The sequence below is a fragment of the Fulvimarina uroteuthidis genome (assembly GCF_034321785.1).
GTDB lineage: Bacteria > Pseudomonadota > Alphaproteobacteria > Rhizobiales > Rhizobiaceae > Fulvimarina > Fulvimarina uroteuthidis.
In genome coordinates, this window is the sequence record NZ_JAXLPB010000004.1 from 284523 (window position 1) to 341111 (window position 56589).

A 56589-nucleotide genomic window follows, 5' to 3' on the forward strand; every position below is an offset into this window, starting at 1 on the left:
TCGACACGACCAGCCGGTATCCGGCCGAAGCTCTCGCGCAAAAGCCGGATACCGGCTATCTGCGCCGGCTGTCCGCCGAGGGCGTCCTCTCCCTTGCCCCGGACCTCGTCTTGATGGAGGAGGGCGCCGGCCCGCCCGAGGCGGTCGAGATGATCGACGCGGCCGGCATTGCCGTGCGGCACGTTCCGGCCGGCGAGAGCGTCGAGAGCCTGAAGGACAAGATCCGCATCGTGGCGGATGCCGTGGAGCGAACCGATGAGGGCGCAGCCATGGCGGACCGGATCGACGTACAGTTCGCAGCGCTCGACGCCGAGCTTTCCACGATTCGGGACAGGAAGCGGGTCCTCTTCATCCTCTCCATGTCGGACGGACGGCCGAACGCGGCAGGCCGCAACACCGCGGCCGACGCCGTGATCGCCCTTTCCGGCGGAACGAACGTCCTCGACGATGTCGAGGGCTACAAGGTCCTGTCCACCGAAGCTGCGACGGCCCTGTCGCCGGATGTCATCGTGACGGTGAGCGGGGCCGGTCCCGGCGGCGCCGACCCTCTCTCGGTCCCGGCACTTGCAGCGACGCCGGCCGGACGAACCGGCGCGCTCGTCACCATGGACGCGCTTCGGCTTCTGGGCTTCGGGCCGCGCACGCCGGCAGCCGTGAGAGACCTCGCGTCGCGGCTCTATCCCGATCGCGTCGCAGGCACGGACAAGACCCCGTGATCATCGACGCACTTCGCGCCGTGCCTCTCGTCCAGCCCTCGGGCACCATGTCGGGCGATCGCAGCGTCAGGGCCCGCAGGGCGCTCGTCGGCCTTTTCCTGCTGCTTGCGATCGTCATGGTGCTCGGCATCGGCACCGGCCCGGCACTCCTGTCTCCCGGCAAGGTGGCGGCAGTCCTCCTGTCCGGTCCGAACGGCGCGGCCGGATCGCCCGCCGATCACGTGATCGTCTGGCAGATCCGGCTTCCGCGCGTTCTTCTCGGTGCCCTCGTCGGGGCTTCGCTCGCGGTCTGCGGTGCGGTGATGCAGGGCCTCTTCCGCAACCCGCTCGCAGATCCCGGCCTCATCGGCATCTCGTCGGGCGCAGCGCTTGCGGCCGTCGCGACCATCGTCCTGTCCGGCGGCATCCTCGCCCCTTACGCGGCGCTCGCAGGCATCTACGCGCTGCCGCTGGCCGCCTTTCTCGGCGGCCTTGCCGCAACCCTCCTCATCTACCGGATCGGCACGCTCGCCGGCCGCTCGTCGATGGCGCTGATCCTGCTCGCCGGCATCGCGCTGGGCGCGCTCGCGGGGGCGCTGACCGGGTTCCTTCTCTATCTCAGCGACGACCGGCAGCTTCGCGACATCACGTTCTGGAGCCTCGGGGGTCTCGGTGCCGCGAGCTGGACGAAGCTTCTCGCCAGCGCCCCGATGATGCTTCTGGCCCTCCTGGCCGCCCCCCTCGCCGCCCGCGGCCTCAACGCCATCGTGCTCGGCGAGGCGGAGGCCTTCCACATGGGCGTGCGCGTCCAGTGGCTGAAGCGCGGAACGATCCTCATCGTCGCGCTGGCGACCGGCGCCGCCGTCGCGGTGTCCGGCACGATCGGCTTCGTCGGCATCGTGGTGCCGCATCTCCTGCGTCTCTGGCTCGGGCCGGACCATCGCGGGCTGCTGCCGGCCTCGGCCCTTGCCGGCGCAATTCTCCTGATCGTCGCCGACATGGCGGCGCGCAGCATCGTCGCCCCGGCCGAACTGCCGATCGGCATCCTGACGGCAACCCTCGGCGCACCGGTCTTTCTCTTGATCCTGCTGCGCCGGCGCGGCGCCGGCGGCATCTGAGGCGGATCCCATGCTCGAGATCCAGGACGCGACCGTCCGCTATGGCACGCGCACCATCCTTGCCTCGGCGAACGTCGCGATCGCGCCCGGGAGCGTCACCGTCGTCGTCGGCCCGAACGGGGCCGGCAAGTCGACCCTCCTGAAGCTGATGACGGGCGAAATCGCTCCATCCGGCGGGCGGGTCCGCCTCGACGGGCGCGCACTTGCCGACATGCCTGCACGCATGCTCGCCCAGCGGCGCGCGGTGCTTCCCCAGAGTTCGGCCCTCAGCTTTCCGTTCACCGTGGCGGAAGTCATCCGGCTGGGGCTCGAGGCCGGCGGCCACCGGCTGGCGCCGCGCGCCATCGGCGAGGCCTTGCGGCGGGTGGAGCTCGCCGGCTTCGAGGCACGCGGTTTCGACGACCTGTCGGGCGGCGAACAGCAGCGCGTCCACATGGCGCGGGTCCTGTGCCAGATCGGCGACCCGTCGCGCTGGACCGAGCCGCGCTACCTGTTTCTCGACGAACCGGTCTCCAGCCTCGACATCCGCCACCAGCTCACGGTCCTGCGGCTCGCCCATGCCCTTGCCCGCGAGGGCGCCGGCGTCGTTGCCGTACTGCACGATCTCAATCTCGCGGCCGCCTTCGCCGACCGGCTTCTCGTCGTCTTGGACGGGACGATCGCCGCGATCGGAGAGCCCGCCGCCGTCATCAGCGACGCGCTGCTGGAGCGCGTCTTCGACCTTCCCTTGCGCGTGGGAGAGCTGCCCTCCCCCGGCGTGCCGTTCGTCCTGCCGCAGACCGCGGCCTTTGCCAGCCTGAAGGAGCCCCGATCATGAGCCTCAACACCGCGCCGGCCCGTCCGGCCGCCCCCGTTCCCTTCTACGAGACCGGCAAGCGAACGCGCGATCTCGCCCACGAGCTCGGCTGCAGCGAAGCCGAGATCCTCGACCGGCATGCGGGACCGGAGGTCGTTCGCCTGCGCTGCGAGCCGGCCGACCTCGTCGAGAGCCTTGCCGATTTGCGCCAAATCATGGCGCTGACCCGCAACGAGGCGGCGGTGCACGAGATCGTCGGCACGTTCGCGAATGTCTCGATCTCGGGGCCGATGGGGCTGGTTCTCGCGCCGCCGCTGGACCTGCGGCTGTTCCTGCGCTTCTGGGTGCATGCCTACGCCGTGGAGATACCGGACGGCGGCAACGCGCCGCGCCGGAGCCTTCAGATCTTCGACGGCGCCGGCGAGGCGGTCATCAAGATCCATCTGCGCCCGGTCTCCGACATCGCCGCCTTCGAGGCGCTGCGCGATCGCTTCGCCGACAAGGACCCGGCGCCGCGCATCTTCACGCCCCATCCGCCCGCCGACGGCCCGTCCGCGACGGTCGACGCGGCGGCCTTCCGGCGCGATGTCGCCGGTATGGATGATATTCATGAATTCGTCCCGCTCCTGCGAAAGCACGGGGTGGACCGCCGCCAGTCCCTCGACCTCATGGGCGCGCCGGATGTCCGCCGGCTCGGCGCCGGCGCCGCCACCGCCATCCTGACGCGGGCGGCCGACGACCAGGTTCCGATCATGTGCTTTGTGGGAAATCGCGGCTGCATCCAGATCTTCACGGGCCATGTCGCAACGGTCAAGGCGATGGGGCCGTGGATCAATGTCCTCGATCAGGGCTTCAATCTTCATCTGCGCGAGGATCTCGTCGCGGAGGCCTTCGTGGTTCGAAAGCCGACGCGCGAGGGCGCACTGACGTCGGTGGAGCTCTACGGCGCCGACCGGGCGCTGATCGCGCAATTCTTCGGAGAACGCGAACGCGGCCGTCCCGAACGGCGCGCATGGCAGAGCCTCGTCGAAGCCCTGCCCCACGTCTGATCCGCGAGATCGATCCCGTTCGGGGCAAGACGGCTCCGATCGCGCGCGCGAGGGCGTCATGTCATCGCGCGTTCCACCCTCCCCGATCCGACCGGACGTCCCTCAAGAACCATCCAGGGGATCTGTCCGATACCGCGCCCTCAACGTCGCGTTTCACCGCGCAGGGTGGCCAGGCCGATGCCGGCTGCGCCGAAGCCGCCGTCGACGCCGAGGATCTGGCCGGTGATGTAGCTCGCGCGCTCCGAGGCGAGAAAGTGGATCGCGTCGGCAAGCTCGGTTTCGAGGCCGTACCGGGCAAGCGGGATCGCGTCACGGTAATCGGCGCGGATCTCGGGGCTGTGGACGGCCTTCGCCATGGCGGTGTCCACAGGTCCGGGGGCGACCGCGTTGACGCGAATGCCGAGGTCCGCAAGCTCCACCGCCTGCTGCTTGGTCAGATGGGCAAGCCCCGCCTTGCTCGTGCCGTAGGCGACGCGGAGCGTCGAGGCCCTGAAACCGGAAATCGAGGTGATGTTGACGATCGCCCCGCCGCCGGTCTTCGCCATGATCGGCGCGACGGCGTTCGTCATCAGGAACGGGCCGCCGAGATTGACGGCGAGAACGCGCTGCCAGTCCTCGAAACTGGTCTGCAGGAGCGGCTTGAACACGGCTGTGCCGGCATTGTTGACGAGGGCGTCGATCCGGCCGAACCGCGCCGCGACCGCTTCGACCGCGCGCGTGACCGCGTCCGGGTCGGCCACGTCGAGGGCGATCGCCAGAATGTCGTCCGCCGCCGCGATCGATGCGGCGGCCTCCTCGACCGCCGGGCCGTCAATGTCGAGAAGCGCGACCCGCCAGCCCTCTTCGAGAAAGCGCTTCGCCGTGGCGAGCCCGATGCCGCGCGCGCCGCCGGTGATGAGGGCGAGCCGTCTGGTGTCTGACATGGAAGTCTCCTTCAGGCTCTCTCGAGCCGTTGCAAGTGGCGGCGATCGTCGCCGTCAGGTCGGGATTTCGTCCGGCACGATCACCAGTTCGAACGTGACGCAGACGGGATTGTCGCCCCGAACGAGCACGCCCTCGAAGATCGCGCCATCCATGGCGACGACGGCGACATCGATCCGGGCGCGGCCACCGCGAAGCTGCCCGTTGCGGATCAGGAGTTCGGAAGCATAGGATCGCATCGGCGGGCCGTCCTCGAAACGGGCTTCGTTGAGGCTGCCGATCCCGTGGATGGAGGCGTTCGGAATATTTTCGGCCAGAGCGATCGCCTCGATCGCGCGCGTCACGTCCTGGTTGGGGCGGAGGGTGAGAAGAAGCGCGCCGCGGCCGTTCGGGCCCGGCAGGGCCTCCGCGGCGAACAGTCTGAAATTCGTCTCGGCGTCGTCGCGGACGCGGAAGGCCGACCCTTTGACACCGATGCCGGACACCGCGACCCTCTCCTGCGCGATACAGTCCGGCGGCAGCATGTGGCCCATGGCGAGCCCTCTGCCGCCCGCGCGCCAGAGCCCGTGGCAATGGACGAACGGCGCGTCGTCGCGCTGCCCGACGATCGCGCCGGCCCGCGCCACCGCGACGCCGTCCTCCGGCGCGACAGGTTCGGAGTACCAGGCGGCATGGTCGGGTCCGGGAGAACCGGCGGGGCCCACATATCGGAAGGGCGAAAGGCGCGCGCCGGCCATCTCGACATAGGCGGCCGCGCAGCCCGCCTCGGCGACGCCGCGCGAGAGGCCCGCCTCGATCGTCTCGCCGGGGTCGATGGTGAACTGGAGCGCGACGCGCTCGCCCCAGGCCATCGCGTGACGGGCCTTCGCGACGGGGCCCGGATGGCGGATGGTTCTTTGCGCGGCGTCCATGCTCAGGCCGATGCCGGCGCGCCGAGGAGGCCGCTTCTGGCGAGCGTGTCGCGAACCAGCGCCTTGGTGATCTTGCCATAGGCCGATTTCGGCATCTCGTCGACGAAGTGAAAGCGCTTCGGCATCTTGTAGCGGGCGATCGCCGGTTCGAGGAAAGCGCGGATTTCGGTCTCCGACACGCTCCGGGCCGGATCTGCGACGAGCACCGCGATGCCCACCTCCCCCCAGTCGGAATCCGGGACGCCGACGACGCAGGCCTCGGAGATGGCCGGATGGGCGAGGATCTTCTCCTCGATCTCGCGCGGATAGATGTTGGAGCCGCCGGAAATATACATGTCCGAGGCGCGGCCGGTGATGAACAGATAGCCCGCCTCGTCCATATGGCCGAGATCGCCGGTGCGGAACCAGCCGTTGCGAAAGGCTTTCGCATTGGCTTCGGGATTGTCGTAATAGCCGGCGAAGACGGCGGGACCCGTCACGCAGATCTCGCCGTCCGTCTTCGGCGGCAGTTCGTTGCCCGCCTCGTCCTGGATCGAGATCTCGATACCCGTGCGCTCGAAACCGCAGGTGCCGATCCGGGCGCCCTCACCGTCGTCCACATGGTCGTAAGGCGGAAGGACGGTGATGTTGCCGGTCACTTCGCCGAGCCCGAAATACTGGACGAGCCGGCCGGCGAGCTTCTCCATCGCCTTCTTCTGGTCGGCCCGATACATGGGCGCCCCGGCATAGATCACGTAGCGCAGCGAGGCGTGGTCGAACGCGTCGACCGACGGGTGCTCGACGAGCCGCTTCACGATCGTCGGCACGGTGAACATGTTGGAGACCCTGTAGCGCTCGACGAGCCCCCAGACCTCCACCGGATCGAAGCGTTCGGAGGGCAGCAGCACGGTGGTGGCGCCGGCGGCGACCTGCGCCAGCTGATGGACGCCGGCCCCGTGGGACAGGGGCGCGACGACCAGCGAGACGTCCCGGTGGTTCGTGTCCGGCATCAGGTCGCACAGGTGATTGGTCGCCACGAACGCCATCTGCCCGTGGGTCAGCACCGCCGCCTTCGGCCGGCCCGTCGTTCCGGAGGTGAAGAAGAACCAGCACGGATCGTCCCGCTCGACCGGCGCATTCGGCACCGACTGGCCGAGATGGGCCTCGACGAGCGCGTCGTAATCCTCGCCGAAGGGCGCCGTGCCGATCGCGATCGCGAAGGCCGGCGGGTTGTCGCCCGAAAGGCAGGCCTGCGCGTGGTGCGGAAAGCTCGCATGACAGATGATGCCCGTCGCGCCGCTGGCCCTGGCGAGATAGGCGACCTCGTCCGGGGTCTGGCGATAGTTCGTGGGCACGTAGACCGCGCCGATCCGGAAGCAGGCGAACATCGCCTCGAACATCTGGTTGCAGTTGACCGACTGGACGAGGATGCGGTCGCCCTTGATCACGCCGTAGCGCGAGACGAGCGCCGCGGCCATGGCGCTGACGCGGGCGTCGAACTCGCCCCAGGACCATTGCCGCGCGCCCCAGATCAATGCCGGCCGCGCGGCAAGGCGGCGGCCTTGCCGGGTCACCAGATGGGCAAGGTTCGACACCCGCAGCGAACGCGGCGCGACGCCGCCCCTGGGATCGTTGCCGCCTGGGTCTCGGCTTCGGGATGCGCCTGTCATTTCACCCGCTCCAGGATCGAGACGTAATTGGCGACCGCCGCGCCGCCCATGTTGAACACGCCGGCGGTCTTCGCCCCGCTCACCTGCATGTCGCCTGCCTCCTCCATCAGCTGCATGGCGGCCATCACGTGCATGGAGACGCCCGTCGCGCCGATCGGATGGCCCTTCGATTTTAGCCCGCCCGACGGGTTCACCGGCAGCCGGCCATCCTTGCGGGTCGTGCCGTCGCGCACCACGCGGTAGCCCTGCCCGCGCGCGGCAAGGCCCATGGCCTCGTATTCGATCATTTCGGCGATCGTGAAACAGTCGTGGGTTTCCACGAAATCGAGATCGTCGAGGGTGAGACCCGCATCGTCGAGGGCCTTCGCCCAGGCCGCGCGCGCGCCCGCGAACTCGGTCGGATCGCGCCGGCTGATGGCGAGCACGTCGTTGACGTGGCGGCGGGAGCGAAATCCGATCGCCCGCTCGAGGCCGTCGGCCACCTCCTCGCTCGCCAGGACGATCGCGGCGGCCCCATCGGAGACGAGCGAGCAGTCCGTGCGGCGCAAGGGCGGGGCGACGAGCGGGTTCTTGGCCGAAACGGTGTTGCAGAAATCGAACCCGAAATCCTTGCGCATGTGCGCGAAGGGATTTCCCATGCCGTTGGCGTGGTTCTTGGCCGCGATCATCGCAAGCTCCTGCGAGCGATCGCCATAGGCCTGGAAATAGGTCCGGGCGATGCGGCCGAAGATGCCGGCGAAGCCGCCCTCGACCTGCGCCTCCTCTTCGCGGTAGCTCGCGCCCAGGAGAATATCGCCGACCTCGACATTGGGGGTCGCCGTCATCTTTTCCGCGCCCACCACGACGGCGATGCGGCCGCGTCCGGCCTCGATGAAGTCCATGGCGGCGTAGAGCGCCGCCGACCCGGTGGCGCAGGCGTTCTCAAGACGCACCGCCGGCACCTGCGCAAGGCCGTCATGGGCCATGCCGACGAGCGCCGCCTGGAAATCCTGCCGGGAAAAGCCGTTGTTCATGACGCCCACGAAGATTCCGTCAATATCGGCGATGTCCACGCCGGCATGGTCGATGGCCGGCCCCACGACCTCGCGGATGAGAGCCTCTGTCGACGCAGCGTCCGACTTGCCGAACGCGCTGTGCGCCCAGCCGACGATCCGTGCCTTGCTCATGATCGGGTCTCTTTCATTGTCGTCGTTCGGTTGGAATAGGCCGGCTCCGCGGCGTCGTCATTGGGGGCGCCATCCGCGTGCGGCGGCCTGAAACGCTCGGTCAGCCGGCGCTCGACCTTCGCCGCCTCCGCCGACAGAAGCTGCGCGAGCTCGCCCTGGCGCGCCTCGCCGAGGCGGCTGTCGATCGCCGCGACCGACAGCGCGCCGGCGATCGTGCCGCCGGGATAGCGAACGGCGATGCCGATCGCCCAGGAGTTCGCAAGGACCCGTCCGGGATTGAGGACGAAGCCGTTCCGGCGGGCAAAGGCGATGTCGTGGGCGATGGCTTCGGGCGTGTAGGCGGGAAACTCCTCGGCCAGGATGACGGCATTGGCGCTGAGGACCGCCGCGATCTCGTCGTCGGGCAGGGCCGCCAGCATGGCCATCGCGCCCGCCCCGACCCCCAGCGGATGGCGCTGGCCGGGCAGGAGCGCATGGGTGCGGATCGGAAACGCGCCCTCCTCCCGGTGAAGGCATACCGAGGCGTTGCCCCGGCGGATCGAGGCGAAGCTGGTGTCGCCGCTGGCCCGCGACAGCGCCGTCAGGCTTTCGAGGGCGCAGTCGAGAAACCCGAATCGGCGCTGCGCCAGAACGCCGAGAACGTAGGACTCCTCGCCGAGAAAATAGCGCCTCGAGCGGGCGTCCTGCTCGACGAGGCGCGAGCGGATGAGAGCGAGCACCAGCCGTCGCGCGGTCGCCCGGTTGATCCCGCTTTCGGTGACGATGCGCGCCAGCGTCGCCCCGTCCACCGAATGGCGCCCGATCAGGGAGAGCAGCCTGAGGGCGCGATCGACGCTCTGCGCCCCGTGTCCCTCCTGCGTCGCGACTTCGATCATACCCAAGCGGCCAATCCATCCATATCGTGGACGTGTGATGTCAGGACGTCATTGTTGAGCAAACGAAACGGTCTTGCAAGTGCCGGACAAGAGTGGCAACCTCGGCTTCGGCAGCGCGCGATGCATGTTCATATTGTGGATGCTTTGGGAGAGGCATTCGCGGTGTTGCGCGCCATCACCACCGGGAGGACCCACCATGACGTTCAAGACGCTCGCCACGCTCGGCGCTTTCGCCGCAGCCCTCGCTTTGTCGACCGCCCTTCCGGCGGCCGCCGAGACGTTCCGCCTGTCGCACAACACCAACGATACGACGACCTGGCAGAAGGGCGCGGAAAAGTTCAACGAACTCCTGTCGGAAAAGTCCGGCGGCGAGATGGACGTGCGAATCTTCCCGAACGCCCAGCTGACCGGCGGCGACCAGATGAAACAGGCCGAGATGGTCGGGCGCGGCGCGCTCGACTTCGTCGTGACCTCGGCGATCAACGTCACGCCGCTGGTGCCGGAAATGGCGGTCTTCTCGCTGCCCTATCTCTATTCCGGCTATGAGGACGTGGACGCCACCACGGCGGGCGCGCCGGGCGACCGGATGGAAGAGATCATGGCCGAGAACGGCATCGTGGTCCTGGCCTGGGGCGAGAACGGCTTTCGCGAGGTCACCAACAATGTCCGTCCGGTCAAGGCCCCCGCGGACATGAACGGCCTCAAGATGCGCGTCGCCGGCCCCATGTATATCGACGTGATGAACGCGCTGGGCGCCAACCCGCAGCAGATGCAGTGGACCGAAACCTTTTCCGCGCTCCAGCAGGGCGTCGTCGACGGCCAGGAGAACCCGATCGGCGCGGTGATCATTCCCCAGCGCGTCTACGAAGTGCAGAAATATCTGACCGCCTGGCACTATTCCTACGATCCGATCTTCATCGGCGTCTCCAAGACCCTGTGGGAAAGCTGGGACGAGGCGACGAAGCAGATGGTGCAGGCCGCGGCCGAAGAAGCGATGGAATACCAGAAGACCATCACCCGCGAGGACACCGAAAAGGGTGCCGCCTACCTGAAGGAACAGGGGATGGAGATCTACGAACCGAGCGCGGAGGAAGTCGACGCGTTCCGGCAGGCAACCAAGCCCGCCTTCGACAGCTGGGCCCAGAAGGTCGGCCCCGATCTCGTGACGCTGTTCCAGGACGCGATCTCCGCAGGCGGCCAAGCACCCCAGGCGCAGTAGATCCCACGGACCGGAATCGAAGAAGGGCCGGCCGGCAGCCGCGCCGGCCCTTCGACGATCCCGTCTTTCGTGCCGCCGCGCCCGCCTCCCATGTTCCTTCTCCTTCGCGCCCGGGACCCGGCGGTGTCGCGCCTTCGGTCGATCGGCGGGCGCCGGCAATGTTCCTTCCACACAGGTGAGACGCGCCATGCGATTTCTTCTCGACGAGGCCGAAAAGCTCGTTTGCGCGGTCATCTTCCTCGCCATGACGGCGCTCGGCTTTGCCAATGTGGTCGTGCGCTACCTGACCAACTATTCCTTCGCGGCGACGCAGGAATTGCTGCTCGACGGGTTCCTGCTGCTCACCGTCTTCGGCGCGGCGATCGCGGCCCGGCGCGGCGAGCACCTCGCCGTCACGATCTTCACCGACGTGCTGCCCGCCTCCGCGCGCCGCATCGCCGTCGCGATCTCGGCCGCGCTCTCGGTCCTCCTGCTTGCGCTTTCCGCCTGGTTCACGATGGACCTCGTGCGCAACCAGATGGCGAGCGGCATCACCTCCTCCGGCATGCAGATCCCCGAATGGTACGTGTCGACGGGATTGCCCGTCGGCTTCGCGCTCATCGCGGTTCGCCTGATCCAGACCGGGATCGCGGAATGGCGCGAGCCCGGCGGCGTGCCGGACAGCGGGCTCGGGGTCTGAGCGATGTTCGATCTCGATCCCGGCACCCAGATGGTGATCCTGTTTTTCGTGCTTCTGGCCCTGCGCGTGCCGGTCGCCTTCTCGCTCGGCCTGTCCTCGCTCTATGCGATGTGGCTGCTGGGTTTCGGCCTCGATCTCGTCGGCGATCTCCTGGCGAGCGGCATCGCCAAGTTCTCGCTCCTGGCAATTCCCTTCTTCATCCTGGCCGGCGCCCTGATGGGTACGGTCGGCATCGCGGAGCGGATGATCCGGTTCTTCCGCGTCCTCATCGGCTCGCTTCCCGGCGGCATGGGGGTCGTCGGCACCGTCGTGTGCCTCTTCTGGGGCGCGGTCTCGGGCTCGGGTCCCGCCTCGGTGGCCGCCATCGGCCCGCTGATCATCAAGGGGATGGAGGAGGACGGCTACCCGCGCGCCTTCGCGGCCGCGCTGGTCTGCACGGGAGCCGCGCTGTCGATCGTCATTCCGCCCTCGATCGGCCTCGTCATCTACGGCGTCATCGCCGAGACCTCGATCGCCCAGCTCTTCATCGCAGCCATCGTGCCCGGCCTCTTCATGGGCCTCCTGATGATCGCGACCCTGCCCTTCGCGGGCAAGGCCCGCCACGCCTCGGCGCTCGCCGGATCCGGCGGCGGGCTGGCGGCGCTCGCCCCCTCCCCCTATCACGGCATGCCCTACGGCGCGCGCGTCGGGCGCTCCTTCGTCGACGCGTTCTGGGGCCTGCTCACACCGGTCGTCATCCTCGGCGGCATCTATGCCGGCATCTTCACCCCGACGGAAGCGGCCATCGTCGCCACCGTCTACGCGCTCTTCGTCGGCCTCTTCATCTACCGGACGCTCACCGTCACAACCCTTTACGCAGCCCTCGTCGAGGCGAGCGCCTCCTCGGCGGTGGTCATGCTGGTCGTCACCTTCGCCAGCCTCTTCGGCTGGGTCGTGACGGTGGACGATCTCGTGGGGAAATATTCCGGCGCGCTTCTTGCCTTCAGCGACAATGAGTGGATCATTCTCGCGGTGATCATGATCGTCGTCCTCATCGCCGGCATGTTCATGGATGCCGTCACCATCATGTTCATCACGCTGCCGATCTTCATGCCGGTGGTCGACAAGCTCGACTGGGACCCGGTCTGGTTCGGCGTCGTCCTGATGGTCAATCTGGCGATCGGCCTGTTCACGCCGCCGGTCGGGATCAACCTTTTCGTGGCCGCCAACATCACGAAGATGTCGCTCGAACGGATCGCGGTCGGCGCGGTCCCGTTCCTCGTCACCAGCCTGATCGGCCTCGCCATCATCGCCGCCTTCCCGCAGATGAGCCACGTGCTGCTGGACTTCATGGAGTGAGAAAGGACCGGGGGCGAACGGCGAACGGCGCGCTTGCGAACGGTCGGCGCGGATGGTCTTTCGGCCGCCGAGCGGCGTTTCAGGTTCCGCGCCGCTCCAGGATCGCGTCCGCACCGCGGTCCACCGCCCGGTGCAGCGCCAGCGTGAAGATCGCCAGCACCAGGAGCGCGGCGAACATCAGGTCGATCTTGGCGCGCCCGTTGGCCAGAAGCATCAGATAGCCGAGCCCCTTCGAGGCGCCGACCCATTCGCCGATGATGGCGCCGATCGGAGCATAGACGGCGGCAAGCTTCAGCCCGGAGAGGAATCCCGGCAACGCCGCCGGAATGCGGATGTGCCACATGGCGCGCGCGCGGCTCGCCCCCATGACGCGGGCGAGCGCAAGACTTTCGGGCGGCGTGCGCATCAGCGCGTCGTAGAAGGCGGACGTGATCGGGAAATAGATGATGAGCAGCGCCATCGCGATCTTCGACGCCATGCCGTAACCCAGCCACAAGGTGAGGATCGGGGCCAGCGCGAAGACCGGCAGCGCCTGGCTGAAGACAAGCATGGGGCGAAGCGCGAGACGCGCCGCGGGCGAGATGGCAAGCGTGACCGCGCTGATCCAGCCGAGCGCGGCACCCAGCACGATCCCGGCGATCACCTCGACGATCGTGACGAGCGCATTGTCGAGGATCAGGCCCCGATTGCTCCAGAAGGTGCGTGCGACGCGCAGAGGTCCGGGCAGGATGTAGGGCGGCACGTCCCACGCAAGGATCGCCGCTTGCCACAGCGCCAGGGCGCACAGGACGGGCACGAGAATCCTCAGCGCCATCATGCGGCCTCGAGCAAGAGGCGTGTGAGCCGGCCGGTCGCGGCCAGCACATCCTCGCCGTCCGGCGGTCGCGGCGGCGGGCTTGCCGGCGCGGCGACCTCGTCCAGCCGGTCCCGGGAAAGGATCATGATCCGGCACCCCAACCGCGCGGCCTCGGCCGGATCGTGGGTGACGTGCAGGACGGTGCGCCCGTGCAGCGCCCTTGCCGCCAGATCCTGCATGCGCGCGCGGGTCGCCACGTCGAGGGCCGAGAACGGCTCGTCGAGGAGCACCACCGGGCGGTCTTCCATCAGCGTGCGCGCCAGCGCCACGCGCTGGCGCTGGCCGCCCGACAGGGCGCCGGGCTTGCGCGCTTCGAACCCGGCAAGGCCGACGCGCGAGAGGATGTCGCGCGCCTGCGCCCGGTCGGCCGCAAGCCCGCGCAGGCGCTGGCCCAGAAGAACGTTTTCGAGGATCGACAGCCAGGGCATCAGCAGATCGGTCTGCGCCATCAGCGCGACCCGCCCCTGAAGCGGGCGCCCGTCGTCGGCGCCCGCCTCGCCCTCGAACGTCACCGCGTCGGCGGTGCCGGCAAGCCAGCGCAGGAGGGTCGACTTGCCGACGCCCGAGGCCCCCAGGAGGCAGGTCCAGCGGCCGGCTTCGACATGAAGGTCGAGGGCACCGAAGACCGCGGCGCCCCCGATCCGTGCCGATCCCCGCGCGAACAGGCTCGGAGGCGCCGTCACCCGGGCGTTCCGACGGGCCCGGCTCGGCCCGCGGCGACCGTTGCCGGATGGAACCGGGCGCTTGCCCCGATCCTTGCCGAAGCCATCACCGGGCGCCCAGGTCGACGGCGAGGTCCGATACCGGACGCACGCTCTTCACAAGACCCTGTTCGGAGAGGAACGTTTCGAACCGTGCGTATCGCGCCGTATCGAGCGCCGCAGGGCGCAGGGCGAAGCGCGGCAGCGTGTCTTTCCAGGCGCGCCGATTCAGTTCGTCGTCCAGTTCGGCCGAGGTCGCGGCGAAGCGCTGCCAGCTCTCGTCCGGATGATTGACGATGTACTGCACCGCCCGCTCGGTGGCGGCGAGGAACCGGCGCACGGCGTCGGCATTCATCGTCTGCGGATTGGCGATGTAGATCAGCTCGTCATAGGGCGGCAGGCCGTGCTCTTCCGGGTAGAAGCAGCGTCCGGCGGCCCCCTCGATCTCCATCTGGTTGAGCTCGAAATTGCGGAAGGCGCCGATGACCGCGTCGACCTGGCCGGACATGACCGCCGGCGACAGCGACCAGTTGACGTTGACCATCTCGACATCATCGAGGGTGAGGTCCGCCGTCGCCAGCATGGCCGAGAGCAGCGCCTCCTCGACGCCTGCCACCGAGAAGCCGATCTTGGCGCCCGAAAGATCCGCGATTGTCTCGATCGGTCCATCCTCCAGCACCAGAAGGCAGTTGAGCGGCGTCGCCACCAGCGTGCCCACCCGCACCAGCGGCAGACCCTCGGCCACCTGGAGGTGGAGCTGCGGCTGATAGGAGACCGCCAGATCGGCGCGGCCGGCGGCGGTCATCTTCGGCGGGTCGGACGGATCGGCCGGCGGCACGATCTCGATCTCGAGGCCGGCATCGTCGAAGTAGCCGAGCTCTTCGGCCAGGATGATCGGGCCGTGGTCGGGGTTCACGAACCAGTCGAGCATCACGGTCATGCGGTCCTGCGCCGCGGCGGGCATGGGCGCCAGAAGGCATGCGAGGACGAAGGCGATGGCGGTTTTCATGCAGCGTCTCCTTGTGGGTCGCCGAGGGCGACGAGTGCGATCTCTCCGGGCCAGGCGGCGGAAAGGCGTTCGGCCGCCGTCCAGGCGCGCAGCCCGCTGCGGCAGCAAAGGACCGCGCGCTGTCCCGGCGCGGGGTGCGGGCCCGTGGGCCCGAAGGCGTCGACCGACAGTCGCAGAGCCTCGGGCCGCACCAGCGGCGCCTCGGTTTCGGCGCGCAGATCGACGAGAAAATCGTCCGTGCGGATGGTATCGGGCGCGATGAAGACCGGGGCGTTCGCCGGTTCGGGCGCCGAGGCGAAATCGAATCCGCCGAAGCGATGGGCACGCGCGTCGTAACTGACCAGACGGCCGAGCGGCGATGGCGCGATTTCGGCGAGGATCGCCAGAACCATCTGCGCCTGCAGGCTGCCGACGACGCCGAGAACCGGGCCGAGAACCCCGTCCGCCGCGCAGCTTCCCAACTGGCGTGGCAGGTCGGGGAAGACGGCGCGCAAGGACGGCGCGCCGCCGCAGAAGGCCCCGACATAGCCCTCGGTGCCGATCACCGAGGCACTGACGAAGGGGATGCCCTTGTCGCGGCACAGATCCGACAGGACGTAACTGACGGCGAAGCTGTCGGCGCAGTCGAGGATCACGTCGGCGCCGCCCGCAAGCTCCGCCGCATTGCCGGGATGGAGGCGCGCCTCCACCGGTTCGAGCGCGCAGTCAGGGTTCAGGGCGGCGAGCGTCTCGCGGGCCGCCACCACCTTCGCGCGGCCGAGATCCTCCATCCGGAACAGGGTCTGGCGATGCAGGTTGCCGCGCTCGACCCTGTCGGGGTCGACAAGACGAATGGAGCCGAGGCCCGCGCCGACGAGATATTGCAGAACGGGCGCAGCGAGCCCGCCCGCGCCCACGACCAGTGCCCGTGCCGCGCCGAGCCGGCGCTGGCCGCTGGCGCCGAAGGCTTCGACGGCGATCTGACGGTCGTAGCGGCTCATCGGGTCGCCTCCAGCCAGTCCCTCAGCCGTGCGTCGGGATCGGGGTTGAGCGTGATGTCGGTGACGGCGGACACGATGTCCGCCCCGGCGGCGAACGCCTCGGGCGCGCGGGCGACGCTGAGGCCGCCGATGGCGACGAGCGGGACGGCGCCGATCCGAAGCTTCCACTCGCTGACCCGCTCGAGGCCCTGGCTGTGCCATTTCATCCGCTTCAGGATCGTCGGCCAGACCGGACCGAGTGCGACATAGTCGGGCGCCAGCGCCAGCGCCCGGTCGAGTTCGGCCTCTTCGTGGGTGGACAGGCCAAGCCTGATCCCGGCTCGGCGGATCGCGGCGATATCGGCCCCGTCCAGATCCTCCTGGCCCAGATGCACCCAGTCGATCCCGAGATCGATCGCCAGCTGCCAATGGTCGTTCACGACGAGGGTCGCGCCCGATGCCCGGCACAGATCGCGCGAGCGCTGCAGCATGGCGCGCAGTTCGTGCGCATCGCGGTCCTTGATCCGCATCTGGACGAGCCGGACCCCGAGCGGCAGGGCGCGTTCCAGCCAGATCGGATCGTCGAAGATCGGATAGAAGCGGTCGAGCGTCATGACAGCAGCCCCATGCCGAACATCGGCGTCGAAGGCGCGGCCATGTCGCGCGGCGGCATCGGATCGGCCTCGAGCCCCAGGTGGCCGGCCTCGATCGCGCGGGCGAACCCCTCGGCCATCATCGCCGGATCGCCGGCCTTCGCCACGGCCGTGTTCAAAAGCACGGCGTCGAAGCCCAGCTCCATCGCATGCGCTGCGTGGCTGGGCAGGCCGAGCCCCGCATCGATCACCATCGGCACGTCGGGAAACTGCGCGCGCAGGGTCCGCAAGCCGTAGACATTGTTGAGGCCGAGGCCGGTTCCGATCGGCGCGCCCCAGGGCATCAGCACCTCGCAGCCGGCCTCCAGCAGGCGCTCGGCCAGGATCCCGTCCTCGGTGGTGTAGGGAAACACCTTGAAGCCGTCCGCGGCAAGAATGCGGGCCGCCTCGACGAGGCCGAACGGGTCGGGCTGCAGCGTGTCGGCATGGCCGATCACCTCCAGCTTGATCCAGTCGGTGCCGAACATTTCGCGCGCCATCTGCGCCGTCGTCACCGCCTCGCGCGCCGAATGGCACCCGGCGGTGTTCGGCAGGACGTGTACGCCGAGCGCGCCGACGAGTTCGCGGAAGGCGTTGCCCGCCTTTCCGCCGGCCGTCTCGCGCCGAAGCGAGACGGTGGCGATTCCCGCGCCCGAGCGGCGGAACGCCTCGGCGAGGATGGCGGGCGAGGGATATTGCGCCGTGCCAAGCATCAGGCGGGAGGGGACATGGGTGCCGTAGAAATCGGGCATCGTCAGCCTCCTTGCCGCGGCGCGAGGATCTCCAGCCGATCGCCCTCGGCGAGCATCGTCGCTCCGCGCGCGGTGGCGGGCACGAAGCTCTCGTTCACCGCCGTCGCCACCTTGGCCTCGCCGTAACCCAGCTCCGACACGGCGTCCTTTAGCGTTGCCGCCGCGATCTCGCGCGGCTCACCATTCACCATGATCTTCATCCATCACCTCCGGATGTTTGCCGTCCAGCACCAGGTCCGCCACCATCCGCGCCAGCGCGGGCGACAAGAGGAAACCGTGGCGGAACAGGCCGTTGACGAGGATTGTCGATCCGCGCCTTCGAATGCGCGGCAGATTGTCGGGAAAGGCTGGGCGGGCGTCGGCGCCCAGCTCCAGCACCTCTGCCTCTCCGAAGGCCGGATCGAGCGCGTAGGCGGCGCCCATGAGTTCCAGCACGGACCGCGCCGTCACCGGACCGCGATGCGCCGTCTCGATCTGCGTCGCGCCGAGCATGTAGAGCCCCTCGCCGCGCGGCACGATGTAGAGCGGATGGCGGGGATGGAGCAGCCGCACCGGCCGCGACAGGGCGACGTCGGGCGCCCGCAGGACGGCCATCTCGCCGCGCACGCCGCGAAGGTCCGGCAAAGTGTCGGCCGCCGCCAGCCCCCGGCAGTCGATGGTGATGTCCGTATCGCTCCCGCCTGTCCCGTCGGCCGCACCGTGGAACGCCTCGACGTCGACCCCGCGGGAGGACAGTCCGACGTGCAGCGCCGCAAGGGCTGCGCGAGGGTCGAGATGGGCTTCGCCGGGAAAGTGCAGCGCCCGCGAAAAGCGCGCGGAAAGACCCGGCTCGAGCGCGTCGAGCCCCTCCGCATCGAGGATCCGGTGCCCGGTGGAGCGCGCCGCGAAACGCTCGACCTCGACGCGGTCGCGGCCGAGCGCGACGACCAGCGTGCCGGCCCGGATGACCGAAGCGCCCGCGCCTTCCCACCATGCCGCGGCCTCCTGGCCGAGCCGCACCACCGACGCCTCGGCGGTGACGGCTTCGCAGAACGGCGCGAGCATGCCACCGGCCCACCAGGAGCAGCCGTGCGGTCCGGGCGGTCCTTTCGGATCGAGCAGCCGGACGCACGCCCCGCGCCGGACGAGCTCCGTGGCGGCGCAAAGCCCCATGACGCCGGCGCCGAGGATCGTGATCCGCAGCGTCACGACCTGAGGTCCCGGAGACGAGCGACAGGTTCGCGCCGGCGCGCGTCACGAGGCGAGGAAACGTCGAACGCCGCGCGAACGCCGATGGAAGCAGCTGTCGCCGGATCAGCGTGAAGACCTGTGAAATTGCGCGAACGGGTGCCCTTGCCGGAGCCACGATCGCCGGAACGTTTCGCCACTTTCCCCATCTCGCCCTCGTTGTGAGGGTCTACCGACGAAAGAAGGGAGATGTTGCGGGCAGATCATGCGCACCAGGCTCCGTTCCCTACGCCGGCATGACCCGGATCAGGTGCGATGGGTTGGCGCAAAGCCTCTCAGCCCCTGACAGGGCACCCCAACGGACGCTGACGTCCTACAGCAGGTTTCCGGTCGAGACAAGCGTCCGATGAGCGGACGCCGGGAGGTCGGTCCTTGTCCGAAGGCGCGCCGCCGAGCCCGGGCCGGAACGCCGTCCTTCCCGGCGCGCAGCTGGCGATCGCGACGGATGCGGCCGGCCGGCAGCCCCGCCTTTCGCGACCGGTTGCCGACGGGCCTCTTCGCGGCCATCGTCGGCAAGGCCCTATCGGGCCTCGATGCTCACGAGGACACCGCGCTGAGGATCGAGCCGCCGGGCGTCCGGTCGGCCGACGGGCGATCCATCCCCAATTGCGCCTCCACCAGCCGGCGATAGGCGCCGCTGCGCGCCATCAGCTCGCCATGCGTACCGCTTTCCACGATGGTTCCACCCGACACGAAGCAGATCCGGTCCGCATGCCGGATGGTCGACAGGCGATGCGCGATGACAAGGGTGGTGCGTCCCTTCGACAGTTCGGCGAGCGAGGCCTGGATCGCCTGCTCGGTCTCGGTATCGAGCGCCGAGGTCGCTTCGTCGAGAATGAGGATCGCCGGATCCTTCAGGAACATGCGGGCGATCGACAGGCGCTGCTTCTGGCCGCCGGACAGCTTGACCCCGCGCTCCCCGACGACGGTGTCGAGACCCATCGGCAGCGCGGCGACGGTCGCCTCGAGCGAAGCCCGGCGCATCGCCGCGACGATCTCCGCCTCGCTCGCCTCGAGCCGGCCATAGGCGATGTTTTCGCGCACCGTGCCGCCGAACAGGAACACGTCCTGCTGGACGACGCCGACATGGTTGCGCAGGGAAGCGAGCGTCATGTCGCGAATGTCGGTGCCGTCGATCAGGATCGCCCCGGCGCTCACCTCGTAGAAGCGCGGCAACAGCGCGCATATCGTCGTCTTGCCGGCGCCGGACGGTCCGACGAAGGCAATGGTCTCGCCGGGCGCGGCGGTGAAGCTCACATCGTCGAGGACCGGAGCGCTTCCGCCATAGGCGAACCGCACATGATCGAACGTGACCGCCCCTGCGACCCTTTCCACCGTTTTTGCGCCGGGCCGGTCCTCGATCTCGGCCCGCGTGTCGAGAAACTCGGTGTAGCGCCGGAAGCCGGCGATTCCCTTCGGATAGGTCTCGAGGACGGCGGCGATCTTCTCGACCGGCCGGAAGAACACGCCGACGAGAAGCAAGAAGCCGATGAAACCGCCATTCGACAGATCGCCCGAGATCACGAACCAGGTGCCGGCCACCATGACGATCACCTGCGTCAGGCGCATCGAGAAATAGTTCAGCGATTGCGACCAGGACATGATCTTGTAGGCATCGAGCTTGCGGCGGCGATATTCCGAATTGTTCGCCGAGAACAGCTTGCGCTCGTGGCTTTCGTTGCCGAAGGCCTGGACGACGCGGATGCCGCCGACATTCTCCTCGATCCGCGCGTTGAAGTCTCCGACCGAGGCGTAGATCGCCCGCCAGGTCGCCGTCATGCGCGCGCCGTAGCGGCTGGTCAGCCATGCCCCCACCGGCACCACGACGCCGGTGATCAGCGCCAGCTCGACATGCACGAAGAGCATCAGCACGAAGGCGCCGACGAAGGTCATGACGGCGATGAAAAGGTCTTCGGGACCATGATGGGCGATCTCGCCGATCTCCTCCAGATCCTTCGTCAGCCGCCCGACGAGATGGCCGGTCTTGACGTTGTCGAAATAGCCGAAGGACAGTTTCTGCAAGTGGTCGAAAGCCTTGCGGCGCATCTCTGTCTCGATGTTGATGCCGAGCATGTGGCCCCAATAGGTGACGACCGCCATCAGCCCCGTATTGAGCACGTAGATCAGCAGGAGGCCGACCGTCGCCGCGACGATATAGGGCCAGTTTTCGCCCGGCAGGAGATCGTCGACGAACACCTTCACCGCGATCGGAAAGCCGAGTTCGAGGAGACCGGCGAGCACGGCGCAGCCGAAATCGAGGAAGAACAGCCCCTTGTAGGGCGCGTAATAGGCAAGGAAACGCTTGAGCATGATCATTCGCCGGGAAGGGCGCGCGATCGCCGAGGACAGCCGCGAGCGGTTTCGCGCAGGAGGCAGGCGACGGGCGCACCGGCCGTTCCGGCGCCAAGCTCGCAGAGCCGCCAAAGCATCCGGGCTAGGAGAGCCGGCGCGCCGTCGACTGGAAGGGGTGCGGAAGCGGTCAGCATGACGTCGTCCCTGCGGGTTGAGGAGTGCCGATGGATCGCGACGGGCGTCATCGTCCGGTCGATCCGTGCAGGACGGCCAGGCGGCCGTCCTTTAATATGACGGTCTAAATCATATTAAGACGCCGCGCGGCAAGCCTCGTGCTGCGGATCGCGGGTGACGACGTCGGGACGGAGCCGTTCGGCCCGCATCCACGCAACGGCCGCCCGCTGATCCGGCCCTGCGCTGGCCCTCGTTGCCGAACCGGAAAGAACCCTGTCCCCGATCCCCCACCCGCCTGCCGCAGCTAGGAGGCCGGACGGATCAACGCCCCTTGCGTCGCCACCACCCGCGCGGCGGTGGCACAGCCGGCTCTTGCGGCGTCGGCAGCGCTCGCGCCGTTGAGGAAAGCGGCGAGAAACGCGCCGTTGAAGCTGTCGCCTGCCCCCGTCGCGTCGACGACGGCGACGTCGGACTGGGTGGCGATCTCGGACCGGTCCGTGCCGCTATCCACCAGCACCGGCGCGCCGCCGTTCTTCACGGCGACCAATTCGGCGCCCGCCGCGCGGTAGCGCTCGACGGTATCGGCAGGAGTCCCGTCGCCAAACGCGCGCGCCTCGTCGTCGAAGCTCGGCAGCACGATCGAGGCCGCGCCCGCGCCGCGCATGATCGTGTCCGCAAGGGTGCGCTCGTCTTCCCACAGAACGGGACGGATGTTGGGATCGTAGGCGACGATCTTGCCGGCGGCGCGCGCGCGCGTCAGCCGATCGATCAGGTCGGCGCGTTTTGGCGGCGGAAGGATCGCCAGGGTGATTCCGGAAAAATAGACAAGACGGGCCGCGTCGAGGGCCTTGTCGAGATGGTCGGGATCGTCGGCGAGACAGCGCGCGGCGGACGTTTCGCGCCAGTAGGTGAACCGGCGGTCGCCATCCCTCTGCTCGATCATGTAAAGGCCGGGGCGTCGGTCGGAAACGCGCCGGATCAGATCGGTCGCGATGCCGTTCTCCTCGAGAAAGGCCAGGATTTTATCGGAGAACCCGTCGGTTCCGAGCGCCGTCAGATAGGCCACCGGGCCGTCCTTGGGATCGAGGCCGGCCTTGGCGTACCAGAGCGTGTTCAGCGTATCGCCCGCAAAGCCCATGCGCCACAGACCCGTCTCCCCGCCCCCCGACATCTCGATCATGCATTCGCCGATGGAGAGAAACGAATAGGTCGGGGTCATTCGATCGGGCCAGTTCCAGATGCAGGGTCATCGCGAGTCGGCGGTTCGCCGCAATGGCGCGCCGCATCGGCGATCCTATCCAAGAGCGGACGATGCGTCACCATCCTTGCGGAGCAAGCGTCGGCGATGAACGAAAACATCGGCCAGCGACCGAACCGCGGCCCGAATGCAAGGACATCCGGGCGTGCGGTCGGTCGCTGGCCGATGGAAAGCGTCGAGGCATTCCCGCCCCGGCGCATACGGACGAGCTTCGTGTCAGTAATTCTTCGCCGTCTGCTCCATCCATTCACGGTGACGCACTTCGTCGGCCAGCGCCTTGTCGAAGAAGGCCCGGGACTGCGCGATGGCGCCCTCGTGACGCGAGGCCCGCTCGTAGGCGGTCACGGTGTCGTCCTCGTTGGTCTTCATGGCCTTGAGGATCGACGCGTCGCCCATCAGATTGGCCATCGCGATCTTTCCCGTGGTCAAGAGGCCCTTCATGTCACCCGAAGTCGGCGCGTCGATGCCGAGTTCCGCGGCCATGTTGTTCAGCGTCGAAAGGTGCTGGCGATGATCCTCGAGAAAGCGCTGGACCTGGGCGGCAAGCGCCTTGTCGGACAGCTTCTCGATGGTCGATTCGTAAGCTGCGATCGCATCGTGCTCGAGATAGATCAGGTTCGTCACCAGATCCGAGATATCGCTTTCGTTTCCAACTGTCGTAGCCATTACATCTGCTCCTTCTGTGCGCCGGAATTCGGACGCGCCTTTCCGAGGGATGGGACCTGACCTTCGGGCTCCGGCTTGTCCTTCACCGAAAACTGCGAACGGCCGTCGAGCGAGGGACCCGATGTCCAGCGACCCTGCGGGGTCGGACGATCGAGCGAGGTGTTGAGGAAGTAGTAGGAATGTTCCGTCGCCTCATGGTTCTCGGGCGTCGAATTCGGGATCGGCAAGGTGGCCTGCATGCCGCCGAGTTCCTCGATCACCGCGAGCCACTGCTGCTGGTGCATGGTATCGCGGGCGATGAGGAAGGACAGCATGTCCTTCATGCCGGCATCTTCCGTGGCGTTGTAGAGGCGCGAGGCGAGAACGCGCCCGCTGCCCTCGGCCATGGCGTTGGCCATCATGTCCGCCGCCAGATTGCCGGTGGCGTAGACATGGCTCATGTCGAACGGCACGCCATTGGCGTTCACCGGCATCGCCGACAGGCCGGACGACAGGAGATGGCGCGGATTCATGCCGCCGAGGATCGCGTTGACCAGCGGATCCTTGGCCGCCTCCTCCTTGGCGGTGACAGGCGCGCCTTCGAGATTGAGCGCAACCGCATGACCCAGGAACTCGATGTGCGAGAGCTCTTCGGTCGCCGTCATCATCAGCATGTCGCGATATTTGTCGTCGCCACGCGCACCCATCGCCTGGAAAAAGTACTGCATGGCGACGCGGATCTCGCCTTCGACGCCGCCGATGGCCTGCTGCAGCAGCTTGGCGAACTGCGGGTCCGGCGTATCGACCTTGACGGTGTATTGGAGCTTGGATGAATGATGAAACATGTGTCGTTCTCTCTTCGATTCTCTCGGAGCCGTCCGACTGTCTCAGAGTCGTCCGATTGTCTCAGATGAAGGCTCGACGCAAAAGTTCGTTCCCCTGAAGATAAATAAAACAAAACATAACAGCCGGCGTTCTATCCATTGACGTTCGATCTCGCGCTTTGTCGGCAGCGTCGCTTCCCATGATTGTCATGTCGCATCGGTCGTGAACGCGCTTGCGGCAAACGCCATGGGAACCCGCACATTCGATCGCTCCTGCGAACCCTTCGTGCGACGCCTGGACACGAACCGCGTCGAAAGAAAGCGGGTGTGATAGTAACATTTTATTATAATTTTTGCGGTAAACGAGGGGTAAAGGAAACGACGCCGCCGGTCCGCAGATCGTTCAACGAACAGGGTACGAATGATGATCGAGCGTGGCGATACACGTTCGATTTCAATTGCTTCGCCGATTTCGATGACAATGCCCCGACATTGCCGGTTCAGCCACATCGAAAAGAGGGACCCTGTGATGAGTGAGAATACCGATCTGAACACGCTCAAGGAGCGCCTCGATTTCGTCGGGCTCGACGCCGACGCGTTGAAGCTTCTGGGCGACATGCGCACCACCTTGAATTCGTCGATCGGCGAATCCCTCGACCGCTTCTACGACAAGGCGCGGGTCAATTCCCACACGCGCCGGTTCTTCTCGGACGAGGCGACGATCGCATCGGCCAAGCAGCGTCAGGAACGCCACTGGGAAAAGATCGGGCGCGGCGCGTTCGATGAGGATTATGTTCGCGGCGTCTCCAGTGTCGGCAAGGTCCATGCACGGCTCGGCCTCGAGCCGCGCTGGTACATTGGCGGCTATGCCCTGATCCTCGATGAGCTGATCAAACAGGTGGTGGACAAGCGTTGGCCGTCGCGGTTCGGGCGCAAGCGATCGAAGCATCTCGCCAGCGAGATCGGCGTGATCACCAAGGCGGTCCTGATCGACATCGATTATGCGATCTCGGTCTATCTGGAGACGCTGGAAGCCGAGCGGAAAAAGGTCGAGGCCGCGAAGGCCGAAGCCGACCGGGAGCAGTCGATGGCGCTGTCGGCCTTCGCGAAGGCGTTCCGCTCGATCCAGGACGGCGACCTTCGCATGCGCGTCGACAGCAACCTGCCCGGCAACTTCCGCGCCATGGCGGACGATTACAACAATGCCGTCGCGCAGCTGGAAGCCGCGATCGGCGAGGTCGCGACCTCGATCGGCTCGATCCGCACGGGGCTCAACGAGATCAACACCGCGGCCGGCGACCTGTCCCAGCGCACCGAACGGCAGGCGGCCAGTCTCGAACAGACGGTGGCGGCGCTGAGCCAGGTCACCGTGGCCGTCAACGGCACGGCGGAAGGCGCCGGCAAGGCCCAGACGGTGGCCTGCGAGGCCCGGCAGAAGGCGGAAAAAGGTGGTGAGGTCGTCGGTCAGGCAGTGGTCGCCATGGGCCAGATCGAGGCGTCGTCCGAAAAGATCAATTCCATCGTCTCCGTCATCGACGAGATCGCGTTCCAGACCAATCTGCTGGCCCTCAATGCCGGCGTCGAAGCCGCGCGGGCCGGCGAGGCGGGCAAAGGCTTCGCCGTCGTCGCCATGGAAGTGCGCGGCCTGTCCCAGCGCTCCGCCGAGGCCGCCAAGGAAATCAAGGCCTTGATCCAGACATCGTCGGAACAGGTGAAAAGCGGCGTGGAACTGGTGACGGCGTCCGGCAAATGGCTGGAAGAGATCGTCACCGGCGTCAGCGCCATGACCGAGGTCATCGGTTCGATCGCGCTGTCGGCCCGCGAACAGGCGGTCAGCCTGCGCGAGGTCTCCAGCGCGGCCGAGGAGATGGACAAGATCACCCAGCAGAACGCGACCATGGTGGAGGAGGCCACCGCCGCCAGTCAGACGCTCGCCGAGGAGACCGAGCAGCTGGCGTCGGCCATGGCGAAGTTCCGGATCGGCTCGCAGCAGAACCAGAACCGCGCCGCCGCGCAGCCCCACCGCCGCAACTCCGCCCCGATCGTCCAGCTTCGCGGCACCGGCCACGAGGACGGCGCCCGCCACGGCACCTGACCGCCGCGCGCTGCAAGGTCCGGCCTGTCAGGCAGGCTAATCCTCAAGCGGCGTGTCCGGGCATCGGCACGGGGCGCACCATCGCTCCGACACGTGAAATCCGCGCCGGCTAACGCTGCGCCACCGTCATGCCGCCTTGGGCCGGTTCGTCGAGAATATCGAGGAGGCCCGCATCGATGCGCCGCCGCAGATGCCGATCGATCTCATCGCGCGCATCGCAGGTATGGAAGCGCCCGTCGCAAAGCGCGCGCAAGCGGGACAGATCGCGCAGGATCGGCGATGAAGGAAGCCGCGCCCGCTCGACGAGGTGGGCGCCCAGGAACGCAACGTCCATCGGCGCTTCGTTCCGCCCGGGGGGTTGCAGATCATAGCCGAACGCACGCAGCGCGAAGTACGTCCGGTAGGCGAGCGAGCTGAGATCGCTCAAGGAATCGGGCCCTGCCAGTTCGTCGATGAACGGCTTCGTGGCGTAGGACTGGTGATCGCCGAACTCCAGCACGACGGAGCCGCGCGGCGACGGATCGGCCTCCCGGGCGCTCATGAAGATGCCGAAATCGGCGCGCGACAGAGCGACCCGCCGCAGATATTCCGCAAGCTCCGGCTCGGCATGCAGCGGCTCGTTCGTCACTTTCGCCGCCGCATCCATCCGGCTCGTATAGGGTGCATGGGGAAACATCGTCTGGACGAGAAGAAACAGCGGCCGATCGTCCGTCGCGCGGTGCTCGGCGATGAATTGCTCGGCTGCCTCGAAATAAAGACTGTCCCGGTGGATGAAGTCGGTTGCCCCGATCGCTTTCGCGTCGAGCACGGTCTCGAACCCGATCGAATGCAGGAACGGGCCTTCGTTGACGAAGCTGTACGTCATGGGAAGAATCGCCGCGGTGCGGTAGCCGCACTGAGCCAGAACCTGCGGCAGCGCGCCGCCGACCATCCCCTCGAGCGTGATCGTCAGATACGGGCTGCGCCAGCCGAAATCCGCCGCCGAAAGTCCGGTCATCAGCGAGAGATTGGTGATCCAGGTTCCACCGCCGAAGGTCTCGACGCTCAAGGGGTGCTTGCGCCCGAAACGGCCGGTCGCGGGGGCCTTGTCCGTCTCGATCAGGCCGAGTTGCGGCAGAAGCGCCAGATCGGTCTGGCTTTCCTGAAGCACGACGAACACGTCGGGCTTGCCCTCGCCCACGCGGCAGTCGGGCGTCTGCGCGAGCGGCGTCTCGGGCGGCATCCGGGCGAGGCGCTCCAGGGCTTCCGTGCGCGAGAAGAAATATTCGAAATCGAGGAGCGACACGAAGAACGAGGAGGCGTGATGGCCGCCGAGATAGTAGAAATAGCGCTGGTCGTTCGAGGCCTGCGCGGGAAGCGTCAGCGGCAGCGCGGCGGCGGTGATGGCGACGAGGACGATCCGCGGCCCCAGACCGACCTGACGACGCTCTTCGCGGGAGAAAGCAAGGACGAAACCGCCGGAGATCACGAGGGCCAGCGCCAGAACGGACAGGACCAGCTTGGGGAAGGTGCCGACGAGGAACGCGTAGACGGTGGGATCGCCGCCGACGAAGACCAGGTCGTAGAAGTGGAGGCTGAACCCTTTCGTCTTGAACTTGAACAGGGAAACGAGGGTCACGATCCCCGCGACGGCCCAGGCCGCATAGACGGAAAACGCAAAGCGCGACGTCAGGAAGAATGCGATGGACGCCAGAAATCCGATGATCATGACGACGAAGGGGACGCTCGAATACTGGTTCTCCAGCTCCACGAGCATTGCGAGGCCCACGCACGACACCAGCACCGAAACGGAGGGTTGCAGGGCAAACTGGACGCAGCGGGTGACGTTGGTGCGCATCGGGAGACCAGACTTCGATCATGACAGAACGGTGACAACACCGTGAACTTGAAAGAATAGTCGAACGTTTTCAATAGCGCGCTTCTCTCCTCTTCGCGCTTTACGAAGCGTGAGCTTTCGAATGCACGCCTTCCCGCGCGCCCAACCCCGGGATCGGCCAGGTCAGGGGCTGCGGCGCCCTGCTCTTCGCGAGGGTTTGCACCGGCCTCGGCGCAGAGGCCGTAACGCTTTCGCCCCGCCCGCCGCCGCTGGAATGGGAGCATGCGCGACCACCGCACAGTTTTCTCACAGGACGCCGGAGCCGCACGCTCCCCAAAATGCGGGACAACCCCGCGGTCTGCAGAGCGATCCGACATCTTGCGCGGCAACACGGAAAATTCATGTATTTACGTCAAATATCATAGATTATCCGCCCATTCACCAGCATGTTGCCTCGGCGTGCAGCCCGTTCTTCCATGGCTTTGATGGGGAACATCATGCGCAGACGCCCCTCCACGGACGTTCGGCGCGTGATCATCGACGGTTCGCGTGATCGGGAAGGATACGGCGAAGGGAGCCAAGGTCTGCCATGATCGATCAACCTGCTCCATTCGATCATGCTGCCTGACGGGAACCTCCTGTCGTTCGGCACCAACGCGCAGGGCATGCGGGGCGGCCAGTTCGTCCAAGCCGTCTGACCGCGAAGTGCGATGCGGATGCGGTCAGGCGTTTCGTCCGCAAGAGCCTGAAGGAAGCGCGGCTTTCGTCACCGAGACCGATCGGCACCGATGAAGCCGGAAGAGTTCCGGGCGCGATCCGGTTTGGCGTCGCAGATCGCCGGCCGTCACCCGATCCCGTGCATCATGTCACAAAACATTTCCGGCAAGGCAAAGGGAGCGACCTTTTCAGGGTCGAGAAGGCGATGCCGAGGATCGGCAGTCTCCGATCGTTCAACACCGCCCGGCGGACGATCAAGCGGTTCGAAGCCATGCTCTGGCACAAGAAAGGCCTCGGCTTCGCGTCCGAGTGGACCGTTGACGGCCAGAACGATCTCGCCGTCGCAGATCTTCGGGCTTGAAGGAGCTAACGAAGCCCGAAAATCCCGGCCGAGAAAGCTTCGCACCTCACGTGCAAATTCGCGACCCGCCCGCTGGAGCCGGTCGCCGATTGGGCCTGCCGAGGAGGTGCGAGGACGGATCCAACGCGAGACGGGCGCCCGCCGCCACCCCCGGATCGGGGTGCCGGCGGGCGTTGCGCGTTCCGGGGGGATGGCCTTCCGCGCTGGACCTCAGTTCAGATCGTTCTTCGACAGCCAGTCCTCGGCCACCGCCTCGTAGCCTTCCTGATTGGCCAGGCGACCGTTCATGGTCACCAGCGCGTCCGTCGTCAGCGCTTCGGACACCGCGTTCAGCACGGCGGCGATCTCGTCCGTCAGCTTCGTTTCGGCGATGATCGGAACGATGTTCTGGGCGGAAAACAGGTTCTTGTCGTCTTCGAGGACGACGAGATCGTTGGCCGCGATCGCCGGATCGGTGGAGAAGAGGTTGGCGGCCTGGACCTGTCCGTTGAGGAGGGCCGACAAGGTCAGCGGCCCGCCCACGTCGAGGGGCTTCATGGACTGGAAGTCGATGCCGTAGATCTCCTTCAGGCCCAGAAGGCCTTCCTGGCGCGTGCGGAATTCCGGCGGCGCGCCGAGAACGATTTCGTCGCCGACGGGCGCGAGATCGCCGATCGATTCAAGACCATATTTCTCCGCCGTCGCCTGTGTCACCGACAGCATGTCGCTGTTCTGGGCCTCGGACGGCTCCAGCATGGCGATGCCGTCGGGCAGGGCCTCCTTCAGGGCCGCCGCCACCTCCTCCGGCGAATGGGCCGACGAGCCGGATTCGAGATAGCTGAGCAGCGCCCCGGAATATTCCGGCAGTAGGTCGATCGAGCCGTCGAGAAGCGCCGGCATGTAGACTTCGCGGCTTCCGATATTGAGACGCTTCTGCACCTCGAAGCCCTCGGCCTCGAGAGCCTTGGCGTAGATCGTCGCCAGAAGCTGGCTTTCGGGGAAGTCGGCCGATCCGACGGTGACGGTCGATCCGCCGGACGGGGCATCCGACGATCCCGCCAGGGGATCGAACTGGGCGAAGGCCGGCATGGCGGTGAACAGGGAGAGCGCGAAGGCGCTGGCAACGGTGATTTTCATCATGGTGAAACGTCTCTCTGGACTGTTGGCGAACTGGATGGGTCGGAACGTCGTCTGATATTGGGAAATCGGCTCGTTTCGCGCCGCGTCAATCCACGCGATACGGTGAGATAGGCCATCAGTTCGATGGCGAGATCGACGCACAGGGCCAGAAGGCCGACAAGGATCGCGCCCGCCGCCATCTGGCTGTAATCGTTCTGGGCCCGGCCATCGATGATCAGGCGCCCCAGCCCGCCGAGCGAGACATAGGCGGCGATCGTCGCGGTGGAGATGACCTGGAGCGTTGCGCCCCGCATGCCGGAAAAGATCAGCGGAAGCGCGCATGGCAGTTCCACCCGGAACAGGACCTGGAGCGGCGTGAAGCCCATGCCGCGCGCGGCATCGACCGCGGCACGGTTCGCATTGGCGATGCCGGAATAGGTTCCCGTCATGATCGGCGGGACCGCGAGAAGCACCAGCACGATGAGGCTCGGCACGAGAAAGGCGAGATCGGACGTAAAGACCGGTCCAAGCAGGATCACGAGAAGCACGATGAGGCCGAGGCTCGGAAGCGCGCGCAGGATGTTGGCGGCGCCGGCGATCAGCAGTTCGCCGCGCCGCGTATGACCGACATAGAGCCCGATCGGAACCGCGATGACCGCCGCGGCTGCCATGGCGGCCAGCGTATAGAGAATATGCTGCCAGATCAGCGTCAGGGCCCCGTAGGGGCCGGTCCAGTTCGCCGGATCGAGAAGCCAGGAAAACAGGATCATGCGTTGCGTCGCTCCCAGGGCGTCATGCGGCGCGACAAGACGAGAACCAGCGCGTCGAGGGTGGCTGCGAGGAGCAGGCTCAGAACGATGCCGATGATGATCGGCGTCAGGAACTGAAGCTGGAGGCCTTGGGTGAACAGCGAGCCGAGCTGGCGGGTGCCGACGAGGGCGGCGACCGAGACGATGCTGATATTGGAGACGAGGGCGACCCGCAGACCGCCGGCGATCACGGGAATCGCGAGCGGAAGCTCGATCGTCAGAAGGCGTCGCAAGGGCCGGAAGCCCATGGCATTGGCCGCCTGCAGGGTTTCGCGCGGCACCGCGTCGAGCCCGTCGGCCACGGTGCGCACGAGGAGTGCGAGGACGTAGATCGTCAGGGCGACGATCACGTTGAGCGGATCGAGGATCTGGGTTCCGAGGAACCAAGGCAGAAGGACGAACAGCGCCAGCGAGGGAATGGTGAAGAGCAGGCCGACGAGATTGAGGATCGGGCCCTTCCAGCGCCCGCTGCGCTGCACCGCCCAGCCGATGGGAAGCGCAAGGCCAAGGCCGATCGCCACCGGGGCGACGGACAGCCAGAGATGGCGCAGGAACAGATCGAGGATCATGTCCCATTCGCGCATGAGCCAGTCGACGTTCATGAGCCCCGTCCCGATGCGGACGTCCGGCGTTCGTCGAGCGTCCGCACCAGATCGGCAAGGCCGATCGTTCCCCGCAGGACCCCGTCGTCCTCGGTCACGACGCCGCGTCCCGACGGCGAGCTCAGGGCCGCGTCGAGAAGCTCGCGCATGGTTCCGCCGCGCGATGCGAACGTGCTCGACAGGTTGAGATCGCTCTCCCGGACCGGACCGGACAGCTCGGCCACGCGCACCCAGCCGAGCGGCCTGCCGGCCTCGTCCGCCACGAGCACCCAGCCGTCGATCGCCGAGCGGGCCGCCGCCTCGGCCGGCGTTCCGAGCAGGACCGCCGGCTCCTTCGACAGGACGATGTCGTCGTCGATCCCGGCAAAGCCCAGATGGCGATAGCCCCTGTCGCGGCCGACGAAATCGGCGACGAAGCTGTCGGCGGGACGCGTGAGAAGCGCCTGGGGGCTCGCCACCTGCGCCAGCTTTCCACCGGTGCGCATCACCGCGACCTGATCGCCGAGCTTCAGCGCCTCGTCGATATCGTGGGTCACCATGATGATGGTCTTGCCGATCTCGCGCTGCAGGCGCAGGAACTCGTCCTGGAGCCGGGCGCGCACGATCGGGTCGACCGCACTGAAGGGCTCGTCCATCAGCATGAATTTCGGGTCGGACGCCAGGGCCCGCGCAACGCCGACGCGCTGCTGCTGGCCGCCGGAAAGCTGCCAGGGATATCGATCCGCAAGGGCTGACGGGAGGCCGACGCGTTCGAGAAGCTCGAGCGCGATCTTGCGCGCCCTGCCCCGATCGATGCCGGCAAGACGCGCCGTGGTGGCGACGTTCTGGGCGACCGTGCGGTGGGGAAAGAGACCGGCGTGCTGGATGACGTAGCCGATCCGGCGGCGCAGTTGCGCGACCTTCATGCCGTGCGTCGGCTCGCCGTCGAGCGTGATGGTGCCCGATGTCGGCGCGATCAGCCGGTTGACCATGCGCAGCGACGTCGTCTTGCCGCAACCGGACGGGCCGACGAGGACGGTGAGCTTGCCGGTGGGTGCGACGAGGTCGAGATCGCGTACGGCCGGAGTGCCGTTATAGATCTTCGTCACACCTTCGAATGCAATCATGAACCCTCATCCCGTATCGTGCTCGTCGTCTTTGCGCGCGAAGACCGGGACTGCGGCCCATCGAAGGAAAAGACACTTCTATCGAACCGACTTGTCTTGAAAGAGAACGAGGCCGATCAACCGAGGCGGCAACAAGTGCCGCCCCGTCGAAGGGTAGACTTCTGCTCCGGCATGTCCAGTCATGTGGACAGGTTGTCGCTCGACCAAGCGGCGCCGCCAGAACCGGAGCGTGCCGGAACCTCGAGGTTGGGCCGATGGGAAAGCATGGCGTCTCCCGGACCGGAACGCGTCACGGATAAGGGCTTGCGATCGGGCTCTGTCGTCACCCAACGATGCGCGCGTTCCGACACATGACATCGCCGACCTTGACGTCGATCTCGCCGACGCCGATGCCCGCGATCTCGAAGACGCTGGCGAGAAGCGCGTCGAGCGGTGTCGCCACCGCGACCAGCACATCGCGGACCGCGTGCGTGAGCGCGAAGGTCGACAGTGCGATCGAGCCGATCGACGCGGAGATTTCGGTCTCCCCAAGAAGGCTCGACAGGGGACTTGCCAGAAATGCGGTGGTTCTTGCCGTCTTGACCGTGCCGTTTTCGATATCGTCGGCATCGAAGGTGAGAAGGACCGGTGCCCTGTTCTCGATGGCGAGATTGGCGACCGCATCGACCTTAGCGAGCGCGGCGGAGAGGATGCGCGCGCGCTGCAGGCGATCGGCCACGGCGATCTCCTCCATCGGCTTCGTCCAGCGTCCGACCGAAAGTCTTGCGACGCCCGGCGTCACCGCGATCGTCACCGAGCGCCGGCTGGCGTCGGCCGAGCACGAGACGCTGGCGATTTCGGCCCGCCCGCCCGCGACGATCATCTCGATCGGAATGTTCAGTCCGAGGCCGAGACCCAGGAGATCGAGACGCTTCGATGTCGTCACGTCGAGGCGAAGACGCGCCTGTCCGGTCTCGACCGCCGCCGCAACGTTTCCGTACGCCATGGACGGGCTCGATTTCATCGCTTCGCCGAGCAGCAATTGCAGACCGACGGTGCCGACGAGCGGCACGTCGAGATCGATCGCGGCCCGACGCCCGGCCAGGGTCTGCTTGACCGAGGCGTCGACAATATCGAGAACCGAGAGCTGCGCGTTCAGCAATTGTGCGGTGCGCGCCTGCGAAAGGCCGAGCGTGCCGCCCTTGATCCCGACGAGATCGTTCAGGGATATCGCCGTGTCGAGCGCGAGCGAACTGTTGGCCGCGTTGCGCATGACCGCCGCCGCCATCAGCTCGCCCTGGTCCTTCAGCGCATCGGACATGCGCATGAAGAGATCGTGCAGCTCGATCGCCTCGGAGAGGGCGGCATCGAGCGACAGCCGACCGGGCGTTTCGAGCGATCCACCCCCCAGAAGATCGGCAAGAGACACCGAGACGTCGGCAAGATGGCTCGTGTCGAGCGCCGTCAGCGACAGTTTCGCCCCGACCGCCTCATCGAGGATCTGGTTGAGCAATGGCGGATCGACGCTCAGGAGCCGGCTGCCGGCGGAAAAGACGACGGCGGCCTCCACCATCGCATCCGCTTCGACGAAGAGGTCCACGCCGTCGATCCCAAGGACTTTCGCCAATGTGAACCCGTGATGCTTCGAGGCCGAAACCCGCAGCACCGGCGAGGACAGGTCGCCGGTCGGCCGGAAGCGCTGGTCGCGGTGGCGCGCCGGGTCGAAGGCGCCGAACGTGACGGCGATCACCGCATCATCGAGAGAGGAAACGGCGAACACCTGCCTTGCGATATCGGCGGCTTTCGAGGGTTCGCGCACGGCCGCGAGCGCCGCGGAATCGGCCACCGCCTGCAGCGAGCGGCGCTCCAGAAAGGCAAGACCGAGATCGGTCGCGAACGCCGCGAAACCGATGAGCGAGGTGAACAGGAGAGCGACCATGATGGCGACATTGCCTTCCGTCTCGCGGCGAAAGCGGGCAAGGCGCGCGCCCCTCATGGCAACATCACCGTCGCGGATCGCTCGAGGGAATCGATGCGTCCGATCGACCGCGACACGATCGGCGGCAGCGCCGATGCCGAGACGTCATAGGCGATCCGGACGGTGAGCCAGCGGTCGGCCTCTTCCACACGATAGGAAAGCCGGTCGGCCTCGATCATCGGATAGGCTTCGGCCGCACGCGTGATCGCGTCGCCCGCCAGAGTTCGGCGCTCGTCCCGATCGAGGCCGACCATCGCATAGCGGCTCGCATCGGCGGAAAGCTGCTGCAGGGAATGGGCAAGCCCGATATAGATGCCGAGATAGGCCGCACCGAAGACCAGAAGCAGGATGGCCGGCAGGACGAGCGCGAACTCGACGGCCGCCGCGCCACTGCGGCTGTGGAGAAAGACGCGAACACGGTCGGAGAGACGCCGGCAGACATGCTGAAAAGGCAGGCGTAAGCGGAACGAACAGACACGCGAATAAACCGAGGAAACCGCATCCGTGGGGGGCATTGACCCTGTCCTTTGCAACCGGATTTCATACAATCAAAAATAACAGTCTGCCCGCTTAATATATGTCGATCTTATTAAAAAGTGGTTGACGAAGCGGCTCTCACATCAACTTGACCGGGTGTTTCGATCACTGCAGGCCCGATATGGTCACCCGCGAGTTTCGGATGCACCCCGTTGAAGTTCGCGGCGAGGCGCGGAACCGGACGACAGCGCCGCATGCGGCAAAACCGAACGTTTTCGCGTTCGCCGTGGCTGGCTGGCCGGCGGCTTGGGCAGGCCCTATCTGACCTGCATGATCCTCTCAGCCCGTCCCCGCCCCGAAGCGCCTCTTCCCAACCAGGAAAGCGTCTGGGATTTTCCACGGCCCGCCCGCATCGAAGCGGTGGACGCGCACCTCAAGGTGATGTTTGCCGGGCGGGTGGTCGCCGAGACCCGCAGGGGCTATCGCGCGATCGAGACCAGCCATCCGCCATCCTACTATTTCGCGCCGCAAGACGTCGATCGGACGCTTTTGCGCCGGGCCGCCCGAACGACGCTGTGCGAATGGAAGGGTGGCGCCGCCTATTTCGACCTCATGGTCGGCGACCGCGTGGCGGCGGACGCGGCCTGGTCCTATCCGAGACCGACGCCCGATTTCGCGCCGGTTGCAGATTATCTCGCCTTCTATCCGGGCCGGGTCGATGCCTGTTTCGTCGACGGCGAGGTGGCCGTGCCGCAGGAAGGTGGTTTCTACGGCGGCTGGATCACCTCGAAGTTCGCCGGCCCCTTCAAGGGTGCGGCCGGAACCATGGGTTGGTAGGCGGACGGATCTCGGGTCACAGACCCTCAACGGTCCGGCTTTGCGTGCGAATCGCGTCGGAGACGAAATCCATGAAGGCGCGAACCCGCGGCGCACGCCGAAGGCTCTCGTGCGTCAGAAGCCAGAGATCGGTCGCGAACTCCGGTTCGGGCGGCGCGAGACGCGAAAGAACCGGGGAGCGGTCGCCGATGAAGCAGGGCAGATGGCCGATGCCGATGCCCGCCTCGATCGCCGCCGCAAGGCCGAGAACGCTGTCGACCCGGTAGCGCAACCGTCCCGGCGCCGCTGCTTCGAGGGCATGGTGCACCACTTTCATCGCCGACATATGTTCGCCGAGCGCGACCCATTTGCAGTTTGCAAGATCCGCCTCCGGCCAGTCGGGTCGGTTTCCCTCCGGCTTTCCCGACCCGGCAGGGTCGCGGCGTCCATAGAGCGCCCAGCCGATCCGGCAGAGCCTGCGGCCCACCAGGGTTTCCGGCGGCTTGTTGGTTGCCCGGATCGCAACGTCGGCGTCGCGCCGGGACAGGTTCAACGCCCGGTTGGCGACGACGATGTCGAGCGTGACGTTCGGACACGCGACTTGGAAACCGGCGAAGACCGGCGTCAGTAGATGGATGAGAAGCGAATCCGCGGTCGCGACGCGCAACTCGCCGGACGGCAGGACCTCGCGGCCCGCAACCTTCATCGCGGTCCGGTCCACCTCGCCCCGCATCCGCGCAGCCAGCGCCACGATCTCCACACCCGCGGCGGACGGCGCGAGCCGCTGGCCCTCGCGCTCGAACACCGGAAAACCCGTCGCCGCCTCGATCTGACGAAGGCGGCGGAACACCGTCGAATGGTGGGTGCCGAGGCGCTGGGCCGCCTCGGGCAACGATCCCGCCTCCCCGATCACGCCGATCAGGCGGATATCGTCCCAGGTCAGCGCGTCGATCCCATGTCCCATTTCGATCTCCCCCGTCGATGCGCCGTTCGACCGGCATGCCCCGAACGCAAGGTAAGTATTGCATGAATGCAATTAAAATGGAGGTTATAAAGATATTTCATTGCGCTTATCTTGGATGGACACATCGACGCCAGGAAAGGACATCTCGATGAGCATCCATGGGATTCACCACGTCACGGCGATCGCCGGACCGGCCAGCCGCAATCTCGGCTTCTACACCGGGACGCTCGGCCTTCGCCTGGTCAAGAAGACCGTCAACTTCGACGATCCGGGTACCTATCACCTCTATTATGGCGACGGGACCGGCTCGCCCGGCACGATCCTGACCTTCTTCCCCTGGGAACATGCGGCACAGGGCCGCCTCGGCGTCGGCGAGACCCAGGAGACGGTGTTCCGCATTCCCGAGCGTTCGACCGGATGGTGGACCCAGCGCCTGATCGAGAACGGGATCGACCACGACAAGCCGTCGAAACGCTTTGGCGAGACGGTCCTGTCGTTCCGCGATCCCGACGGCATGCATCTCGCGCTCGTCGCCGTCGCCGGCGCGGAGAACGAACCCGGCTGGTCGAACGGGGACATTCCCGAGAGACACGCGATACGCGGGTTTCATTCGGTCAGCCTGCTGGTGGAGGAGAAAGGTCCGACCGCCGCGATCCTGACGGACGTGCTCGGCTTCAGCGAAGGGGCGAGCGAGGAGACCACGACGCGCTTCTTCGTCGAGGGCAATCCGCTGGGCGGCATCGTCGATATCCGTGCGGTCGGGGGCTTCCTCAAGCCGCGCTTCGGCCGCGGCTCGGTGCACCACATCGCGTTTCGGGCACAAGACGATGCCGAGGAGGCGGCGATGGTGAAGAAGCTTGCCGAGAACCACGGCATCCGGACGACGGAACAAAAGGATCGGGGCTATTTCCGTTCGGTCTATTTCCGCGAGCCGGGCCATGTTCTCTTCGAGATCGCGACGGACGTTCCGGGCTTTGCCGTGGACGAGCCTGAGGCCCATCTCGGCGAGGCGCTGAAACTGCCGGCCGGGCTCGAAGCCCACCGGGCGGTGATCGAACGCGCCCTGCCCGCGCTCAAGGCCGATGCTCGGGCAGATGCCGGTGCCGGCCCGCAAGGCTCGGTCTTCGCCGATTGACGCGACGGACGCACCGTCCCTATCCCTGCAGGACCGCGATCGGTGGCCCTGCGGGGCCCCATCCCAAGAAGAAGGCGAAGAGACCCATGAATCCCACAGCCCCGACCGAGGCTTCCGCCGGCCCACTCGGCCATCATGCCCGCTTCGTGCCGGCAACGGCTGATGGGCTCGCCCCGCTGCTCGCGCTGCACGGCACGGGCGGAGACGAAAACGATCTTCTGCCCCTGGCGGCCATGGTCGCGCCGGGCGCCGCGATCCTGTCGCCGCGCGGCGCGGTCCTCGAAAACGGCATGCCGCGTTTCTTCCGGCGGCTGGCGGAAGGCGTCTTCGACGAGGCGGACATCGTGCGCCGCGCCAACGATCTCGCCGATTTCGTCGAGGAATCGCGTTCGACGCTCGGTCTTGCCAGGCCGATCGCGCTCGGCTTTTCCAACGGCGCCAACATCGCGGCGGCGATGCTGCTCCTCAGGCCGGAGGTTCTGGCGGGCGCCATCCTGATCCGGGCGATGGTGCCGCTCAAAGAACCGCCCAGCCGCGCGGACGGAACGCCCGCCGACAGACCGGTGCTGATCCTCTCCGGCGCAATGGATCCGATCGTGCCCTCGGACAATGCCGCGCGCCTTGCCCGGCAACTGGCCTTGGCCGGCGCCGCCGTCACCCACGAGATCCTGCCGGCCGGCCATGGCCTTACCCAGGCCGATATCGGTCTCGCCACGAGCTTCCTGCGCGAGCATGGAACGCTCGGTGCCGTTGGCTGACCTTACCGGACGTCGGACAGCCGTCCTAGTGAGCGAGCAGGATCGGAACGGAGCCTTCGGCCAGCATGGCCCGCGTCACGCCGCCGAGAAAGAACTCGCGAACCCTCGAATGGCCGTAGGCCCCGATGACGATCATGTCCGCACCAATGGCTTCGGCCTCGTGCGCAAGGCCTTCCCAGGCGCGTTTCCATTGCGGCAATTCGCGCGTTTCGACCCGCACGCCGTGGCGGGCGAGATGGCGCGCCATGTCCGACATCGGCTCGACGCCGCGCTGCTCGGACGATCCCTCCTCGGCGACGCTCGCCAGAACCACGGTCTGCGCACGCTGAAGGAATGGCAGGGCCGCCCGGATCGCATGGGCGCATTCGGGCGTGTCGCGCCACCCGACGAGGATCGTCTTCGGCATGCCGGCATCGGGCGAAAGCCCGGTCGGCACCAAGATCACGCCGGATCCGGCCTTGAAGAGAATGGCTTCGAGGAGTTCCTTGCCGGCCGCGCTCTTCGATACGTCCTGCGCCATCACGAAGAGGTCGCAGCTTCCCGCAAGCGCGGCGATGCGCGTCACGAGATAGCCGATCAGCCCGTCGTCGCGCCGCAGTTCGTAGGGTGGGGAAACCCGGACCAGCCGTTCGCGCAGCCGCTTTTCCACCTCGTCTCCCGATGTGCGGGCCTTCTGCACGATCATGCCGGCGATCGCGTCCGAGCCTGGCCCCATGGGAAGCGGCGGAAGGGGAATATGGTTGGCGAGATAGACGTCCATGTGCCCGTCGAACGCCGAGGCGATGCTGTCGGCGTAAGCGATGCCCACATCATCTTCGGGCGCGCCCGTCACGAGCACGGCGAGATCGACGATCCGCGCGGTATGGGGGGCGGCGTCGTGCGGGGTGCCTGCGCTGTCTTGCGGCTGGGTTATCTGCGATTTGTCGCTTGTCGGAACCAAGATGCTCATAGTGACCTCCCTGAGGCGCCGCGCGCCCATCGGGACGCGCCGGAACGCTCTTAACCTCGTCCGCCGCGGCGATCCGAACATCCGATGGGATCTTCGGGGCTAAGGGGCGGGGTTCGGTGGCATGAATGTAACCCTGGCCCGGACGGCAAGCCTTGATTTAGATCAAGCGTTTCGGGAAATGCCGGGCGGCCGCGGCGACCCGTTTGGGAAGAGCGCTGCCGTTCCCATGCCCGTGCCGGCCGCGCGCAGGGTCCCGGTCGGTTCCCCGGTCCTATCCGGACCCACTCTCCCGGCGCACGGTCCGCCCCGTCCGTCGGCAAAGCCGCGCGGGACGGGGCGGACCGCCTCGCATCAGCGGCGATGTTCCAGATAGCGGTTGTAGCGAAGCGCGAGGATCGTGCAGACGGCCCCCGAAAACAGGTAGGCGCCGCCCGCCGCGAGGCCGAACTGTTCGGACAGATAGAGCGCGACGAAGGGCGAGAGCCCTGCGCCGAAGAGCCAGGCAAGATCGGAGACGATGGCCGAACCGGTGTAGCGATATCGGGTCGGGAAATTCGACGCGACGATGCCGGAGCTCTGGCCGAATGCAAGGCCGAGGAGAATGAAGCCGGCCCCCATATAGACGACTTCGCCGAGTTGACCCTGGCCGAGAAGCATCGGCGCGAGGCCGGAGAAGACGGCGATGCCGATCGCCGTGACGAAGATCAGCGTGCGGCGGCCGTAGCGGTCGGCCAGAAGGCCGGAGGCCACGATCGCGACCGAGCAGACCGCCGCGCCGATGCCTTCGATGATCAGGAAGTGCGTGACGTTCTCGTCGGTGAACAGGTTGACCCACGAAAGCGGGTAGACCGTAACCATGTGGAAAAGGGCGAAGCTTGCCAGCGGTGCGAAGGCGCCCGCGATGATGAAGCGCGGGAACCTGCGCACCGTCTCGCGCACGCGCGTTGCCTGCAACTCGCGGCGCTCGAACTGATGGACGTATTCCGGCGTCGCCACGATGCGCAACCGGCTGAACAGGGCGACGACATTGATCGCGAAGGCGCAGAAGAACGGGAACTGCCAGCCCCAGGAGAGGAATTCCTCCCGCGGCAGGAAGCCGTGGAAGAACGCGAACAGGCCGGTGGCGAGGATCAGGCCGAACGGCGCGCCGAGTTGCGGCAGCATCGCCCACCAGCCCTTGTGCCGTTGCGGCGCGTTCATCGCAAGGAGCGAGGCGAGACCGTCCCACGTCCCGGCGATCGCGATCCCCTGCCCGATGCGGAACAGGCAGAGCAGCCAGATCGAGGCATTGCCGATCTGGGCGTAGGACGGCAGGAACGCGACCACCACGGTCGACGTCCCGAGGAGGAACAATGCGATCGTCAGCTTGGTGCCTTTGCCGTGCCGCCTGTCGATGGTCATGAAGAGCCAGGTGCCGAAAGGGCGGGCGAGAAAGGCCAGCGAGAAGACCGCGAAGGAATAGAGCGTTCCGGTGACCGGATCGACGAAGGGAAAGACGAGACTGGGGAACACCAGCACGGACGCGATGGCGAAGACGAAGAAATCGAAGAATTCCGACGTGCGCCCGATCACGACGCCGATCGCGATGTCCGTCGGGTCGAGCCCGTGGCGCTCGCTCTTGAAGCCCTCGGTTTTCCGATCGAACGCCCCGTTCGCCGTTGCATCACTCATCGCGCAATTCCGCACCAAACTGTTACATCCGTGCCCGCATTCCGGGCGCGTGACAACGTGCCGGCCCGAAAAAGCTTGAGGCGGCGTTCGATTTGTTGAATACGAAGCGCTACTGGCAGTCAACGCCAGCATCGTGCCGGCCTTGCCGCACGGTGTGATCGTCATACGATACGGGTCCGGTCCATTGCGTGCGTCGCGTCTCCTCGTCCTCCTGCCGCTCGCGTTGCTCCTTACGTCGTGCAGCCCCGTCGTGCTCTATCCCGCCGGCGACATCGCCGCACGCCAGCGGGACATGCTCCTGATCGCGACCGGCCTGATGCTGCTCATCATCGTGCCGGTGATCGCCGCGACCTTCTTCTTCGCGTGGCGCTACCGGGCTTCGAACAGGAAATCGCCCTACGCCGCCGACTGGGATCACTCCACCAAGCTGGAACTGCTGATCTGGACGGCGCCGCTCCTCATCATCGTCGTGCTCGGCGCCGTCACCTGGGTCGGCACCCATCTCCTCGATCCGTACCGGCCCCTCGACGAGATCACCACGAGCGCCAGCGTGGACACGTCGCAGGAACCGCTGGTGGTCGAAGTGGTGGCGCTGAACTGGAAATGGCTGTTCCTCTATCCCGAATATGGCGTGGCCACCGTCAACGAGCTGGCGGCTCCCGTCGATCGTCCGATCCGGTTCGAGCTGACGGCGGAATCGGTGATGAACGCGTTCTACGTCCCGACGCTGGCGGGCATGATCTACGCGATGCCGGGCATGGAGACCAAGCTTCATGCCGTCGTCAACGCGGCCGGCGTGTACGACGGCTTCGCGTCCCACTATAACGGGGCCGGGTTCTCCAACATGCGCTTCAAGTTCCACGGGCTGGACGATGCGGGTTTCGAGGCGTGGATCGAGGCGCTGAAGGCGAGCGAAACACCGCTCGACCGGAACGCCTACCTGAACCTCGTCAAACCGAGCGAAGCCGATCCCGTGACATACTTCTCGACCATCGAGGACGGCCTCTACCAGCGGATCGTCGGCATGTGCGTGCCGGACGGCAAACTGTGCATGCAGGACATCGCCACCATGAACACCGGCCCGGGCGGCCAGCACCATGACATCGATCTCGATGCCCTGACATATGAATCCCATCCGATCGGCGACTTCGATCCGGACGAGGCGCAAGGGGCGACGGCGCCCGCGTCGAACCGGCAACCGCATTCCGACGCGATGCGAGCGGGCGGCAAAGACACGGAACGCGACGGCGGCCTCGCGCCGGCCCAGCTCAACGACTGACGAGCGGACGCTCACGACAATCGGCGGCATCCCGACGGGGCCGACAGCACAAACGACAGAAGCGCTTCAATGCTTTCGAACATCGACATCACCCAGCTGATCTTCGGGCGCCTGACGCTCCAGTCGATCCCGTATTACGATCCGATCCTGGTCGCGACCTTTCTCGTCGTGGCGATCGCGGGCGCCGGGCTCGTCGCCGCGATCACCTACTACCGATGGTGGGGCACGCTCTGGAACGACTGGTTCACGAGCGTCGACCACAAGAAGATCGGCATCATGTACATCGTGCTGGCGATCGTCATGCTGCTGCGCGGATTTGCCGACGCGATCCTGATGCGAACCCAGCAGGCACTCGCCTTCAACGGGAGCGAAGGGTTCCTGCCCGCACACCACTACGATCAGGTGTTCACCGCGCACGGCGTCATCATGATCTTCTTCGTCGCCATGCCGCTGATCACCGGCATCATGAACTTCGTCATCCCGCTCCAGATCGGCGCGCGCGACGTGGCGTTCCCGTTCCTCAACAACTTCTCTTTCTGGATGACCGCCGGCGGCGCCGTCATCATCATGCTCTCGCTCTTCGTGGGCGAATTCGCACGCACCGGCTGGCTCGCCTTCCCGCCGCTTTCAAGCGCCGAGTACAGTCCGGGGGTCGGCGTCGACTATTACCTGTGGGGCCTGCAGATCGCCGGGGTGGGAACGCTCCTGTCCGGCGTCAACCTCCTCGTGACCATCATCAAGATGCGCGCGCCGGGCATGAGCCTGATGCGCATGCCGATCTTCATCTGGACGGCGCTGTGCACCAATGTGCTCATCGTCGCCTCCTTTCCGGTCCTGACCGCCGTCCTCACCCTCCTGACCCTCGACCGCTATGTCGGCACCCATTTCTTCACGAACGATATGGGCGGCAATTCGATGATGTATTTCAACCTCATCTGGATCTGGGGCCATCCAGAGGTCTACATCCTCATCCTGCCCGCCTTCGGCGTGTTCTCCGAGGTGACCTCGACCTTCTGCGGCAAGCGCCTGTTCGGCTACACCTCCATGGTCTACGCCACCGTCGTCATCACCATCCTGTCCTATCTCGTCTGGCTGCATCACTTCTTCACCATGGGCAACGGCGCGAGCGTCAACTCCTTCTTCGCCATCACCACCATGATCATCTCGATCCCCACGGGCGCGAAGATCTTCAACTGGCTGTTCACCATGTACGAGGGCCGCATCCGGTTCGAACTGCCGATGATGTGGACGGTCGCCTTCATCGTCACCTTCGTCATCGGCGGCATGACCGGCGTACTTCTCGCCGTTCCCCCGGTCGATTTCGTCTTTCACAACTCGCTGTTCCTCGTCGCCCATTTCCACAACGTCATCATCGGCGGCGTCCTGTTCGGCATGTTCGCCGCGATCAACTACTGGTTCCCCAAGGCGTTCGGCTTCCGGCTCGACGCGTTCTGGGGCAAGGTCTCGTTCTGGTTCTGGGTCGTCGGCTTCTACGTCGCCTTCATGCCGCTCTACGTGCTGGGGCTGATGGGCGTGACGCGGCGCCTGCGCGAGTTCGACGATCCCTCCCTGCAGATCTGGTTTCTCGTGGCAGCCGGCGGGGCGCTTCTCGTCGCCGTCGGCATCGGCGCCATGCTGATGCAGTTCTACGTCTCGATCCGGGACCGGAAATATCTGCGCGACGTGACCGGCGATCCGTGGGACGGCAGGACCCTCGAATGGGCGACCTCCTCGCCGCCGCCGCACTACAATTTCGCCTTCACGCCGATCGTGCGCGACATCGACGCCTATACCGACATGAAGCGCAACAATTTCAGGCGTCCTATGGAAGGCTACAAGCCGATCCACATGCCCAGAAACACCGGCGCCGGCATCGTTCTGGCCGGGCTGTCCACGGTCTGCGGTTTCGCTTTGGTCTGGTACATCTGGTGGCTGGCGGCCGTGAGCTTCCTCGGCCTGATCGGCTACGCGATCTGGCACACGTTCAACTACGACCGGGACTATTACATCCCGGCAGGCGAGGTCGCCGCCAGCGAGCAGGCCTTCGCGTCGAAACTGGCGGGGCGGTTCTGAGCCATGTCCAGCGCGACCAACACCGCCACCACGCCGCCCGAAGCCTTCTTCGCACTCGAGGAGCACGAGCATGCCGCGGGCTCCAGCACCATGCTGGGCTTCTGGTTCTACCTGATGAGCGACTGCCTCATCTTCGCGGTCCTGTTCGCGACCTATGGGGTACTGGCGGGCAATTATGCGGCCGGACCGCGCCCGGAAGACATCTTCGAGTTGCACCTCGTCGCGGTGAACACGGGCCTCCTCCTGTTCTCCTCGATCACCTACGGCTTCGCGATGATCGCGATGCAGGCCCGCCGGAAGGCCCTCGTCCTTCTCTGGCTCGGCGTGACGGGGCTTCTCGGCGCCTGCTTCCTCGGCATCGAACTCTACGAGTTCGGCGTGATGATCGCGGAGGGCGCGACGCCCCAGCGCAGCGGGTTCCTGTCGTCCTTCTTCACGCTGGTCGGCACCCATGGCCTGCACGTGGCGTTCGGCCTCGTCTGGCTGGCGACGCTGATGATCCAGATCGGCTCCCGCGGCCTCATCGACGCCAACCGGCGGCGCGTCATGTGCCTGTCCATGTTCTGGCATTTCCTCGACGTCGTCTGGATCGGCGTCTTCACCTTCGTATACCTCATCCGGATGATCTGATGGCGACCAGCCCGAACACGTCGACGACGCCGCACGGCGCGGCCAAGGCCCAGGACGGCGCCTCGAGCCATATGGAAGGCGGCGAGGCGCACGCCACCCTCGGCGGCTACGTGACGGGTTTCCTGCTCTCCGTCGTGATGACGGCCATTCCCTTCTGGCTCGTCATGGCGCGACCGATCGAGGACGGCGCGATCACCGCGACCCTCGTCGTCGCCTTCGCGATCGGGCAGATCTTCGTGCACATGATCTATTTCCTGCACATGGACTCCAAGTCCGAAGGCGGATGGACCATCATGGCGCTGATCTTCACGGCGGTTCTCGTGATCATCTGCATTTCGGGCTCGTTGTGGGTGATGTATCATCTCAACCAGAACATGATGCCGATGGGCGACATGCCGATGGAGCATGACGGGGCGATGGGCGGAATGTCCGGCCATACGGACAATCCGGTCAATCAGATCGCGCCGTTCGGCTCGGTCGAGGAAAACTGAGGCTCGAGACCAGGCGGGACCGGACTTGTCTCCATCCGACGGCGAAACGGGACCACCGAGACGCGCGGGACAAAGGACGCGCGCTTTGGTTCTGGCAGGGCTCGGCGCTGCGGTCCTGTTCGGCGTTTTCGTCGGTCTGGGCATCTGGCAGATCGAGCGCCGCGCCTGGAAGGTCGACCTCATCGAAGCGGTGGAACAACGCTCCGCCGCAGGTCCGGTTTCCGCGCCAGGTCCCGCCGAATGGGACCGGCTCACCCGAAATGGCGACGAATATCGCCGCGTCGCGGTAAAGGGACGGTTCCTTCAGGATTCCAGCGTCCTGGCGCAGGCCGTGACCGATCACGGCGGCGGATACTGGCTGATGACGCCGCTGCGCGACGCGCGTGGCTTCACCGTCCTCGTCAATCGCGGCTTCGTGCCGTCGCGCGCGATCGCGGCACGGATCGATCCGCCGACGGGCGAGATCGCTCTCGCCGGCCTTCTTCGCCTCAGCCAGACCGGTGGCGGGTTCCTGCGCAGCAACGATCCGGAGGCGGACCGCTGGTATTCCCGGGACGTGGCCGCCATCGCCGCAGCCAGATCGCTTCCGGATCCGGTCGCCCCCTATTTCGTGGACGTCGACAACCCCGCGCGCGGCGTGTCGGAGCGGCGCCCGGTCGGCGCAGGGGGCTATCCGATCGCCGGTCTCACCAAGACGGATTTCCGCAATTCCCATCTCGCCTACGCGCTGACCTGGTTCGCGCTGGCGGGCCTGACGATCGTCGGCGCCGCGATCGTGCTCCGCAGGGCGCGCTCGCGCGGGGATGACGCTTAGAAGATCCGTGTCGATCAGGCGATTGCAGGCAGGGCCGAAGGGTTCGCCTCTTGCGGGGCAAGGGCGAACACGTCGCTCGGTCCGAAATGCAGCGCCACGCTCTCGCCCGACCGTGGCGGCGGCGCGGTCGGCCGGTTGAACGTATCGACCAGTACGCTGCCGCCCGCCACCGAAAGCTTCAGCCGCACCACCGAACCCAGGAACTGCGACGTCTCGACATGGCCGTTCAGCGTGTTGATGCGATCGGGCGAGGCGTCGAGCTTCACGGCTTCGGGCCTGAGCGCCAAGGTCACGGGGGCACCGGGGGCGACCTCCGGCACCGCGTCGAGGGTGATCGGCTGGCCATCGACATGCACCGTCGCCCCCTCGCCCTTGATGCCCTCGATCAAGCTGAGCGTGCCGATGAAGCTTGCGACGAACCGGGTCGCGGGCTGGTTGTAGATGGCGAAGGGCGCGCCGCACTGCTCGATCCGGCCGCCATACATCACCGCGATCCGGTCCGACATGGAGAGCGCCTCTTCCTGATCGTGGGTCACGAAGATGGTCGTGATGCCGAGCTTTCGCTGCAGCTCGCGTATTTCCTCGCGCAAGGACACGCGGATCTTGGCGTCGAGCGCCGACAGCGGCTCGTCGAGAAGCAGCACGCGCGGGCTCGGCGCCAGCGCCCTTGCCAGCGCCACGCGCTGCTGCTGGCCGCCGGACAATTGGTACGGGTAGCGGTCGCCGAGCTGCGGCAGGCCGATCAAGGCCAGCATCTCCGCGACCCGCGGTGCGATCTCCCGCTTCGGCCGTCCCGCGACCATCAGACCGAAGGCGATATTGTCGTGCACCGTGAGATTGGGAAACAGCGCATAGGCCTGGAACACCATGCCGATGCGGCGCCTGTTGGCGGGCACGTCCGTCACGTCCTCGCCATCGATGACGATGCGGCCCGCCGAAGGCGTCTCGAACCCGGCGATCATGCGCAGCATCGTGGTCTTGCCGCAGCCGGACGGGCCGAGAAAGGAGACGAACTCGCCGCGTTCGACGGACAGGTCGAAATCCTTGACGACCGTGGTCGGTCCGAAGCTCTTCGAGACATGGGTGATCGACAGGAAACTCATCCGCGGGCACGCCTCGACAGTGTCAGGAGGGATCGGATCGATCGCCTCGGGTTCGGTTGTTTGCGACGCTGGCGCCCGGCGACCTGAAGCAGGCCCATGCAGATCCAGGTGACGGCGAATGCGATGATCGCCAGCGCCGATGGCTCATAGGCCCTGTTGGTGCCGACGAGCGCGAGATAGGGGCCGAAGGCCGGCTGGTTGAGAAGGCTGGCCAGCACGAACTCGCCGATCACGATGGCGAAGGACAGAAACGCACCGGACAGCACCGCCGCCCGGACATTGGGCAGGATCACCCGGAAGAGAATCGTGATGCGGTTCGCGCCGAGGCTTTCGGCGGCCTCCGTCAGGGTGCGGATGTCGATGGCCGCCATGCCCGTATCCACCGCGCGGAACATGTAGGGCATGGACAGGACCACATAGCCGAAGACCAGCAGGACATAGGTGCCGTTCGCGCTGCCGGTGAACGGCAGGAAGGAGGAGGAGTTGTAGAGCCTCAGATAGCCGAAGACGAGAACGATGGGTGGGATCACCAGGGGGAGAAGCGTGATGAACTCGACCAGGGGACGGAGCTTGGGGAATCGCAGCCGCACCCAATAGGCGGTCGGCACGATGAGCAGCGAGCCGACGACGATGGTCAGGAGCGCCGCCACGATCGAGAAGGTGAAGGTCTGGCGGAACCGTTCGTCGGAAAAGACCGACCTGTAGGCCTCGAAGCTCCAGACCCCGCGCAGCATCGAAAGGGAGAATTCGAAGGTCGCCACGAGCGGCAGCACGAAATAGAGGATGCCGACGACGACGATGACGTAGGGACCGGCCCTCGACGCGCGCCCGGCTTCGCGCGGACCCCGGGACGGGCTCATCGCTGCCACCGCTCGGCGCGGGCGCGCAGCCAGAGATAGAGAAGGTTGGAGCAGCCGGTGATCACGATCATGCCGACGGCCAGCGCATAGCCGAGATTGGGATTGTAGAGCACGTTGCCGCGGATCTGCGCGTAAAGCAGGATCGGCACGATGTTGAGGGAGGATCCCGTCAGCGCGTAGGCCGTTGCGATCGCGCCGAAGGCGTTGGCGAACAGGAGGAGAAAGCAGCCGAGGATGGAAGGCGCCAGCACCGGCAGCCCGATATGGCGCCAATATTGCCAGTTCGACGCGCCGAGAATCGCCGATGCCTCCCGCCACTCGGTCTTCAGCCCGTCCAGCGCCGGCGTGATGATCAGGATCATCAGGGGAATCTGGAAATAGAGATAGGTGATCGTCAGCCCCCAGAAGGACAGGAGATTGAAGCCGTAGCTGTAGATGTTGACGTCGAAGGCGTCCTTCAGGAACAGCGTCACGAGGCCGACACGGCCGAGCGTGGCGATGAAGGCGAAGGCCAGCGGAATGCCCGCGAAGTTCGAGGCGACGCCCGAAAAGGTGACGAGCGACGGACGGATCCAGCCCGGCAGGCCGCCATGAACGATCGCATAGGCGAGGAAGAACCCGATGACGGCGCCGAGCCCCGCCGAGGCGATGCTGATCTGGATCGAGATCGAATAGGCCGCCATGATCTGCGGCGTGAAGAGGTCCTGGATGTTCTGGAGTGTGGGCTCGCCCGACGGCGTCTGGAACGCGCCGACGACGAGCGTCAGCGTCGGGACGATGAGGAACAGCGCGGCGAAGGCGAAGAACGGCGTCACGCCGATCCATGCAAGGGAGCGGGCGGGTGGGCGCGTCGCGACCCGTCCTTCGTCTTCTCGCCGGCCCGATGCCGCGAGGTCTTTTGCGTTCATCCGCCCTGGCTTCCCACTCGATCACTCACCGCCGCCACCTGAAACAGGCCGCGCCCGGGCTCGTCCACAGAAGGAAGCGCCCGGACGCGGCCGAAAGGCCCTGCCGTTCTTACTGGACCGTCGCGCCGACGACGCTGTCCCACTGCTCGGTGATCACCGTCTTGGCGGCGTCCTGATCCTCGAGGGTCGGGAACTTCGCCTTTTCATAGGCCGCGGCCGGCGGCAGCTTGTCGAGGAGATCCTGGGGGATCTTGCCGGCGGCGGACATGGCGTTGAAGCGGATCGGATGGCAGTAGCCTTCCAGATAGGTCAGCTGACCTTCGTCCGAATAGAGATACTCCATCCACAGCTTGGCGGCGTTGGGATGCGGCGCATAGGCGGAGATCGCCTGGACGTAGACGCCTGCCACGACGCCGGATTCCGGCACCACGACCTCGGTCGCCGGGTTGCCGGCGAGCGTGTCGCGGGCCGCGAGCGCGTTGTAGTCCCAAGTGACGAGGATCGGCGTCGTGCCCTGCGCGAGCGTGGCCGTCAGACCGACCACCGGCACGAAGTTTCCGGCCTCGTTCAGCATCTTGAAGAAGTTCAGACCGGCCTCGCCGACGGCTTTCGCATCGCCCTCGGGGCTTTCCGCAAGACCTGCGGCATAGACCGACTGGATCGCCTGCGCCGAAGAGCGCGGATCACCGGCGAGCGACACAGCGTTGGCATAGTCCTCGTTCATCAGGTCGGACCAGTCCTTCGGAACCGTGTCGATGATGTCGGTGTTCACGAGGAAGGCCAGAACGCCGTAATAATCGCCGTACCAGTAGCCGTCGGCATCCTTGGCATCGTCCGGGATCTCGTCCCAGGTCGCGACCTTGTAGGGCTGGATCAGTTCCTCGGCCTTGGCGGCGGGGCCGAACGAGAGGCCGACGTCGATCACGTCCGGCGCCTGCGGGCCGGTATTGCCCTTGTTCGCCTTGATCGCCTCGATCTCGTCGCCGGACCCGGCATTGGGATTCAACTCGTTGACGGTGATGCCGTACTTGGCCTTGAAGCCCTCGATCATCTCGCCGTAATTGCACCAGTCGTGCGGCAGCGCGATGGTGGTGAGCTGACCTTCTTCCTTCGCTGCGGCGACGAGTTCGTCCATCGACATCTTCGCGCCGGCATCCTGTGCCGCGGCAAGGCTCGACGTCAGGGACAGGGCTGCTGCGAGCGACGCGGCGATCCCGCGTGTGAGCATGGGGGAGACGGTCATCGGTACCTCTTGTTCGAAGCCGTCCGCCATGCGCGGCGCCGACGGCGAAAGCTGTTGAAACATGGCGGCACGGAAAGCCCCGTGCCGCCATCGCGCGACGGCTATCACGTTGTCATGACAATTAAAATTCGCGCCGCATCGCTCGGACCGACGCGGTCGCGCCGCTTCATGACGCAGCGGCATCGTCGCGTTTCAGCGTGACGCGTTTGGCGTTGTCCGGCAAGCGGTTTTTGCCGCTGCGTCAGGCCGGGTCGTCGCACGGCCTGAAGCCGATGCGGGAAACGGCGTTCGAGGCCTTGGCCCCGATGGCGAAAGGGGGCGGGTCTCACGTCACCACTTCAACGCAGGAAAGCGCCTTCAGCACCTCGCGCTCGGAGAACGGCTTGCCGACGAAACCGATCGGGGCCCATTCGGACGCCAGCGCCCGCGTGCGTTCGTCGAGATTTCCGCTCAGGAAGAGCGACGGAATGTTCCAGCGCCGGCGCAGCACCCCCGCGGTCTCCACCCCGTTCGAGCCCCGTGCCAGATTGACGTCCATGATCGCGACGTCGATCCGGCTCCCGGAGCCTTCGGCGAGCGCGATCGCCTGTTTCATGTCGGTCGCGTGGCCCGCCACCACATATCCGGCCTCCAGAAGAATGTCTTCCAGGTCCATGGCCAGGAGCAACTCGTCTTCGACGATCAGGATTCGAAGGGTCATTTCGCGTCACCTGCCGGAAAGACCACCCGCGTCCTGTAACCCCGGCCCGCGTCGGTGACCTCGACATGTCCCTCGATCTGGGCGCTCATGGCCTGCACGAGCCGGGTGCCCAACCCTTGCGCCGTCGTCGCGCTCGCAGCCCCGACGCCCTCGTCGGCGACCGACAGTTCGATCATCTCATCAGGCAAGGCCTTCAGCGAAAGGGTGATCGGGCCGGACGTCCCCTCGGGATAGGCATATTTCAGGGCGTTCGTGATCAACTCGTTGACGATGAGCGCGATCGGAATGGCCCGCTCCGTCCGGACCCGGATTTGATCCACATCGATCCGGACGAGATCGCGCAATTCGGAATGCTCGGCAAGCTCGGCGCACAGGCCGTTCAGATAGTCCGCCATGTCGACGACGAGCGGGTTGTCGGTCTTGTAGAGGCGCTCATGCACCGAGGTGATGGCCCGCACCCGCGAGATCGCCTGTTCGAAGGCGGACTTGATCGCCGGCTCGGAAAGCCGTCTCGCCTGGAGACTGAGGGCGCTGACCACGAGCTGCAGCGAGTTCTTGACCCGATGGTTCACCTCCGCCAGCAGAAGGTCCTTCTGGACGAGCAGGTCCTGCTGAGCCGCCACCGCCTTGCCGAGGGCCTCCTCGCGCAGCCGGTCCGTCGTCACGTCCATCATGACGCCGATCAGCCGGGCCTTGCCCGAGGCGGTCCGCAACACCTCGCCGCGCGAGACGACATAGCGGACGGAGCCCGACACCGGATCGACGATGCGGTAGTCGAAGCGGATCAAGGTCTGGTCCGCATGCTCGAACGCGTCCGCCACGGTCTTCATGACGCCGTCAATGTCGTCGGGATGGATCCGGGCGAAGAAGGGCGCGGCGACCGGACCGCCCTCGCCGGGTTCGAATCCGAAGATCTCGTCCACCGCGGCGCTTCTGCGCCAGATATCGGTTTCCGGCTCGTATTCCCACGAGCCCAGATCGGCCGCGTGAAGCGCAACGCGAAGCCGCGCATCGGCCTCGCGGCTCTCCAGCACGCTGGCCGTGACGTCCATCGGGTTCTGGATGATATAGCGGACGCTGCCGTCCTCGGCCTTCACGGGGCTGTGGGACGGGGTCCAGAAGCGCTGCTCGAAGCCGCCGCCGGCCTGCGGCAGATCGTACTGGATGACCGCCATCTCGTGCGGCTCGCCGGTCGAGAGGACATGGCGCAGCGAGACCTCGAGCGGCCCCTGCTCCGCAGCCCCCGATTCGGACGGGTTTTCGGGGAAGGCCTGAAGGATATGACGGCCGACAATATCGGCGCGGCGGCTGTCGGTCGTTTCGAGATAGGCATCCGTCGCGGCGACGATCGTCAGATCAGTGTCGAGCACGAGATAGGGCTGGGGAATTCCAGCCAGGATCGCGGCATAGTCGGTCATGGATTCTGATGCACTCGTTGTTCTCAAGCGGCTTGGCCTGCCACACGGACACCTGTCCGCCACCGTTGATCGATTGCGAATATTTGGTCCAGATATCGGGTGGTCTGGCACCTTGTCGAGCGAAAACATCGTTGTGCTTCAGACCATACTCCCCTTGCGTGCAAAGCCGGACGCCCGGGTGGACGCAGCTTCGCCTGCCGGACCTAAAACCCTGCCGGGCGCGCTCACGCCTTGCGCGCGAGCACCTTGCTTGCCCGGGACGCACCGTAATCGATGACCCGAATCATCGCCTCGCGCGCCGCGGCCTCGTTCCGGTCCTCGATCGCCTCGACGATCCGGCGATGGTTGACGGCGCATTCGGCAAGGCCTTCCGCGGTCAGAGCTGGCGAACTGGTCTTGAACGAGATGGCGAGCGCGGCCTCGATCAGGCTCGTGAACGAGCGCATGAACGGATTCAGCGAGGCGTCGGCAACCCGCAGGTGAAATTCGAGATCGACCTCGGCAAGGCTCGAAGGATCGTGGTGCGGGTCGGACAATCGGTCGGCGATGGCGTAGAGTTCGGCGATCGCCCCGCTCGTCGCGCGGCGCGCGGCGAGCGCCGCGGCCTCCGGCTCGAAGGCCCGGCGCATGGTGGTGAGATCTGCGAGGAAGACGGCGTCGAGACCGTCTTCCACCCGCCAACGCAGGACGTCGGCATCGAGCAGATTCCAGCGCACCGGATCGAGAACCGTCGTGCCCACGCGGGCCTTGGGCTCGATCAGGTGTTTGGCCGCGAGCGTCTTCATGGCTTCGCGCAGCACCGTTCGCGAGACGCCGAAGCGCAGGCTGAGTTCCTTGTCGTTGGGCAGGATCGAACCTGGCGGAAAGGTCCCGACCACGATCTGGCGACCGAGGTCGCGCACGACGAGAGCGTGGCTGGTGCGCGTCGTCGATCCGTTGAGGGTCTGGTCGAGAAGCCCCATCAGGCCGCCGCGACTTGGGCGGCGGCCGCGCGCCGTTCGGAATAGACGGTCAGGCCACGCTGCAGGGCGATGAACGCGAACAGGAGCAGGCCGATGACGATGCGGGTCCACCAGCTCGAAAGCGTGCCGTCGAACACGATGTAAGTCTGAATGAGGCCCATGATCATGATTCCAAGAAACGTGCCGGCAACGAAGCCGGAGCCACCGGTCAAAAGGGTTCCGCCGATCACGACGGCGGCGATCGCGTCGAGCTCGACGCCGACGGCCGCCAGCGAGTAGCCGGCCGTCGTGTAGAGCGAAAACACGATGCCCGACAAGCCTGCGAGGAAGCTCGACAGAGCATAGATTCCGATGGTCGTCGCTGCGACAGGAACGCCCATGAGTTCGGCCGACTGCCGGTTTCCGCCCAGCGCGTAGACGTTCCGGCCGAACCGCGTGCGCTGGGCGATCACGATGCCGGCGATGAAGACGGCGATCATCACCATGCCGACGAAGGTCAGACGGCCGCCGCCGGGCAGGCGGAAATACAGCGATTGCAAGGTCTCGTAGAGCGGCTGGTCGATCGGCACCGACTGGGTGGACAGGAGAAACGCCATGCCACGCGCCAGAAACATGCCCGCCAGCGTGACGATGAAGGACGGCATGTCGAGATAATGGATCATCGCCCCCATGATCGCGCCGAACACCGCCGCGATGGACAGGACGAGGGCGAAGGCCAGAAGCGGCGGCAGGCCCCACTCGCCCATGGCGACCGCCACGAAGACGCCCGTGAAGGCGATGACCGAGCCGATGGACAGGTCGATCCCGCCCGACAGGATGACGAAGGTCATGCCGACCGCGCAGATGCCGAGGAAGGCATTGTCGGTCAGGAGATTGCCGATGACGCGCGTCGACAGCATGTTGGGATATTGCGAGTAGCACAGCGCATAGGCGAAGACGAAGATCGCCAGCGTCGTCAGCAGCGGGAAATAGCGGGAACCGGTCATGGTGCGGCGCGCTCCTTGGTGCTCGCGGATCCTTGCAGGGTCGGGCCGGCTCGCCTGTCCGACCGCCTCTGTCGTGCGAGGAAGCCGAGAAAGACGTGGGCCCGCGGCGACTGGACGATCAGGATGACGACGATGATCGCCGCCTTGATGATCAGGTTGAATTCCGGCTTAAAGCCCGCGAGAAGAATGCCGGTGTTCACCGACTGGATCACCATCGCCCCGATCAGCGATCCGAGGATCGAGAACCGGCCGCCGAGAAGCGACGTGCCGCCGATGACGACCGCGAGAATGGCGTCGAGTTCGAGCCAGAGCCCGGCATTGTTGGCGTCCGCGCCGCGAATGTCGGCGGCCGCGATCACGCCGGCGACCGCCGCGCAGAGGCCGGAGGCGGCATAGACGGTGAAGAGCAGGAACACGGTGCCGACACCCGCCAGCATCGAGGCCTTCCGGTTGACGCCGACCGCCTCGATCAGCATGCCGAGCGCGGTCATCCGCACCAGCATGGCGACGGCGGCGCCGAGCGTGATCCAGAGGATCACCGGCATGGGCACCCCGACGATATGGCCGCTGCCGAAGAAGATGAGCCCGGGATCGTTGAAGGTGAGAATGATTCCCTCGGTGATCAGCTGCGCGATGCCGCGCCCGGCCACCATCAGGATCAGCGTCGCGATGATCGGCTGGATCGAGAGCAGCGAGACGAGCGCGCCGTTCCACAATCCGCACAGGATGCCGACGCCGATCGCGGCCAGGATCGCCGCCGCCGGCCCGGAGCCGGACGTGATCATCGCGGCCGCGACGGCCCCGGTGATCGCCATCACCGCGCCCACCGACAGATCGATCCCCTTGGTGGCGATGACGAGCGTCATGCCGATGGCCAGGAGCGCCACCGGCGCACCCCGGTTGAGAATGTCGATCAGGCTGCCGTAGAGCCGGCCGTTCTGGTAGGAAATGTCGAGAAAGCCGGGCGAGATCGCCGCGTTCAGTCCGAGGATCACGATCAGCGCCACGAGCTGTGGTGCAAGGCGCCGGAGGGTCTTGCCGATCGAGCCGATCATGCCGCGACCTCTCTGTTCTTCGCGGCGTCCGGCCCCTCGTCGGCCATGGCCTGCATGATCCGCGCGCTGGTGACCGCCTCCCCCGTCAGCTCGGCCACGTGACGGCGATCGGACAGGACGATGATGCGATGGGAGTAGACGACGAGCTCCTCGAGCTCCGACGAGATGACGAGCAGCGAGACCCCGTCGTCGCAGAGCCGTTCGATCAGCTTGATGATCTCGGCATGGGCCCCGACATCGATGCCGCGCGTCGGCTCGTCGAGGATCAGGAACTTCGGATTCGTGGCCAGCCAGCGGGCGAGGATCGCCTTCTGCTGGTTGCCGCCGGACAGGAACTTGATCGGCTTCTCGCGATCGGTGGTGCGGATGTCGAGGGCTGCGATGTAGCGGTCCGCGATCTCCACCTGTTCGCGCCGCGACAGCGGTCTTGCCCAGCCGCGCCGCGCCTGGAGCGCCAGAACGATGTTCTCGCGAACGGACAGGTCGGCGATGATCCCGTCTTCCTTGCGATCTTCCGGACAGAACCCGAAATCGGCCTCGATCGCCGCCCGGGGGGATCTGAGCGCGAGCACGCGAGGCTTGGACCCGTCGTAGAGGGTCGCGGTTCCGCTGTCGGCCTCGTGGATGCCGAACATCAGTTCCGCGGTCTGCGTTCGGCCCGACCCCAGCAGACCGGCGACGCCGACGACCTCGCCGCGCCGGATCGTCAGGTCGAAGGGCGCGACCTGTCCCCGCTTGCCGAAATTATCGAACGTGACCAGCGGGGTTCCGGCCGCCCCGTCCGCCGTCGCCGCGCGGTCCCGGCTCTCCTCGACGGCCAGGTCGTGGCCGAGCATCATCGAGACGAGGTCGAGCCGGTCGAGTCCTTCGATATCGACCGTGCCCACCAGCTTGCCGTTGCGCAGAACGGTGGCGCGATCGGCGATGCGGAACACCTGATCGAAGAAATGGGTGATGAAGACGATGCCGAGACCCCGCGCCTTGAGATCGC

Annotated in this window: 53 protein-coding genes, 1 pseudogene and 1 riboswitch (2 of these 55 running past the window's edge); of the genes and pseudogenes, 17 read left to right on the plus strand and 37 right to left on the minus strand. The window is 66.5% G+C overall.

Annotated elements, in window-relative coordinates; genetic code table 11:
* The 4 genes in view from U0C82_RS13575 to U0C82_RS13590 are tightly spaced (at most 10 nt apart) and all read left to right on the plus strand, a layout consistent with a single transcriptional unit that may run on beyond the window.
* Positions 1-716, plus strand: the 3' portion of a protein-coding gene (locus tag U0C82_RS13575) for a heme/hemin ABC transporter substrate-binding protein (protein WP_322187700.1). The gene continues 217 nt to the left of window position 1, outside the view; 716 of the gene's 933 nt are visible here — the last part of the coding sequence; its start codon lies off the left edge, out of view; its stop codon occupies positions 714-716.
* Entirely contained in the window at positions 713-1813 is a 1101-nt protein-coding gene (locus tag U0C82_RS13580; RefSeq protein WP_322187701.1) for a FecCD family ABC transporter permease, read from the plus strand. Before U0C82_RS13575 ends, U0C82_RS13580 begins: the two co-directional genes overlap by 4 nt.
* A gap of 10 nt (positions 1814-1823) precedes the next feature.
* Positions 1824-2630 carry a heme ABC transporter ATP-binding protein gene (locus U0C82_RS13585; RefSeq protein WP_322187702.1) on the plus strand — a complete coding sequence of 269 codons (807 nt, stop codon included), beginning with the start codon at positions 1824-1826 and terminating at the stop codon, positions 2628-2630.
* Entirely contained in the window at positions 2627-3658 is a 1032-nt protein-coding gene (locus U0C82_RS13590; protein WP_322187703.1) for a hemin-degrading factor, read from the plus strand. Before U0C82_RS13585 ends, U0C82_RS13590 begins: the two co-directional genes overlap by 4 nt.
* A 140-nt stretch (positions 3659-3798) precedes the next feature.
* Here U0C82_RS13590 and U0C82_RS13595 read toward each other — a convergent pair whose 3' ends face one another.
* Genes U0C82_RS13595 through U0C82_RS13615 form a run of 5 tightly spaced genes read right to left on the minus strand, consistent with a single transcriptional unit; the run spans position 3799 to position 9180 of the window.
* The gene (locus U0C82_RS13595) at positions 3799-4581 is read right to left on the minus strand and encodes an SDR family NAD(P)-dependent oxidoreductase (RefSeq protein WP_322187704.1); all 783 of its coding nucleotides are present in this window, start codon (positions 4579-4581) and stop codon (positions 3799-3801) included.
* Positions 4582-4635: 54 nt separating this feature from the next.
* Entirely contained in the window at positions 4636-5490 is an 855-nt protein-coding gene (locus tag U0C82_RS13600; protein WP_322187705.1) for a PCC domain-containing protein, read from the minus strand.
* Between the two features lie 2 nt (positions 5491-5492).
* Positions 5493-7139, minus strand: coding sequence for an acyl-CoA synthetase (locus U0C82_RS13605; protein ID WP_322187706.1), 1647 nt, complete (start codon positions 7137-7139; stop codon positions 5493-5495).
* Positions 7136-8305: an acetyl-CoA acetyltransferase gene (locus tag U0C82_RS13610; RefSeq protein ID WP_322187707.1), complete on the minus strand. Its 1170-nt coding sequence runs from the start codon at positions 8303-8305 to the stop codon at positions 7136-7138. The genes U0C82_RS13605 and U0C82_RS13610 overlap by 4 nt, the downstream gene beginning before the upstream one ends.
* A complete protein-coding gene (locus U0C82_RS13615) occupies positions 8302-9180 on the minus strand; it encodes an IclR family transcriptional regulator (protein ID WP_322187836.1) in 879 nt (292 codons plus the stop codon). Before U0C82_RS13615 ends, U0C82_RS13610 begins: the two co-directional genes overlap by 4 nt.
* 196 nt (positions 9181-9376) lie before the next feature.
* On the opposite strand from U0C82_RS13615, the gene U0C82_RS13620 reads away from it, so the two are divergent.
* From U0C82_RS13620 to U0C82_RS13630, 3 genes are all read left to right on the plus strand, one after another.
* Positions 9377-10399 carry a DctP family TRAP transporter solute-binding subunit gene (locus U0C82_RS13620; RefSeq protein WP_322187708.1) on the plus strand — a complete coding sequence of 341 codons (1023 nt, stop codon included), beginning with the start codon at positions 9377-9379 and terminating at the stop codon, positions 10397-10399.
* A gap of 187 nt (positions 10400-10586) precedes the next feature.
* Positions 10587-11078, plus strand: a complete 492-nt coding sequence (locus tag U0C82_RS13625) for a TRAP transporter small permease (protein ID WP_322187709.1) — start codon at positions 10587-10589, stop codon at positions 11076-11078.
* A 3-nt stretch (positions 11079-11081) separates the two neighbouring features.
* Positions 11082-12416: a TRAP transporter large permease gene (locus U0C82_RS13630; RefSeq protein ID WP_322187710.1), complete on the plus strand. Its 1335-nt coding sequence runs from the start codon at positions 11082-11084 to the stop codon at positions 12414-12416.
* 79 nt (positions 12417-12495) lie between these two features.
* Here the strand turns inward: U0C82_RS13630 and U0C82_RS13635 are convergent, their stop codons facing one another.
* The 12 genes from U0C82_RS13635 to U0C82_RS13690 form a co-directional block, all read right to left on the minus strand.
* Positions 12496-13233 (minus strand): ABC transporter permease, encoded by a 738-nt coding sequence (locus U0C82_RS13635; RefSeq protein WP_322187711.1) that lies wholly within the window; start codon positions 13231-13233, stop codon positions 12496-12498.
* Positions 13230-13955, minus strand: a complete 726-nt coding sequence (locus U0C82_RS13640) for an ABC transporter ATP-binding protein (protein WP_322187712.1) — start codon at positions 13953-13955, stop codon at positions 13230-13232. Before U0C82_RS13640 ends, U0C82_RS13635 begins: the two co-directional genes overlap by 4 nt.
* 85 nt (positions 13956-14040) lie before the next feature.
* On the minus strand, positions 14041-14982 hold the full coding sequence (locus U0C82_RS13645) for an ABC transporter substrate-binding protein (RefSeq protein ID WP_322187713.1): 942 nt from the start codon (positions 14980-14982) through the stop codon (positions 14041-14043).
* On the minus strand, positions 14979-15962 hold the full coding sequence (locus U0C82_RS13650) for a HesA/MoeB/ThiF family protein (RefSeq protein WP_322187714.1): 984 nt from the start codon (positions 15960-15962) through the stop codon (positions 14979-14981). The genes U0C82_RS13645 and U0C82_RS13650 overlap by 4 nt, the downstream gene beginning before the upstream one ends.
* The gene (locus U0C82_RS13655; protein WP_322187715.1) at positions 15959-16555 is read right to left on the minus strand and encodes a thiamine phosphate synthase; all 597 of its coding nucleotides are present in this window, start codon (positions 16553-16555) and stop codon (positions 15959-15961) included. Before U0C82_RS13655 ends, U0C82_RS13650 begins: the two co-directional genes overlap by 4 nt.
* Positions 16552-17325 carry a thiazole synthase gene (locus tag U0C82_RS13660; protein WP_322187716.1) on the minus strand — a complete coding sequence of 258 codons (774 nt, stop codon included), beginning with the start codon at positions 17323-17325 and terminating at the stop codon, positions 16552-16554. Before U0C82_RS13660 ends, U0C82_RS13655 begins: the two co-directional genes overlap by 4 nt.
* Before the next feature lie 2 nt (positions 17326-17327).
* On the minus strand, positions 17328-17525 hold the full coding sequence (thiS, locus tag U0C82_RS13665) for a sulfur carrier protein ThiS (protein ID WP_322187717.1): 198 nt from the start codon (positions 17523-17525) through the stop codon (positions 17328-17330).
* Complete coding sequence (locus tag U0C82_RS13670) at positions 17503-18507, minus strand: FAD-dependent oxidoreductase (protein ID WP_416186689.1); 1005 nt, start codon at positions 18505-18507, stop codon at positions 17503-17505. Before U0C82_RS13670 ends, thiS begins: the two co-directional genes overlap by 23 nt.
* Before the next feature lie 251 nt (positions 18508-18758).
* Positions 18759-18860: riboswitch (TPP riboswitch) on the minus strand.
* Positions 18861-19089: 229 nt separating this feature from the next.
* On the minus strand, positions 19090-20862 hold the full coding sequence (locus U0C82_RS13675) for an ABC transporter ATP-binding protein (protein ID WP_322187719.1): 1773 nt from the start codon (positions 20860-20862) through the stop codon (positions 19090-19092).
* A gap of 460 nt (positions 20863-21322) precedes the next feature.
* Positions 21323-22237 carry a sugar kinase gene (locus U0C82_RS13680; RefSeq protein WP_322187720.1) on the minus strand — a complete coding sequence of 305 codons (915 nt, stop codon included), beginning with the start codon at positions 22235-22237 and terminating at the stop codon, positions 21323-21325.
* A gap of 255 nt (positions 22238-22492) precedes the next feature.
* The gene (locus tag U0C82_RS13685) at positions 22493-22942 is read right to left on the minus strand and encodes a DUF892 family protein (RefSeq protein ID WP_322187721.1); all 450 of its coding nucleotides are present in this window, start codon (positions 22940-22942) and stop codon (positions 22493-22495) included.
* Positions 22942-23766: a manganese catalase family protein gene (locus U0C82_RS13690; protein WP_322187722.1), complete on the minus strand. Its 825-nt coding sequence runs from the start codon at positions 23764-23766 to the stop codon at positions 22942-22944. Before U0C82_RS13690 ends, U0C82_RS13685 begins: the two co-directional genes overlap by 1 nt.
* 508 nt (positions 23767-24274) lie before the next feature.
* Here U0C82_RS13690 and U0C82_RS13695 point away from each other — a divergent pair.
* Positions 24275-25840, plus strand: a complete 1566-nt coding sequence (locus tag U0C82_RS13695; protein WP_322187723.1) for a methyl-accepting chemotaxis protein — start codon at positions 24275-24277, stop codon at positions 25838-25840.
* Between the two features lie 109 nt (positions 25841-25949).
* Here the strand turns inward: U0C82_RS13695 and U0C82_RS13700 are convergent, their stop codons facing one another.
* Positions 25950-27677, minus strand: a complete 1728-nt coding sequence (locus U0C82_RS13700) for a sulfatase-like hydrolase/transferase (protein ID WP_322187724.1) — start codon at positions 27675-27677, stop codon at positions 25950-25952.
* A gap of 673 nt (positions 27678-28350) precedes the next feature.
* Here U0C82_RS13700 and U0C82_RS18965 point away from each other — a divergent pair.
* Positions 28351-28734 carry a DDE-type integrase/transposase/recombinase gene (locus U0C82_RS18965; RefSeq protein WP_416186690.1) on the plus strand — a complete coding sequence of 128 codons (384 nt, stop codon included), beginning with the start codon at positions 28351-28353 and terminating at the stop codon, positions 28732-28734.
* Positions 28735-28944: 210 nt separating this feature from the next.
* Here the strand turns inward: U0C82_RS18965 and U0C82_RS13705 are convergent, their stop codons facing one another.
* The 6 genes from U0C82_RS13705 to U0C82_RS13730 form a co-directional block, all read right to left on the minus strand.
* On the minus strand, positions 28945-29853 hold the full coding sequence (locus U0C82_RS13705; RefSeq protein WP_322187725.1) for an ABC transporter substrate-binding protein: 909 nt from the start codon (positions 29851-29853) through the stop codon (positions 28945-28947).
* The gene (locus tag U0C82_RS13710) at positions 29850-30602 is read right to left on the minus strand and encodes an ABC transporter permease (RefSeq protein WP_322187726.1); all 753 of its coding nucleotides are present in this window, start codon (positions 30600-30602) and stop codon (positions 29850-29852) included. Before U0C82_RS13710 ends, U0C82_RS13705 begins: the two co-directional genes overlap by 4 nt.
* On the minus strand, positions 30599-31243 hold the full coding sequence (locus U0C82_RS13715) for an ABC transporter permease (RefSeq protein WP_322187727.1): 645 nt from the start codon (positions 31241-31243) through the stop codon (positions 30599-30601). The genes U0C82_RS13710 and U0C82_RS13715 overlap by 4 nt, the downstream gene beginning before the upstream one ends.
* On the minus strand, positions 31240-32349 hold the full coding sequence (locus U0C82_RS13720; protein WP_322187728.1) for an ABC transporter ATP-binding protein: 1110 nt from the start codon (positions 32347-32349) through the stop codon (positions 31240-31242). The genes U0C82_RS13715 and U0C82_RS13720 overlap by 4 nt, the downstream gene beginning before the upstream one ends.
* A 322-nt stretch (positions 32350-32671) precedes the next feature.
* Entirely contained in the window at positions 32672-34324 is a 1653-nt protein-coding gene (locus U0C82_RS13725; protein WP_322187729.1) for a pilus assembly protein TadG-related protein, read from the minus strand.
* The gene (locus tag U0C82_RS13730; protein WP_322187730.1) at positions 34321-34821 is read right to left on the minus strand and encodes a TadE/TadG family type IV pilus assembly protein; all 501 of its coding nucleotides are present in this window, start codon (positions 34819-34821) and stop codon (positions 34321-34323) included. Before U0C82_RS13730 ends, U0C82_RS13725 begins: the two co-directional genes overlap by 4 nt.
* 292 nt (positions 34822-35113) lie before the next feature.
* On the opposite strand from U0C82_RS13730, the gene U0C82_RS13735 reads away from it, so the two are divergent.
* The gene (locus U0C82_RS13735; protein WP_322187731.1) at positions 35114-35620 is read left to right on the plus strand and encodes a DUF427 domain-containing protein; all 507 of its coding nucleotides are present in this window, start codon (positions 35114-35116) and stop codon (positions 35618-35620) included.
* A gap of 16 nt (positions 35621-35636) precedes the next feature.
* Here the strand turns inward: U0C82_RS13735 and U0C82_RS13740 are convergent, their stop codons facing one another.
* A complete protein-coding gene (locus U0C82_RS13740; protein WP_322187732.1) occupies positions 35637-36563 on the minus strand; it encodes a LysR family transcriptional regulator in 927 nt (308 codons plus the stop codon).
* Positions 36564-36711: 148 nt separating this feature from the next.
* Between U0C82_RS13740 and U0C82_RS13745 the strand changes: the two genes are divergently transcribed.
* Together U0C82_RS13745 and U0C82_RS13750 are read left to right on the plus strand one after the other, a co-directional pair.
* Entirely contained in the window at positions 36712-37698 is a 987-nt protein-coding gene (locus U0C82_RS13745) for a ring-cleaving dioxygenase (RefSeq protein ID WP_322187733.1), read from the plus strand.
* 86 nt (positions 37699-37784) lie between these two features.
* Positions 37785-38456 carry an alpha/beta hydrolase gene (locus U0C82_RS13750; protein WP_322187734.1) on the plus strand — a complete coding sequence of 224 codons (672 nt, stop codon included), beginning with the start codon at positions 37785-37787 and terminating at the stop codon, positions 38454-38456.
* Between the two features lie 25 nt (positions 38457-38481).
* Here the strand turns inward: U0C82_RS13750 and U0C82_RS13755 are convergent, their stop codons facing one another.
* Both U0C82_RS13755 and U0C82_RS13760 read right to left on the minus strand, forming a co-directional pair.
* Positions 38482-39405: a universal stress protein gene (locus tag U0C82_RS13755; RefSeq protein ID WP_322187735.1), complete on the minus strand. Its 924-nt coding sequence runs from the start codon at positions 39403-39405 to the stop codon at positions 38482-38484.
* A 351-nt stretch (positions 39406-39756) separates the two neighbouring features.
* Positions 39757-41076: an MFS transporter gene (locus tag U0C82_RS13760; RefSeq protein WP_322187736.1), complete on the minus strand. Its 1320-nt coding sequence runs from the start codon at positions 41074-41076 to the stop codon at positions 39757-39759.
* A gap of 184 nt (positions 41077-41260) precedes the next feature.
* On the opposite strand from U0C82_RS13760, the gene cyoA reads away from it, so the two are divergent.
* From cyoA to U0C82_RS13785, 5 genes and pseudogenes are all read left to right on the plus strand, one after another.
* Positions 41261-42355, plus strand: coding sequence for a ubiquinol oxidase subunit II (gene cyoA, locus U0C82_RS13765; protein ID WP_322187737.1), 1095 nt, complete (start codon positions 41261-41263; stop codon positions 42353-42355).
* Between the two features lie 69 nt (positions 42356-42424).
* Positions 42425-44428, plus strand: a complete 2004-nt coding sequence (gene cyoB, locus U0C82_RS13770; protein WP_322187738.1) for a cytochrome o ubiquinol oxidase subunit I — start codon at positions 42425-42427, stop codon at positions 44426-44428.
* 3 nt (positions 44429-44431) lie between these two features.
* Positions 44432-45058 (plus strand): cytochrome o ubiquinol oxidase subunit III, encoded by a 627-nt coding sequence (gene cyoC, locus U0C82_RS13775; protein ID WP_322187739.1) that lies wholly within the window; start codon positions 44432-44434, stop codon positions 45056-45058.
* A 71-nt stretch (positions 45059-45129) separates the two neighbouring features.
* Positions 45130-45465 (plus strand): annotated as a pseudogene (gene cyoD / locus U0C82_RS13780) (cytochrome o ubiquinol oxidase subunit IV); the annotation flags it as partial.
* Positions 45466-45634: 169 nt separating this feature from the next.
* Positions 45635-46363 carry an SURF1 family protein gene (locus U0C82_RS13785; RefSeq protein WP_416186676.1) on the plus strand — a complete coding sequence of 243 codons (729 nt, stop codon included), beginning with the start codon at positions 45635-45637 and terminating at the stop codon, positions 46361-46363.
* A gap of 14 nt (positions 46364-46377) precedes the next feature.
* Here the strand turns inward: U0C82_RS13785 and U0C82_RS13790 are convergent, their stop codons facing one another.
* The 10 genes from U0C82_RS13790 to ytfR all read right to left on the minus strand — a co-directional run.
* Entirely contained in the window at positions 46378-47466 is a 1089-nt protein-coding gene (locus tag U0C82_RS13790; RefSeq protein WP_322187740.1) for an ABC transporter ATP-binding protein, read from the minus strand.
* Entirely contained in the window at positions 47463-48326 is an 864-nt protein-coding gene (locus U0C82_RS13795; RefSeq protein WP_322187741.1) for an ABC transporter permease, read from the minus strand. The genes U0C82_RS13790 and U0C82_RS13795 overlap by 4 nt, the downstream gene beginning before the upstream one ends.
* Positions 48323-49147 carry an ABC transporter permease gene (locus tag U0C82_RS13800; RefSeq protein ID WP_322187839.1) on the minus strand — a complete coding sequence of 275 codons (825 nt, stop codon included), beginning with the start codon at positions 49145-49147 and terminating at the stop codon, positions 48323-48325. Before U0C82_RS13800 ends, U0C82_RS13795 begins: the two co-directional genes overlap by 4 nt.
* A 196-nt stretch (positions 49148-49343) precedes the next feature.
* The gene (locus tag U0C82_RS13805; protein WP_416186677.1) at positions 49344-50477 is read right to left on the minus strand and encodes an ABC transporter substrate-binding protein; all 1134 of its coding nucleotides are present in this window, start codon (positions 50475-50477) and stop codon (positions 49344-49346) included.
* 325 nt (positions 50478-50802) lie between these two features.
* On the minus strand, positions 50803-51177 hold the full coding sequence (locus U0C82_RS13810; protein ID WP_322187742.1) for a response regulator: 375 nt from the start codon (positions 51175-51177) through the stop codon (positions 50803-50805).
* The gene (locus tag U0C82_RS13815; protein WP_322187743.1) at positions 51174-52595 is read right to left on the minus strand and encodes a sensor histidine kinase; all 1422 of its coding nucleotides are present in this window, start codon (positions 52593-52595) and stop codon (positions 51174-51176) included. The genes U0C82_RS13810 and U0C82_RS13815 overlap by 4 nt, the downstream gene beginning before the upstream one ends.
* A 224-nt stretch (positions 52596-52819) precedes the next feature.
* The gene (locus tag U0C82_RS13820; RefSeq protein WP_322187744.1) at positions 52820-53557 is read right to left on the minus strand and encodes a FadR/GntR family transcriptional regulator; all 738 of its coding nucleotides are present in this window, start codon (positions 53555-53557) and stop codon (positions 52820-52822) included.
* A complete protein-coding gene (gene yjfF / locus U0C82_RS13825; protein ID WP_322187745.1) occupies positions 53557-54543 on the minus strand; it encodes a galactofuranose ABC transporter, permease protein YjfF in 987 nt (328 codons plus the stop codon). Before yjfF ends, U0C82_RS13820 begins: the two co-directional genes overlap by 1 nt.
* Positions 54540-55598 (minus strand): ABC transporter permease, encoded by a 1059-nt coding sequence (locus tag U0C82_RS13830; protein WP_322187746.1) that lies wholly within the window; start codon positions 55596-55598, stop codon positions 54540-54542. The genes yjfF and U0C82_RS13830 overlap by 4 nt, the downstream gene beginning before the upstream one ends.
* Positions 55595-56589: the 3' portion of a galactofuranose ABC transporter, ATP-binding protein YtfR gene (gene ytfR / locus U0C82_RS13835; RefSeq protein ID WP_322187841.1), read on the minus strand. The gene runs 574 nt beyond the window's last position; 995 of the gene's 1569 nt are visible here — the last part of the coding sequence; its start codon lies beyond the right edge, outside the window; its stop codon occupies positions 55595-55597. The genes U0C82_RS13830 and ytfR overlap by 4 nt, the downstream gene beginning before the upstream one ends.

What these genes read in the sequence shown, in the direction of transcription:
- U0C82_RS13745 (WP_322187733.1), top strand. Translation starts at nt 36,712, where the DNA reads ATGAGCATCCATGGGATTCACCACGTCACGGCGATCGCCGGACCGGCC.
- U0C82_RS13725 (WP_322187729.1), bottom strand. Translation starts at nt 34,324, where the DNA reads ATGAGGGGCGCGCGCCTTGCCCGCTTTCGCCGCGAGACGGAAGGCAAT.
- U0C82_RS13615 (WP_322187836.1), bottom strand. Translation starts at nt 9,180, where the DNA reads ATGATCGAAGTCGCGACGCAGGAGGGACACGGGGCGCAGAGCGTCGAT.
- U0C82_RS13755 (WP_322187735.1), bottom strand. Translation starts at nt 39,405, where the DNA reads ATGAGCATCTTGGTTCCGACAAGCGACAAATCGCAGATAACCCAGCCG.
- U0C82_RS13680 (WP_322187720.1), bottom strand. Translation starts at nt 22,237, where the DNA reads ATGACCCCGACCTATTCGTTTCTCTCCATCGGCGAATGCATGATCGAG.
- U0C82_RS13790 (WP_322187740.1), bottom strand. Translation starts at nt 47,466, where the DNA reads ATGAGTTTCCTGTCGATCACCCATGTCTCGAAGAGCTTCGGACCGACC.
- U0C82_RS13600 (WP_322187705.1), bottom strand. Translation starts at nt 5,490, where the DNA reads ATGGACGCCGCGCAAAGAACCATCCGCCATCCGGGCCCCGTCGCGAAG.
- U0C82_RS13730 (WP_322187730.1), bottom strand. Translation starts at nt 34,821, where the DNA reads ATGCCCCCCACGGATGCGGTTTCCTCGGTTTATTCGCGTGTCTGTTCG.
- U0C82_RS13675 (WP_322187719.1), bottom strand. Translation starts at nt 20,862, where the DNA reads ATGCTCAAGCGTTTCCTTGCCTATTACGCGCCCTACAAGGGGCTGTTC.
- U0C82_RS13645 (WP_322187713.1), bottom strand. Translation starts at nt 14,982, where the DNA reads ATGAAAACCGCCATCGCCTTCGTCCTCGCATGCCTTCTGGCGCCCATG.
- U0C82_RS13830 (WP_322187746.1), bottom strand. Translation starts at nt 55,598, where the DNA reads ATGATCGGCTCGATCGGCAAGACCCTCCGGCGCCTTGCACCACAGCTC.
- U0C82_RS13635 (WP_322187711.1), bottom strand. Translation starts at nt 13,233, where the DNA reads ATGATGGCGCTGAGGATTCTCGTGCCCGTCCTGTGCGCCCTGGCGCTG.
- U0C82_RS13630 (WP_322187710.1), top strand. Translation starts at nt 11,082, where the DNA reads ATGTTCGATCTCGATCCCGGCACCCAGATGGTGATCCTGTTTTTCGTG.
- U0C82_RS13595 (WP_322187704.1), bottom strand. Translation starts at nt 4,581, where the DNA reads ATGTCAGACACCAGACGGCTCGCCCTCATCACCGGCGGCGCGCGCGGC.
- thiS (WP_322187717.1), bottom strand. Translation starts at nt 17,525, where the DNA reads ATGAAGATCATGGTGAATGGTGAGCCGCGCGAGATCGCGGCGGCAACG.
- U0C82_RS13625 (WP_322187709.1), top strand. Translation starts at nt 10,587, where the DNA reads ATGCGATTTCTTCTCGACGAGGCCGAAAAGCTCGTTTGCGCGGTCATC.
- U0C82_RS13705 (WP_322187725.1), bottom strand. Translation starts at nt 29,853, where the DNA reads ATGATGAAAATCACCGTTGCCAGCGCCTTCGCGCTCTCCCTGTTCACC.
- U0C82_RS13650 (WP_322187714.1), bottom strand. Translation starts at nt 15,962, where the DNA reads ATGAGCCGCTACGACCGTCAGATCGCCGTCGAAGCCTTCGGCGCCAGC.
- U0C82_RS13715 (WP_322187727.1), bottom strand. Translation starts at nt 31,243, where the DNA reads ATGAACGTCGACTGGCTCATGCGCGAATGGGACATGATCCTCGATCTG.
- U0C82_RS13710 (WP_322187726.1), bottom strand. Translation starts at nt 30,602, where the DNA reads ATGATCCTGTTTTCCTGGCTTCTCGATCCGGCGAACTGGACCGGCCCC.
- U0C82_RS13740 (WP_322187732.1), bottom strand. Translation starts at nt 36,563, where the DNA reads ATGGGACATGGGATCGACGCGCTGACCTGGGACGATATCCGCCTGATC.
- U0C82_RS13735 (WP_322187731.1), top strand. Translation starts at nt 35,114, where the DNA reads ATGATCCTCTCAGCCCGTCCCCGCCCCGAAGCGCCTCTTCCCAACCAG.
- U0C82_RS13805 (WP_416186677.1), bottom strand. Translation starts at nt 50,477, where the DNA reads ATGACCGTCTCCCCCATGCTCACACGCGGGATCGCCGCGTCGCTCGCA.
- cyoB (WP_322187738.1), top strand. Translation starts at nt 42,425, where the DNA reads ATGCTTTCGAACATCGACATCACCCAGCTGATCTTCGGGCGCCTGACG.
- yjfF (WP_322187745.1), bottom strand. Translation starts at nt 54,543, where the DNA reads ATGACCGGTTCCCGCTATTTCCCGCTGCTGACGACGCTGGCGATCTTC.
- U0C82_RS13810 (WP_322187742.1), bottom strand. Translation starts at nt 51,177, where the DNA reads ATGACCCTTCGAATCCTGATCGTCGAAGACGAGTTGCTCCTGGCCATG.
- U0C82_RS13590 (WP_322187703.1), top strand. Translation starts at nt 2,627, where the DNA reads ATGAGCCTCAACACCGCGCCGGCCCGTCCGGCCGCCCCCGTTCCCTTC.
- U0C82_RS13610 (WP_322187707.1), bottom strand. Translation starts at nt 8,305, where the DNA reads ATGAGCAAGGCACGGATCGTCGGCTGGGCGCACAGCGCGTTCGGCAAG.
- U0C82_RS13585 (WP_322187702.1), top strand. Translation starts at nt 1,824, where the DNA reads ATGCTCGAGATCCAGGACGCGACCGTCCGCTATGGCACGCGCACCATC.
- U0C82_RS13815 (WP_322187743.1), bottom strand. Translation starts at nt 52,595, where the DNA reads ATGACCGACTATGCCGCGATCCTGGCTGGAATTCCCCAGCCCTATCTC.
- U0C82_RS13660 (WP_322187716.1), bottom strand. Translation starts at nt 17,325, where the DNA reads ATGCCCGATTTCTACGGCACCCATGTCCCCTCCCGCCTGATGCTTGGC.
- U0C82_RS13685 (WP_322187721.1), bottom strand. Translation starts at nt 22,942, where the DNA reads ATGGCTACGACAGTTGGAAACGAAAGCGATATCTCGGATCTGGTGACG.
- U0C82_RS13750 (WP_322187734.1), top strand. Translation starts at nt 37,785, where the DNA reads ATGAATCCCACAGCCCCGACCGAGGCTTCCGCCGGCCCACTCGGCCAT.
- U0C82_RS13690 (WP_322187722.1), bottom strand. Translation starts at nt 23,766, where the DNA reads ATGTTTCATCATTCATCCAAGCTCCAATACACCGTCAAGGTCGATACG.
- cyoC (WP_322187739.1), top strand. Translation starts at nt 44,432, where the DNA reads ATGTCCAGCGCGACCAACACCGCCACCACGCCGCCCGAAGCCTTCTTC.
- U0C82_RS13695 (WP_322187723.1), top strand. Translation starts at nt 24,275, where the DNA reads ATGAGTGAGAATACCGATCTGAACACGCTCAAGGAGCGCCTCGATTTC.
- U0C82_RS13760 (WP_322187736.1), bottom strand. Translation starts at nt 41,076, where the DNA reads ATGAGTGATGCAACGGCGAACGGGGCGTTCGATCGGAAAACCGAGGGC.
- U0C82_RS13820 (WP_322187744.1), bottom strand. Translation starts at nt 53,557, where the DNA reads ATGGGGCTTCTCGACCAGACCCTCAACGGATCGACGACGCGCACCAGC.
- U0C82_RS13720 (WP_322187728.1), bottom strand. Translation starts at nt 32,349, where the DNA reads ATGATTGCATTCGAAGGTGTGACGAAGATCTATAACGGCACTCCGGCC.
- U0C82_RS13655 (WP_322187715.1), bottom strand. Translation starts at nt 16,555, where the DNA reads ATGACGCTCGACCGCTTCTATCCGATCTTCGACGATCCGATCTGGCTG.
- U0C82_RS13605 (WP_322187706.1), bottom strand. Translation starts at nt 7,139, where the DNA reads ATGACAGGCGCATCCCGAAGCCGAGACCCAGGCGGCAACGATCCCAGG.
- U0C82_RS13795 (WP_322187741.1), bottom strand. Translation starts at nt 48,326, where the DNA reads ATGAGCCCGTCCCGGGGTCCGCGCGAAGCCGGGCGCGCGTCGAGGGCC.
- U0C82_RS13700 (WP_322187724.1), bottom strand. Translation starts at nt 27,677, where the DNA reads ATGCGCACCAACGTCACCCGCTGCGTCCAGTTTGCCCTGCAACCCTCC.
- U0C82_RS13620 (WP_322187708.1), top strand. Translation starts at nt 9,377, where the DNA reads ATGACGTTCAAGACGCTCGCCACGCTCGGCGCTTTCGCCGCAGCCCTC.